A 54,135-nucleotide genomic window follows, 5' to 3' on the forward strand; every position below is an offset into this window, starting at 1 on the left:
TCCTGCGTCGCAGTGATCTTGGTGCAAGGAGGTACACCCTGTCTAATCGCCCAACGGGTACCGTTAAGTGGTTCAACGATGAAAAAGGCTTCGGCTTCATCACTCCACAATCCGGTGACGACCTGTTCGTTCACTTCAAAGCTATCCAATCCGACGGCTTCAAAAGCCTGAAAGAAGGCCAACAGGTTTCTTTCATCGCTACCCGCGGTCAGAAAGGCATGCAAGCTGAAGAAGTTCAAGTTATCTAACTTGTACTTGCTTTAGTAAAAAGCCCCGCCCTCAAAAGCGGGGCTTTTTTGTGCCTGTGTGTTTTGCAGGCAAAAAAAATCGCAGCCAGGTGGCTGCGATTTTTTAATGCCTTACCAGGCCACGCCAAACCCTGCGGTGTAGCGGGTCTTGTCCAGATCAGCATCGTCGGTGCCGCTGATGACATCTCGCTCGGCCTTGAGGTTAAGCGACGCCCACTCGGTAACCTTGTAGCGCAAGCCCATTTCAGCATCGAGCGCGTAATCAGCTACGCCCGACAACGGCTTGCCCACTTCGCCATTGGTGAAGAACTCCACGCTCTTGCCGATCAGGTAACGGTTGTAGTCCCACTTCATCGCCAGGGAATAGAAGTTTTCCTTGCTGCCGTCGGAGAACTGATAGTCCGTGCGGTTGACCAGCGAGCCCAGGGAGAATGCGCCCAGCTCGTTATCCCAGAACTGGTAACCCGGACCGGTACCGACGGTGCGCTGACGGGAGAGATCTTCAACCTTGTCACGTTTATAGACCGCACGACCTTGCCAGAACCATTTCTCGGTCAGGAAGCGGTCGAGCGAGTATTCGCCCCGCCAGTTGTCGGTAGTGACCACGTCATCCTGGAACTCGCGGTTGTACTCGCCTTCGGCGATATGCCGCCATCTGCCATGGCGCGCAGTGGTCTTGAAGTCGATGTCGTAGTCATCGGTATCTTTTTCCGCCCGCTGGTAATCCAGCGCAGCGTCGATATTCCCCTTCCACACCAGGTCTTCGACCACCGGCTTGGGCTTGAGGATCTGCTGGATACTGGCCAACTCGACCGTCTTGGGCACCTCGCCGTTTTCCAGCGTCACCTTGCCGTCGTCTGCCGCATGCAGTGACTTGGCCTTCTCACCGGTGTAGGCATCCTGCTTGACCAGCAACTCCTGATCACTTTCCAGGGTCTTGACCTGTTTCCAGTCGATCGGGACCGCACCGGCATACTCGGTCTGGATCAGCAATTTACCGCCATCGAACAGCGTGATCTTGCCGCTCAATTTGTCACCGTTCTTCAACCAGACGGTATCAGCGAGCAACGGCGTGGAGGCACTCATGACAGCAAGGCACAGCAGGGTTCTGGACACCATAAGCAAGTACAGGCTCAAGTTTGCGAAAAAAAGTCGGCATTATCCCTGAGAATAAGACCCTAGCAAGGACTGACCCGACTATTTCTATTGAGTTCATTTCTCAATTGCCAATCCACGACTTACTCTACAAACGGTAAGGCGACCTTTTTCAGGAACCACGGACGTGACCGACCCAACCGTTGAAACCGAAAGTGCGGCGCAAATCCGACGCACGGCGCTCTACTTGACCCTCGCGCAAGTACCCGAAGGCAAAGTGGTGAGCTATGGTCAACTCGCCGAGCTGGCAGGACTGGGCCGCGCTGCGCGCTGGGTGGGACGCACATTGAGCCAACTGCCGGGCGACACCAAATTGCCGTGGCACCGCGTGCTCGGTGCCGGCGGTCGGATCAGCCTGCCCATGGGCAGTCCTTCAGGGGATGAGCAGCGCGCACGATTGCGCTCCGAAGGCGTCAGTATCCTGAACAATCGTGTTGATATTCAGCGCCATGGCTGGCGCCCGGTAGAGCACAGCGGTTAGAGTGCGCGCTTTGTTTCCGTAATTCTTGAGGCAGACTCCAACCCATGCCCCGTAAAACCTGGCGCGCCGCGCTCGCCGCCTATGCCAGCCCCTCGACGCTTGTGTTGTTGTTGCTTGGTTTCGCCGCCGGCCTGCCCTATATGCTGGTGTTTTCGACGCTTTCCGTCTGGCTGCGTGAGGCCGGTGTGGCCCGCGAAACCATCGGTTATGCAAGTCTGATCGGCTTGGCCTATGCCTTTAAATGGGTCTGGTCCCCGCTGCTCGACCAATGGCGCCTGCCATTTCTCGGCAAACTCGGTCGACGACGCTCCTGGCTGGTGCTGTCCCAGGCGCTGGTGATCCTCGGCCTGATCGGGATGGGTTTCTGCGACCCGCAAAAGCATTTGTCCTGGTTGATCGCCATCGCCGTGGTCGTCGCCTTCGCCTCGGCGACGCAAGACATTGCCGTTGACGCCTATCGCCTGGAAATCGCCGACGACACTCGCCAGGCGGCTCTCGCTGCCAGCTACATGTCTGGCTATCGGATCGCCGCCCTGCTGGCGACGGCTGGCGCGCTGTTCTTCGCCGAAGGCTTCGGCTCCACCGGTTTCAACTACAAGCATTCGGCCTGGGCCGGCACCTACGTGCTGTTTGGGGCATTGATGGTCCCGGCGCTGCTGACCACGCTGTTCATGCGCGAACCGCCCGTGCCCCTGCGCACTCAACTTCAAGCCGGCCGCTACAGCTTTATGCATCAACTGATGTCGGTGTTCGTGCTGATCGTGCTGCTGGTGTCCGTGCCAGCCATGTTTACCCAGCTCTACAACACCGACTTCGCCAGCGTGCTGTTCGAAGGCGTGAGCCCGCTCGACCTGCTGCTCGAAGACCGCGCCTTACTGCGGGCCATCCTCTACACCACGCTCACGTTTATGTGCCTGTCGGCCATGGGTCGCCGTGGCCTGGCGCCGGTGTTGACGCCAATCAACGACTTCATTCTGCGTTACCGCTGGCAGGCGTTCCTGTTGCTCGGGTTGATCGCCACCTACCGCATGTCCGATACGGTCATGGGCGTGATGGCCAACGTGTTCTATATAGACCAGGGCTTCACCAAGGATCAGATCGCCAGCGTCAGCAAAATTTTCGGCCTGATCATGACCCTGGTCGGCGCCGGCATGGGCGGCCTGCTGATCGTGCGTTTCGGCATCCTCCCGATTCTGCTGATCGGCGGCATTGCGTCGGCCGGCACCAACCTGCTGTTCCTGATGCTCGCCGGCATGGGCGCCAACCTGAACATGCTGATCCTGACCATTTCCCTGGACAACTTCAGCTCGGGCCTGGCGACGTCGGCGTTCGTCGCTTACCTGTCGAGCCTGACCAACCTCAAATTCTCGGCTACCCAGTACGCCCTGCTCAGCTCGATCATGCTCCTGCTGCCGCGCCTGATCGGCGGTTATTCAGGGGTCATGGTGGAAAAATTCGGTTACCACAACTTCTTCCTGATCACGGCGTTGTTGGGTGTTCCGACCCTGCTGTTGATCGCCCTGCACTGGTTCCAGGAGAGCCGCCGCGCAGGTCCGACGCCGACACCCGAACCGGTGCCGACCCAGGTCGCGGAAGAATCGTAGGACATTTCGCAGAGGGCGCGACGATTCCCGCCCTCGTGCCACACCGCCGACCGCACGCCTGTACGCCAGCGGATCTCGCCCGTACAATGCTCCGTCATTTCTCGTCATCAGCAACCGACAACGGCCAACCATGCGCACCAGTCAATTTTTGCTCGCCACACAGAAAGAAACGCCTTCCGACGCGGTCGTCATCAGCCATCAGCTGATGCTGCGCGCCGGCATGATCCGCAAACTCGCCTCGGGCCTCTACACCTGGCTGCCGATGGGCTTGCGAGTGATGCGCAAGGTCGAAGCCGTCGTTCGTGAAGAAATGAACGCCGCGGGCTCTCTCGAAGTGTTGATGCCGAGCACCCAACCGGCTGAGCTGTGGCAGGAATCCGGTCGCTGGGAAGAATACGGCCCTGAATTGCTGCGCTTCAAGGATCGCCACGGTCGCGACTTCTGCGCCGGCCCGACCCACGAAGAAGTGATCACCGACCTGATGCGCAACGAGTTGAGCAGCTACAAACAGCTGCCGATCAACCTGTATCAGATCCAGACCAAGTTCCGTGACGAAATCCGCCCACGCTTCGGTTTGATGCGCGGCCGTGAATTCATCATGAAAGACGCCTATTCGTTCCACGCTGATCAGCCTTCGCTGCAGATCACCTACGACCGCATGCACAAGGCGTACTGCAACGTGTTTACCCGTCTGGGCCTGAAGTTCCGCCCTGTAGAAGCCGACAACGGCTCCATCGGCGGCGCCGGCTCCCACGAGTTCCACGTACTGGCCGAGTCCGGCGAAGACGATATCGTCTTCAGCAACGGTTCCGACTACGCCGCGAACATCGAGAAAGCCGAAGCCGTACCGCGTGAAACTTCCCGTGCGGCGCCGACTGAAGAACTGCGCCTGGTCGACACGCCGAACGCCAAGACCATTGCGCAACTGGTCGAAGGCTTCAACCTGCCGATCGAAAAGACCATCAAGACCCTGGTGGTTCACGCCGAAGAGCAAGGCAAGCTGATTGCCCTGATTATCCGTGGCGACCATGAGTTGAACGAAATCAAGGCCGGCAATCAGCCAGGCGTTGCCAGCCCGCTGGTCATGGCTTCCGAAAGCGAACTGCGCGACGCCATTGGCGCCGGCGCCGGCTCCCTCGGCCCGCTGAACCTGCCACTGCCGATCATCATCGACCGTTCCGTCGAACTGATGAGCGACTTCGGCATCGGTGCGAACATCGACGACAAGCACTACTTCGGCGTGAACTGGGAGCGTGATCTGCCAGTTCCAACCGTTGCCGATCTGCGTAACGTTGTCGCCGGCGACCCAAGCCCGGATGGCAAGGGCACCCTGGAAATCAAGCGTGGCATCGAAGTCGGGCATATCTTCCAGCTGGGCAACAAGTACAGCAAGGCGATGAAGTGCGAAGTGCTGGGCGAGAACGGCAAGCCGGTCACCCTGGAAATGGGTTGCTACGGCATCGGTGTTTCCCGCGTGGTGGCTGCGGCCATCGAGCAGAACAACGACGCCAACGGGATCATCTGGAGCGACACACTGGCGCCATTCCAGGTCGCCCTGGTGCCATTGCGCTACGAGACCGAACAGGTTCGCGAAGCCACCGACAAGCTGTACGCAGAACTGACTGCCGCCGGCTTCGAAGTACTGCTGGACGATCGCGACAAGAAAACCAGCCCGGGCATCAAGTTCGCGGACATGGAGCTGATCGGCATTCCTCACCGGATCGTGGTCAGTGACCGCGGCCTCGCCGAAGGCAATCTGGAATACAAGAGCCGTACCGAACCTGAAGCGCAAGCGCTGCCGGTTGCTGACGTGCTGTCTTTCCTCCAGGCCCGTATCCGCCGCTGACACCAGATAGAGAAGTCATGTTCAAGCGAAACACCTTAGGCCTCGGTGGTGCCGCCCTGTGCGGCACCTTGCTGGTCAGCGGCTGCGCCAATCACATGTCCCAACGCAGTGAGCACGAGGAGCGTGTCGAGCGCAAATTGCTCGATCACAGCCTGCAGATCGACGTCGGCGAGCCCAAGGTGCTTGAGTTGCCGCAGCGGCGGGTGAAAATCCACGAGCAGAAAACGTTCGAAGTCACCGAGTTCGAAGTCACGCGTCACTACGATCGCTACACGCCTTACCAACCCTGGCGGGAGGTCTACGAGATCCCGCTGGGCGCGGTGGCAGTGGTCGGCGGTGTCGGTGCGAATGTGGTCAACGTGTTCACCCTCGGCAACCTGCCGGACAGCGTAACCAAGGATTGGCTGAGCTACGGTTTTGCCGGGCTCAACCCGCTCATGAACGTGCAGTCCAACGGTCGGGCGCAGCAAAACCTGGCGGGTATCGACGAAATCCAGCTCGACAAGCGCACCGAATACTCGAGCTTGCCGTGGAGCGAGCGCCCGGTGGTGGTGAAAGCCGGCAAGGAAACGTTCGAGCTGAGCACCGACAAAAACGGTGTTCTGCGCCTGAACCTGCTGGACAGCCCGTTCGCCGAACATGACATCAATCATCTGAGCCGACTGCTGATCAGCGTCGAAGACGGCCAGGACGATGTGCACACCGACTCGTCCCTGGCGGTCAGCCGTTCATTGCGCGGCAAGTTGCTCGAAGCGCATGGCCTGATTTATGACGACCTCGAAGACGACGAAGTGAGCCAGTGGGTACACCGGGTCAAGCGCCTGTCGGAACTGGGACTTGAAGAAGAAGCCAGCGAGCTGGAACAAAGCCTGATCGAACTGACCCGCAACGATCCAGAGCTGCAGACCGAATTCCTCAAGTCGTTGACCAAGGATGCCGGGCGACTGGTGGCCGATCCGGGACCGAATTAAAGGCAAAAGCTTCGCGAGCAAGCCTCGCTCCTACAAGGAATATGCGTTACCTGTAGGAGCGAGGCTTGCCCGCGAAGAGGCCACCGCATTCACCGCAAATCTACCGCTCAAACAACTCCATCTGCTCAAACCCACCCCGCAAATCCTCCAGCCGCACACCAATCCCCAACAACCGCACCGGTTTCCCGCCGCGATTGAACGCCTGGGTCAGCAACAACTGATAACTGCCCAAATCCCGCCCTGCCCCGGCCTGTTCCAGCGTCGTCTGGGTAAAATCATGAAACTTCACTTTGACGAAGGGCTTGCCCGGCCTGTAGCTGCTGTCGATCCGCGCCATGCGGCCCGCCAGGGTTTCCAGCAGCTCGGGTAATTTATCCAGACAACTGACCAGATCCGGCAGGTCCACGTCGTAAGTGTTTTCGACACTGATTGACTGCCGACGGCTGTCGTTGTGCACCAAACGGTCATCAATCCCACGGGCCAGGCTCCAGAGTCGCTCGCCGAAGCTGCCGAATTCACGCACCAGCGCCAACTTGTCCCACTCGCGTAAATGCGAGCAATCGACAATGCCGAGCCTGCCCAGCTTGTCAGCGGTCACTTTGCCAACGCCGTGCAACTTGCTGACGGGCAAACCGCTGACAAAGTCCTCGACCTGGTCCGGCGTGATCACAAACAAACCGTTGGGTTTCTTCCAGTCACTGGCGATCTTGGCCAGAAACTTGTTCGGCGCCACGCCGGCCGAGACTGTGATGTGCAACTGATTGGAGACTCGGCGGCGAATGTCCTGGGCGATGCGCGTGGCGCTGCCACCGAAATGCGCACTGTCCGACACGTCGAGGTAAGCCTCGTCGAGGGAAAGCGGCTCGATCAGGTCGGTGTAATCGCGAAAGATCGTATGAATTTCCTTCGACGCTTCTCTATAGGCGTCCATGCGCGGCTTGACGATGGTCAGATCCGGGCACAGCTTCAGGGCATGCCCCGAAGACATCGCCGAGCGCACGCCGTAGGCCCGCGCTTCATAGTTACAAGTGGCGATCACCCCACGCCGATCCGCCGAACCACCCACCGCCAGAGGCTTACCTGCCAGGCGCGGGTCGTCACGCATCTCGATGGCAGCGTAGAAACAGTCACAATCGACGTGGATGATTTTTCGCTGGGTCATATAAAAGCGGTGTTCATGGTGAAGAAATGGCGTATTGGCGTGTCGGATCGGCAGTATCTCACTGACACCTGTATATAGCACCAGTAGTCTGAATGTTCCTCTCCCCCGGTAGGAAAAGTAACCGGTGAATTTATTTTCTCAATCGAAAAGCGCCACCTGATAGAGCTGCAAGCCTTGCCACACCTGCCTCGCAGACGATCACCCTGCCCCACCTTCCCGCTAAGCGATTGAACCAGAACAGGTTTTATCCGGATTGACGGTTGACAGCCCGGCGATCCTCTGTAGAATGCCGACACACAGACGCGGGATGGAGCAGTCTGGTAGCTCGTCGGGCTCATAACCCGAAGGTCGTCGGTTCAAATCCGGCTCCCGCAACCAAACATCAAAAAAGGCTACTCGAAAGAGTGGCCTTTTTTGTATCTGTTGAAAAAGTCCTTTCGCAACAATGACCTGTCACTGTGTAGTGAAGCGTTCCGGATCTTCAATGCTGTGAGTTCAGACAATGCTGAATCGCAGACAGAACCCTCTACGACCCATGACATGCCATCGCCGCTTCCCGGTGAGAGGCGTTAATATTTGTGATTATTTTTTTCTACAGGGATTGGTAACTTGGCTGGATACCCCCATCCTGTCGCGCACAATCCAAGAGGTGATTGATGCGCGCCAACTCGTCTGATCCACAAGACACCGTCACAGCGACACAACCGATCAAGGCCGAGCGTTTGCGCTTGCTGGATCTGGTCAGCAAGTACCGTCAGCCCATCGGCTTGGCTGTCACCCTGCTGTTGTTCGCTATCGCGCTGATTGCCTGTCGTCATCTGCTGAGCGAACTCGATCTTTACGCTTTGCATGACTCGATTCTGGAAGTACCGAAACCGGCACTGCTGGGCGCACTGGCGGCGACCGTCACCGGCTTCATCATTCTGCTGGGGTACGAATGGTCCGCCAGCCGCTATGCGGGCGTGACACTGGCGCCGCGAACTCTCGCGCTGGGCGGCTTCACCGCATTTGCCATCGGCAACGCCATCGGTCTTTCGATGCTCTCGGGGGGCTCGGTTCGTTACCGTTTATATGCACGTCATGGCCTGGGCGCTTCTGAAGTCGCTCACATGACGTTGTTCGCCAGCCTCTCGCTCGGCTGTGCGCTGCCACCGCTGGCCGCCCTGGCGACCCTCAGCAACCTGCCTGCCGCCTCGGCGGCCCTGGGATTGTCCGAGGGTTTGCTGGGGGTCGTTGCCGCCGCGGTTTTGCTGCTGTTCAGCGTATTGGCCATCGGCATCTACCGCCGTCGCCTTCCGGAACAGCCTTCCCCGGACAATCTGCTGGTCAAGGTCGGGCGCCGTACCTTGCGCCTCCCCGGCCGCCGCCTGACTTTCCTGCAACTGATCATCACCGCCCTGGACGTGGCCGCCGCCGCGACCGTGCTCTATCTGTTGCTGCCGGAAGCGCCGCCCTTCGGTGCGTTCCTGCTGGTGTACCTGCTGGCTCTGGCCGCCGGCGTGCTCAGCCATGTGCCCGGCGGCGTCGGTGTATTTGAAGCCATTCTGTTGGCCGCCTTCGCTGACACTCTCGGCGCCGCTCCACTGGCCGCCGCGCTGCTGCTCTATCGCCTGATCTATGTCGTGCTGCCGCTGCTGGTGGCGTGTGTGCTCCTGCTGATCAACGAAGGCCAGCGCCTGTTTCAGTCTCGCCAGTCCCTGCGGGTGGCGTCTGGTCTGGCCGCGCCGATTCTGGCGGTGCTGGTGTTCCTGTCCGGTGTGGTGCTGCTGTTCTCCGGCGTAACCCCGGAAATCGACACCCGCCTGGAACACATCGGCTTTCTGATTCCGCACCGCCTGGTCGACGCCTCGCACTTCGGTGCCAGCCTGGTCGGCGTGCTGTGCCTGCTGCTGGCCCAAGGCTTGCGTCGTCGGTTGTCCGCCGCGTGGATGCTGACCACCATTCTATTGCTGGTCGGCGCCCTGCTCTCTCTGCTCAAGGGCTTTGACTGGGAAGAAGCCTGCCTGATGACCCTGACGGCGAGCCTGCTCGGGGTGTTCCGGCGCTCGTTCTATCGCCCGAGCCGCCTCACTGAATTGCCGTTCTCGCCGCTGTATCTGGTGTCGAGTCTGTGCGTGCTCGGCGCCTCGATATGGTTGCTGCTGTTCGCCTATCAGGACGTTCCCTACAGCCATCAACTCTGGTGGCAGTTCACCCTCGACGCCGACGCCCCGCGCGGCTTGCGCTCATTGTTGGGCGCCGCCGTTCTGCTGGTGGTCGTGTCGCTGACCTGGCTGCTGCGCACCGCGCGCCCGGTGATTCACCTGCCGGCGCCTGACGAGCTGGACCGTGCGGTAAAAATCCTGATGGCTTCCGCGCAACCGGACGGTGGCCTGGCCCTGACCGGTGACAAGGCGCTGCTGTTTCACCCCAACGACGAAGCGTTCCTGATGTACGCCCGCCGTGGCCGCAGCCTGGTGGCCTTGTACGACCCGATCGGCCCGACCCAGCAACGGGCGGAAATGATCTGGCAGTTCCGCGACCTCTGCGACATCCACCACGCCCGCCCCGTGTTCTATCAAGTGCGCGCCGAGAACCTGCCGTACTACATGGACATCGGCCTGACCGCGATCAAGCTCGGCGAAGAAGCCCGGGTCGATCTGCAGCGCTTTGATCTCGAAGCCAAGGGCAAAGAGATGAAAGATCTGCGCTACACCTGGAACCGCGGCACTCGCGATGGCCTGTCGTTGGAAATCTTTGAGCCAGGCCATGCGCCGATGGATGAGCTCAAGGTGATTTCGGATGCGTGGCTGACCGGCAAGAACGTGCGCGAGAAAGGCTTCTCGCTCGGGCGTTTCAGCGATGACTACCTCAAGCATTTCCGCGTCGCGGTGATCCGTTTCGAAGGGCGCCCGGTGGCGTTCGCCAACCTGCTCGAGACTTACGGCCATGACCTGGCCAGCCTCGACCTGATGCGCGCACACCCGGACGCCCCCAAGCTGACCATGGAGTTCATGATGGTCGGCCTGATTCAACATTATAAAAATCATGGATACGCGCGTTTCAGCCTGGGCATGGTGCCGCTGTCGGGGTTGCAACCCCGGCGTGGCGCACCGCTGACCCAGCGTCTGGGCTCGATGGTTTTCCGCCGTGGTGAGCAGCTCTACAACTTCCAAGGCTTGCGCCGCTTCAAAGACAAATTCCAGCCTGACTGGGAACCCCGTTATATGGCCGTGCCCGCCGGACTCGATCCGCTGGTTGCCCTGGCCGATACTGCTGCCCTGATTGCAGGCGGCTTGACTGGATTGGTGAAACGCTGATGATTCAACGCTCCTTGCGGTACGTACTGGGCACGCTGGTCGTGTTGGCCCTGATTCTCGGTGGCGGTTTCTGGTACCTGAAACGCCCGGCCCCCGAACCGACCCTCGAACAGCTGACACCGGCCGATGGCGCCGCGATGACCCGCGTCATCCCTGGCAACACGCCACGCGCCCAGGTGCTGGTGGCGGTCACCGAAGACCAGAAACTCAGCGACAAACAATTGATGACCCTGAGCCGCAGCGGCTCGGCGCAGATTGTTCAGGTGATCCTGCCCAAGGACTGCCTGCTGCAAAGTCGCGCCCTGCAATCGGGCCTGCGAGAACTCAATGGCCCGGCGACCCTGGTCAGCGGCATCGGCCCTGGCGCGGTGCTGGCGTGGCGCTGGTTGTCCGAGCAGAAGGACGACAAGGCCCAGGCCGTCTCCGTCGACCTGGCTCTGGAAAAACCCGGATGCACCCACCTGCTACCGAAAAGCGCCGTTCACGGTCACTGGCTGGTGGCCTGGAACGACAACCCGGACGACACCAGCGCCGGCTTCGTGCGCGACCAACCCAACGCCGAAACCAGCATCAGCGACTACGACATCAACCTGCCGCAAGTGCTGAACAACGAACTGCGCAAGCTCCTCGTTGGTGGCGATAAAGCGGCCGGTGGCTTGCAGATTCCGGTGGTCGAAGTCCCGGCCGGGCAAGCCAAGGACACCGTGACCCTGTTCCTGTCCGGTGACGGCGGCTGGCGTGACCTGGACCGCGACGTCGCGGGCGAGATGGCCAAGATCGGCTACCCGGTGGTCGGCATCGACACCCTGCGCTACTACTGGCAGCACAAAAGCCCGGAGCAAAGCGCTCTGGACCTCGCCGAGCTGATGCAACACTACCGGCAGAAATGGGGCACCAAGCGCTTCATCCTGACCGGTTACTCGTTCGGCGCCGACGTCCTGCCGGCGATCTACAACCGCCTGGAACCCGCGGAACAGCAACGCGTCGACGCCATCATCCTGCTCGCCTTCGCCCGTACCGGCAGCTTCGAAATCGAAGTCGAAGGCTGGCTCGGCAACGCCGGCAAAGAAGCCGCCACCGGCCCGGAAATGGCCAAGCTGCCGCCGGAGAAAGTGGTGTGCATCTACGGTGAAGAAGAAGTCGACGAAAGCGGCTGCACCGACAAGACCGCCGTGGGCGAAGCGATGAAACTGCCTGGCGGCCATCACTTTGATGAGAACTACCCGGCGCTGGCAAAGCGCTTGGTGGACATCATCGAGAAGCGCCAGGCCAAGGGTGAGACGGCTCAGGAGTGATCTGAGGCCCGCCCACGAAAAAGCCCCCGCAGCCGTTTGGTTGCGGGGGCTTTTTTACATGTGCAGATGAAGCGCTTCCAGCTAGCCGAACGTTATGTCGAATTCTACTCAGATTCCATTTTCCCTAAACCGTTTTTTCTTGGGCGTGCAGGCTGGTGAACAAAAGCAAAATGTCTTGACTCTTCATCAAGCTAGAAACTCCAAGTGTCCACATTCCATAAAACGTGGACACTTTTTTCATTGGAAATATCGAGCCGTCAAGACCGTTCGATAGGTCCTGATCGCGCGACCAGCCGAGACAAAGAACGAACCTGAAGAAGAACTGCCTGAACGAGCAAATAACACCGCCGTTCCTCTGTGGGAGCGAGCTTGCTCGCGATGACGGACGAGAAGTCACCATTGATGTCGACTGACAGACCGCTATCGCGAGCAAGCTCGCACACAGGGATGGTCAGTGGATTCAAAATCACCGAACACAAAAAAAGCCCCCGCTACCTTCACGGCAACGGGGGCTTTCTACTATAGGCGACGCTCTGCGGCGTCATAGACCTCTTCGTCACGTCGGGCCCCGACTGCGACGATCAATACCTGAATGGCCTTGCCATCGACGCTATAAACAATTCGCATGTCGCCTGTCCGGATCCGTCTACAGCCCGCAAGACTGGCTCTCAGGGGCTTGCCGCTCTTGTCCGGCTCACCATTGATAATCCGCTCTTCGATAACATCAAGAATGCGGTTCGCCGCCACAGCTCCCAGCAGATCCAGATCCTTCTGAACCTCCGGATGATAGATAACGCCCCAAACCATCCACAGCTCCTTTAGTCTTTCTTGGCGTACCGCGCCCGCATATCGTCGTGGCTGACAGCCTTGGCCTGATCAAAACCGATCAGTCGCTCTCGAGCCGCCGCTTCAACCCGAAGGTCCTCAAGCTCGTCGAGCATTTCCTGATACGCATCGACATTGATAATGACCGCTGCGGGTTGGTTATCTTTGAAAATGACCAGCCGCTCGGTGGCTCGGCTGGAAATCTCCTTTAGCCTCGCACTAAACCCCCTGACCATCGCAGTCACCGAAATCGCTTGGTCAGCACGTTCCAGTAATGCCGTCATACTCACCTCTCTACACAATCATGCAAATTTGAACACACAGTTCTACGCAGAGTATTGCGCTTGATTCGACATACCGCAAGCTGCAAAAAACGCGAATTCGTCAACCCGCGTTTTTCGTGCCGACAAAAACATGAGCCGATCGACGTATAAACGCTCTCTCCACGTTCAGTTTCGTTTACTTCTGGTGTCGCAATATCGGATGACGCCCGCGGACCTTGTAGGCAAACTCCGAATCTCGCGTTTGGGCACTTTGCCGCCTTGTTGCGTTTTTCTTCGACGGGATACTCTCCGGACGTCGCTGACCTTTCAGCGATCGGGCTTGGAAACCCGTCGGATACTAGCCGCAACAGCGCGCCCGTCATGATTGCATGCGTTTTTTGTGATCATGAGTTATGGCAGCTGTGCGTGGGACGCCCTCGGGCGTGCCGGTTTCCTAGTTCCCGGTTTTCCAACCTGCGTACAGCTGTCACCCATTCGCTTGGAAACGAATGAGCCAGCTCCTCAACTAGGATTTTTGACTATGACTAAAATTGATGCTTCCGCGATTTCAGATTTAAAAACCATAGGCTACACCCCACTCATCTACTGCCCGGATCAGGCGCTATTTAACGTCCGCGCCGGCGTCCCCATCGTTGCTGCCTTGTCACAAGCCTCTGACCTGCTGTTCCTCGGCAAATCATTCGCCGAGGATGCCGCCTACGCAAGAGACACCGATCGCCACGCCTGGGCCGCGCACTATCTGACGGCGATGGGCAAGGCCGTGATTGATGATGTGGTGAAGGTGCTGACACCGCGACCGGCCCGGACGAAGACCGAATCAGAAGAAGACCTGCCCGAAAGCCAGTAACACCGCAGATCCCCTGTGGGATTGTCAGTGAACTCGGATCAACGGGCACAAAAAAGCCCCCGCTGCCTTCATGGCAACGGGGGCTTTTCAATGGGGGCTTACATCTCGACCTGCGTCCCCAACTCAATCACCCGGTTCAGCGGCAGATTAAAGAACCGCAAATTGCCATTGGCATTCTTCAGCATGAAAGCAAACAACCCCTCTCGCCAGCGGGCCATGCCTTCGAGTTTGGAGGCGATCACCGTCTCGCGGCTGAGGAAGTAGGTGGTGCGCATCGGGCTGAAGTCCAGGTCATCGAGGTGACACAGTTTCAGTGCTTGCGGTACGTCCGGTTCGTCGACGAAGCCAAAGTGCAGGATCACCCGGAAGAACCCTTCGCCGTGGGACTCAACCTCGAAGCGCCGTGTCGGCGGCACTCGCGGGATGTCTTCGTAGACCACGGTCAGCAGCACCACTTGCTCGTGCAACACCTGGTTATGCAGCAGGTTGTGCAATAGCGCGTGGGGCACAGCGTCTGGGCGCGCAGTGAGGAACACCGCAGTGCCCTGGACCCGATGCGGCGGTTGCACGCGGATGCTGCCAATGAAAATCGGCAGGGGCAGCCCACCTTCGTCCATGCGCTCGACCAGCAGTTGCTTGCCGCGCTTCCAGGTGGTCATCAGCACGAACAGCACGATACCGGCAATGACCGGGAAGGCCCCGCCCTGAATGATTTTCGGCACGTTGGCAGCAAAGTACAGACCGTCTACCAACAGGAAACCCAGCAACAGCGGAACCGCGAGGAACGGAGGCCATTTCCACAGCAGCAATATCACCGCCGACACCAGAATGGTGGTCATCAGCATCGTGCCCGTCACGGCCACGCCGTAAGCCGCAGCCAGCTCGCTGGAGGACTCGAAGCCCAGCACCAACAGGATGACGCCGACCATCAGCGCCCAGTTCACCGCGCCGATGTAGATCTGGCCCTGCTCGGCACTGGAGGTGTGCTGGATGTGCATGCGCGGTATGTAACCGAGCTGAATCGCCTGACGAGTCAGGGAGAACGCACCGGAAATCACCGCCTGAGAAGCAATGACCGTGGCCAGGGTCGACAACCCCACCAACGGAATCAGCGCCCAGCTCGGAGCCAATAAGTAGAACGGGTTGCGAGCGGCTTCCGGATCACCGAGCAGCAACGCGCCTTGGCCGAAGTAGTTCAGCACCAGCGCCGGCAGAACAAGGATGAACCAGGCGCGTGCGATCGGCTTGCGACCGAAGTGGCCCATGTCGGCGTACAGCGCTTCGGCACCGGTCAGCGCCAGCACCACCGCGCCAAGAATCGCCACGCCCATGCCCGGGTGAACGATGAAGAAACGCACGCCCCAGATCGGGTTCATCGCTTGCAACACTTCCGGGTGCTGCATGATGCCGTAGACACCCAGCGCCCCCAGCACGACAAACCAGGTCACCATGATCGGCCCGAACAGAATGCCGATCCGCGCGGTGCCGTGACGTTGAATCAGGAACAGCGCCACCAGCACGACCAACGACAGCGGCACCACCCAATGGTCGATGCCGTCAAACGCCAGCCCCAGCCCCTCAATCGCCGAAAGAACGGAAATCGCAGGAGTGATCATGCTGTCGCCATAGAACAGCGCCGCGCCGATCAGCCCGCAGACCACCAGCAACGTGCGCAACTTCGGATGCCCGGCCGCAGCCCGCCGAGCGAGGGCGGTCAAAGCCATGATCCCGCCTTCGCCCTGGTTGTCGGCACGCAGCACGAACAGCACGTACTTGATCGAAACGACCCAGATCAACGACCAGAAGATCAGCGCCAGAATCCCGAAGACCCCGTCATGATTGACCGGTACCCCATAGTGGCCGGAGAACACCTCTTTAAGGGTGTACAGCGGGCTCGTGCCGATATCGCCGTAAACCACCCCGACCGCCGCGACCAGCATGCCGATCGGCTTTGCCGCCGAATGCTCGGCACCCGCCGCCTGACTACTTGCCTGCCCCATCCAAAACTCCTACTACTCAGACCCGGACTTCTTATAAAGAAGCACTATGCTTTGCCGTGCAGCATGCGCTGTTTTACATGACGTTACAGACGTTTTATTGACTGTAAAAATTCGGTAAAGCCTAACGGCGCGAAGCATAGCGCAGCACTCGTCGTATTTCCCTGCATAAAGCTGGTCAAGTGCGCGTCTCATCGCTAGAATTGCGCACTTTTTGACCAGAGGCGCAACATAGCGCCCGTCAGTCGCCTTGCCTTCTTCGGCTGGAGGCGTCACAAATACCGAGGTTAGACATGTCCACCACTCCTGCGCCCGCCAATCCAAAGGTTGGCTTCGTATCCCTGGGTTGCCCCAAAGCACTGGTCGACTCCGAGCGCATCCTTACCCAGCTGCGCATGGAAGGCTATGACGTCGTGTCCACTTACGAGGACGCCGATGTCGTGGTGGTCAACACCTGCGGTTTCATCGACTCGGCCAAGGCTGAATCGTTGGAAGTGATCGGCGAAGCCATCAAGGAAAACGGCAAGGTCATCGTGACCGGCTGCATGGGCGTCGAAGAAGGCAACATTCGTAAAGTGCACCCGAGCGTACTGGCCGTGACCGGTCCGCAGCAGTACGAGCAAGTGGTCAACGCCGTGCACGACGCCGTGCCACCGCGCCAGGATCACAACCCGCTGATCGACCTGGTGCCGCCGCAAGGCATCAAGCTGACCCCGCGCCACTACGCGTACCTGAAGATTTCCGAAGGCTGCAACCACAGCTGCAGTTTCTGCATCATCCCGTCGATGCGCGGCAAACTGGTCAGCCGTCCGGTCGGTGACGTGCTCGACGAAGCCCAGCGCCTGGTCAAGGCCGGCGTCAAAGAGCTGTTGGTGATCTCGCAAGACACCAGCGCTTACGGCGTCGACGTGAAATACCGCACCGGTTTCTGGAACGGCGCGCCGGTGAAAACCCGCATGACCGAACTCTGCGAAGCCCTGAGCACCCTCGGCGTCTGGGTCCGCTTGCACTACGTTTACCCGTACCCGCACGTCGACGAGTTGATTCCGCTGATGGCCGCCGGGAAAATCCTGCCGTACCTGGACATCCCGTTCCAGCACGCCAGCCCGAAAGTCCTCAAAGCCATGAAACGTCCGGCCTTCGAAGACAAGACCCTGGCGCGGATCAAGAACTGGCGCGAGATCTGCCCGGACCTGATCATCCGCTCGACCTTCATCGTCGGCTTCCCCGGCGAAACCGAAGAAGACTTCCAATACCTGCTGAACTGGCTGACCGAAGCCCAACTCGACCGCGTCGGCTGCTTCCAGTACTCGCCGGTCGAAGGCGCCCCGGCCAACCTGCTGGACGCGGCCATCGTGCCGGACGACGTCAAGCAAGACCGTTGGGACCGCTTCATGGCGCACCAACAGGCCATCAGCTCGGCGCGCCTGCAAATGCGCGTCGGCCGTGAAATCGAAGTGCTGGTGGACGAAGTCGACGAGCAAGGCGCTGTTGGCCGCTGCTTCTTCGATGCCCCGGAAATCGACGGCAACGTGTTCATCGACAACGGCAGCAACCTCAAGCCAGGCGACAAAGTCTGGTGCAAAGTGACCGACGCCGACGAATACGACCTGTGGGCTGAACAGATCTAAACGCAAAAAATACGAAAAGCCCTGCTCTCTTGACGAGATGCGGGGCTTTTTTAGGTCTATCGTTTTGTGGGAGAAAGGACTCGCACATTCCACGGTAAAAGGGGCATCCGGCCATGCGCCAACATTCGGTCATCCACACGCCGAAACAGAGCGACTACGAAGAACTTACGCAAGTCTGGGAAGCCTCGGTGCGCGCCACCCATGACTTTCTGCCGGACAGCTACATTGAATTGCTGAAGAACCTGGTACTGACCCGCTACCTCGACGCGGTAATGCTGATCTGCACCAAGGACTCGCGCCAGCGCATCACCGGGTTTGCCGGGGTGGCGGCGGGCAAGATCGAAATGCTCTTCATCGACCCGGCACACCGTGGCCAGGGTTTAGGCAAGCAGTTGCTGCGCTATGCCATGGAACACCTGAACGCGGATGAACTGGACGTCAACGAGCAGAACCCGCAGGCGCTGGGTTTTTACTTCAAGCAGGGTTTCGAGGTGATTGGCCGTTCGGAAGTCGATGGCATGGGCCAGCCTTATCCGCTGCTGCACATGCGCTTGCGCCAAAACCAGCAACATTCACAACATGGCTGACACACCACAGAACCCATGTGGGAGCTGGCTTGCCTGCGATAGCATCACTGCATTCCGACAGACAGACCGCGTCGTCTGCATCGCAGGCAAGCCAGCTCCCACATTAAAAGCACATGCGGCAAATGGAGCCGGGATTAACCGGCGCCCAGCAGGTACAATGCTCACCCCTTTTTTGTTACGGCCCTGTCATGACTGACCCGATTCGTCTCTCCAAACGCCTCATCGAACTCGTCGGCTGTTCCCGTCGGGAGGCTGAGCTGTTCATCGAGGGCGGCTGGGTCACCGTGGACGGTGAAGTCATCGACGAGCCGCAATTCAAGGTCGACACCCAGAAAGTCGAGCTCGACCCAGAGGCCAAGGCCACTGCACCGGAGCCGGTGACCATCCTGCTGAACGTGCCCGTGGGCATGGACGCGGAAACCGCGATGGCGACCATCAGCGCCGAGACCCTGAGCGAAGAACACCGCTTCAGCAAACGTCCGCTCAAGGGCCACTTTCTGCGCCTGACCGCCAGCACCGACTTGCAGGCCAATGCCAGCGGTCTGCTGGTGTTCACCCAGGACTGGAAGATCCTGCGCAAGCTCACCGCCGATTCCGCCAAGATCGAACAGGAATATGTCGTCGAGGTAGAAGGCGACATGGTGGCTCACGGCCTCAACCGCCTGAACCACGGCCTGACCTACAAAGGTAAGGAACTGCCGCCGGTCAAGGCCAGCTGGCAGAACGAAAACCGCCTGCGTTTTGCGATGAAGAACCCGCAACCGGGCGTGATCGCCCTGTTCTGCCAGGCCGTAGGTCTGAAGGTCGTCGCCATTCGCCGCATCCGCATCGGCGGCGTGTCCATCGGCAAAGTGCCGCTGGGGCAATGGCGTTACCTGTCCGGCAAAGAGAAGTTCTAAGACTTTTCACGCCGCCACACATTCCGGCGCCGCTGTTTATGCGGCGCCCACTGCTGAATATCAGGATTGCACACCATGATTCATAACGACGTACTGCGCAGCGTGCGCTACATGCTCGACATCAGCGACAAGAAAGTCATCGAGATCATCAAGATCGGCGGCATGGACGTGTCCCTGGAAGACCTGCTGACCTACCTCGACAAGAAAGAGGAAGACGAGGAAGGCTTCGTGCGCTGCCCGGATGAAGTCATGGCGCACTTCCTCGACGGCCTGGTGATCTTCAAGCGCGGCAAGGACGAAAGCCGTCCGCCGCAGCCGATCGAAGTGCCGGTGACCAACAACATCATCCTGAAGAAACTGCGCGTGGCCTTCGAACTGAAAGAAGACGACATGCACGCGATCCTCAAGGCATCCGAGTTCCCGGTGTCCAAGCCTGAGCTGAGCGCACTGTTTCGCAAGTTCGGCCACACCAACTATCGCCCGTGCGGCGACCAGTTGCTGCGCAACTTCCTCAAGGGCCTGACCCTGCGCGTTCGCCCGCAGTAATCGCGCCGCGCGCCCTGTAGGAGCTGGCTTGCTGGCGAACGCCATCGCCAGCAAGCCGGCTCCTACAGAGGGCAGCCGCAGCCAATCTGTATAGATGTTCATTCCTCGCAAAAATAGTGGCTCCGCTTCCGGCGACTGACGACTAGGGTGTATTGACCCTCAGCTCTCAGGATTCGCCATGCACCCGTACTTTTCCCTGCAAGGCCGCACCGCTCTGGTGACCGGCGGCACCCGTGGTATCGGCAAAATGATCGCCAAGGCCTATGTCGAGGCGGGCGCTACCGTGTACGTCTGCGCCCGGGATGCCGAAGCCTGTCAGCAAACGGCTGATGAGCTGAGCGCCCTCGGGACTTGCCACGCCGTCGCGGCCAATCTGGCCACTGAAGAAGGCGTGCAGCACTTGGCCATAATGCTTGGCGAGCAAATCAGTCATCTGGACATTCTGGTAAACAACGCCGGCACCACGTGGGGCGCGCCGCTGGAAAGCTACCCGGTCAAGGGCTGGGAGAAGGTCATGCAGCTCAACGTGACCTCGGTGTTCAACTGCATCCAGCAGTTTTTGCCACTGCTGCGCAAGGCCGGTTCAGAGGCGAATCCGGCGCGGATCATCAACATCGGTTCGGTGGCGGGGATTTCTTCCTTTGGCGAACAGGCATATGCCTACGGGCCGAGCAAGGCGGCCCTGCATCAACTGTCGCGGATTCTGGCGCGGGAGTTGGTGAGCCAGCACATCAACGTCAACGTGATTGCGCCGGGGCGCTTCCCGAGCAAGATGACGCAGCACATTGGCAATGACGAGCAGGCGCTGGCGGAGGATACGGCGTTGATTCCGATGAAGCGTTGGGGCCGGGAAGAGGAGATGGCGGCGTTGGCGATCAGCCTGGCGAGTACCGCCGGTGCTTACATGACCGGGAATATTATTCCGTTGGATGGTGGGTTCAGCCTCTGATCTCTTCCCGATGATCGTTCCCACGCTCTGCGTGGGAATGCCTCAATGGACGCTCTGCGTCCGCTTTGGGACGCGGAGCGTCCCCGGCTGCATTCCCACGCGGAGCATGGGAACGATCATTGCGTGGGTTATCATGCCCGCCCCCATCCCGCTTCGACCAAGACCATGACCTACAGCGTTTCCCCCATCGGCTTCGTGCGCTCCTGCTTCAAGGAGAAGTTCGCCATTCCGCGCCAGCCGCAACTGGCCCCGGCCGCTCGCGGCGTGCTGGAACTGGTGGCGCCGTTCGATCAGGGCGATGCGGTGCAAGGTCTGGAACAGGTGAGCCACGTCTGGCTGCTGTTCCTGTTTCATCAGGCCCTGGAAGAAAAACCCCGCCTGAAAGTCCGCCCTCCTCGCTTGGGCGGCAACAAATCCATGGGTGTGTTCGCTACCCGCGCGACACACCGGCCCAATGGCATCGGACAATCCGTGGTGAAGCTGGACAAGGTCGAGGCTGGTCGATTGTGGATATCGGGCATCGATCTGCTCGACGGCACGCCGATTCTCGACATCAAACCCTACGTGCCTTACGCGGACATCATCGACACGGCCTCCAACAGCATCGCCAGCGCCGCGCCGCAGCTGATTCCCGTGCAGTGGACGGACTCAGCGCTGCAACAGGCTCATGGCCATGCTCAGCGGCTTGAAGAACCGCTGGTGGAGTTGATTGAGCAATGTCTGGCACAAGATCCACGGCCGGCGTATCAGACGCCTGCGCCTGAACGGGAATATGGAGCGCAGTTCTGGGATCTGGATGTGCGTTGGCATTACCCCGAGGCGGGCGTGATCCGCGTCCTGGAAGTCATTCCCGCAAACGCCTGAACCTCAGAAACGAAAAAGCCCGCATGACCTTCTCAGGTCATGCGGGCTTTTCTGTGCACTACAAATTTACTGTAGGAGCTGGCTTGCTAGCGATGAACTTTAACTCACCGCATTTAACCAGCAAGAAACGCGTCATCGTTAACGACCATCGCTAGCAAGCCAGCTCCTACAAGTGACCTACGGTCACTTTTCGACGAACGCACGCTCGATCAGGTAGTCACCCGGCTCGCGCATCCGCGGCGAAACTTTCAGGCCGAAGCTGTTCAACACTTCGCTGGTCTCGTCGAGCATGCTCGGGCTGCCGCACAGCATGGCGCGGTCGTCCTGCGGGTTGATCGGTGGCAGACCGATGTCGCTGAACAGCTTGCCGCTGCGCATCAGGTCGGTCAGACGGCCTTCGTTTTCGAACGGCTCGCGGGTCACGGTCGGGTAGTAGATCAACTTGTCACGCAGCGCCTCGCCGAAGAACTCGTTCTGCGGCAGATGCTCGGTGATGAACTCGCGGTAAGCGACTTCATTGACGTAACGCACGCCGTGGCACAGGATCACTTTTTCGAAACGCTCGTAGGTTTCCGGGTCCTGGATGACGCTCATGAACGGCGCCAGACCGGTACCGGTGCTGAGCAGGTACAAATGTTTGCCAGGCTTCAAGTCATCCAGCACCAGCGTGCCGGTAGGCTTCTTGCTGATGATGATCTCGTCGCCTTCCTTCAAATGCTGCAGCTGGGAAGTCAACGGGCCATCAGGCACCTTGATGCTGAAGAACTCGAGATGCTCTTCCCAGTTCGGGCTGGCAATCGAGTACGCGCGCATGAGCGGCCGGCCGTTGGGCTGTTGCAGGCCGATCATCACGAACTGACCGTTCTCGAAGCGCAGGCCCGGATCGCGGGTGCACTTGAAGCTGAACAGAGTGTCGTTCCAGTGATGAACACTGAGGACACGCTCGTGGTTCATGTTGCTCATGTACGTGGGACTCCTGGAGATTTTGCCTGCGCCGCTGATGTGCGCAATTGCATCGCATTCTAATGGCAGCGACAATATCTGTTAAATGGATTATTAAGATAAGGGTTATCGGTTATATAGATATGCGATTTACTCTCCGTCAACTTCAAGTATTCGTCGCCGTCGCCCAGCAGGAAAGCGTATCCCGTGCTGCCCTGACGCTCAACCTTTCGCAGTCGGCGGCGAGCACCTCCATCACCGAGCTGGAGCGTCAATGCAGCTGCCAGCTGTTCGACCGCGCCGGCAAACGGCTGAGCCTCAACGCCCTCGGCAAACAGCTATTGCCGCAAGCGGTGGCGCTGCTCGACCAGGCCAAGGAAATCGAAGACTTGCTCAACGGCAAGTCCGGTTTCGGCTCCCTGGCGGTCGGCGCAACCCTGACCATCGGCAATTACCTGGCCACCTTGCTGATCGGCAGCTTCATGCAGCGCCATCCCGAAAGTCAGGTGAAGCTGCACGTGCAGAACACTGCCAACATCGTGCAGCAAGTCGCGCACTATGAAATTGATCTGGGTCTGATCGAAGGCGATTGCAGTCATCCAGACATCGAAGTGCAGAGCTGGGTCGAGGATGAACTGGTGGTGTTCTGCGCGCCCCAGCATCCACTGGCCAAGCGCGGCACGGCGACCATGGAAGAGCTGACCCATGAGGCCTGGATTCTGCGAGAACAGGGCTCTGGCACGAGGCTGACCTTTGACCAGGCCATGCGTCATCATCGCAGCGCGCTGAATATCCGACTGGAACTGGAACACACCGAAGCGATCAAGCGCGCGGTGGAATCAGGTCTGGGGATTGGCTGTATTTCGCGCCTGGCCCTGCGCGATGCGTTCCGGCGCGGCAGCCTGGTGCCGGTGGAGACACCGGATCTGGACCTGGCGCGGCAGTTTTATTTCATCTGGCACAAACAGAAATACCAGACGTCCGCGATGCGCGAGTTCCTCGACCTGTGCCGCGCTTTCACCGCCGGGGTTCAGCGCAGTGACGAGATCGTGCTGCCCAGCATCGCTTAAAGCAGAATCACCGCCCACACCAGCGCGATCATGCTCAACGCCACGAATTGAGCGGCGCTGCCCATGTCCTTGGCGTTCTTGGACAGCGGGTGCAACTCAAGGGAAATGCGGTCGATGGCCGCTTCCACGGCCGAATTCAGCAGTTCGACGATCAACGCCAACAGGCAGACCGCGATCAGCAATGCCTGTTCGACACGGCTGACGTTCAGAAAGAACGACAGCGGGATCAGGATGACGTTGAGCAACACCAGCTGCCGAAAAGCCGCTTCGCCGGTGAAGGCTGCGCGCAGGCCGTCCAGCGAATAGCCGGAAGCGTTAAGGATGCGTTTGAGGCCGGTTTGGCCTTTGAATGGAGACATAGAGTAGGCAACTGACCAAAAAGGAGTGGGAAAGCTAGATCAACCAAAGTCAAAAAAGCGTGAACAGGCCAACTCTTAGTGGCTCGAAATTGACTCAAGTTGTTGCAAGAGCAACGCAGCCTGGGTGCGAGTGCGCACATTCAGCTTACGGAAAATCGCAGTTACATGGGCCTTGATGGTCGCTTCGGAAACGCTCAACTCGTAGGCGATCTGCTTGTTCAGCAAGCCTTCACAGACCATGGTCAGCACCCGGAACTGCTGAGGTGTCAGGCTGGCAAGGCCTTCACTGGCGGCCTTGGCTTCAGCGGAAACACTCACGGCTTCGAACGCCTGAGGCGGCCAGAACACATCGCCATCGAGCACCGCACGCACGGCTTTCTGGATGACGCTCAGGTCACTGGACTTGGGAATGAAGCCGCTGGCGCCGAATTCACGGGACTTCACCATGATCGAGGCCTCTTCCTGGGCCGACACCATCACCACCGGAATCTGCGGGTATTGACCGCGCAACAGCACCAGCCCGGAAAAACCGTAGGCCCCCGGCATGTTGAGGTCCAGCAGCACCAGGTCCCAGTCAGACTTTTCGTCCAGTCGGGTTTCCAGCTCGGCAATACTCGCCACTTCCACCAGACGAACATCCGGCCCCAGGCCCAGGGTCAACGCTTGATGCAGGGCGCTACGAAAAAGAGGGTGGTCATCGGCAATCAGGATTTCGTATGTGGCCATTTTTCAAATGATCCTGTTTTTCAAACAACTCAAGGTGCAGCCACGGAGCTGCACCAACAGGGCACGTTCAACGCCAATCACGTGGCTATCACGTAAAGAAAACGGCGTATCAAACTTTGGCCGCGCCCTAATCGGCGCCAAGCATGCCCAGCGAAACCGGGGTGGTCAAGGTGCATGGCCGGTACAGTTCTTTGCAGTATGGGCGACAATCAGCAGATGACCGGGCCCGTGTTCTGAACGAAAGGCATCAGCTCGGTGTGGGCTGGCGTTGCCACATTCATGTCCAGCTGATGTTTCGCGTCCAGGTAATGCTGGCTGAACACGTCGAAATAAGCGTCCAGTGCCGATGCCGCCTCGGTATCGCCCGCCAGGTCCAGGCACAGTGCCGCCACTTCGGCGGTGCACAAATGCTCGCTACGGGTCGACCGACGCAACCGGTATCGCGACAGCTTCTCAGGCAACAGGCTCAGGATTGGCAGCCGATCAAAGTAAGGGCTTTTGCGGAAAATCTTCCGGGCTTCGGTCCAGGTGGCGTCGAGCAGAATGAACAATGGCCGCTTGGTGCTATCGGCTTCAACGGTGTTCGTCACTCGTTCTGGCTCGACGTACTCACCCGGGAACACCAGATACGGTTGCCATTGCGGGTCGGCCAGCAACGCGAGCAATTGCGGATCCGTTTCCGTGCGTGACCAGATAAAGGCATGGTTGTCGCGCACCACGTCGGCGATCAGCCAACCGGTGTTGCTCGGTTTGAACACTTCCTTGTTAGTCATGATCAGGCACACGCCGGAGCGAGCCTCGACCTGCGGACGCCAGGCGCACAGGCAATGACTCTCGATCACGCGGCAGGCACGGCAACGCGGCGCCCTCCAGCCACGGGCCTGAATCGGCTTGATGCCCTCCTCCTCTCGTTCGTCGCGCAAGCGGGCGACGGCGTTTGCAGCAAAGGCTGGGGTTACAGGGCTCATCGCAGGCAGCACCGGAGGGAAAAGAAAATCGACACGAAAAACACTCGGCAAGGCAGAAAGTGGCGGCAGTTTATCAGAGCGGCCGGCGCAAGCCTGTACCGTCCAGGCCTCGTCCCCTATAATTCGCCGCCACTGAACGCACAGTCATGTGACGGGTCGAACCACCAGTCACTGAACCAGGAGAGTTTCATGCTGCGCCTTATCGTTCCCACCGCTGCCATTTTGCTGGCGTCGTCCTTCAGCGCTCAGGCTGCGTCCTTGAGTGAGCAGAATCTCAACAGAGAACTGCGAAACGTCGCCACACAAAGCAGTGTCGGTACTCCACGGGCGATCAACGAAGACATTCTTGATCAGGGCTACACCGTCGAAGGCAACACGCTGATCAACCACCTGAGCGTACAAAGCAGCCACGCCAACAAGATGCGCGCCGACCCTAAAGCCGTGTATTTTCAGCTGGGCGCCTCTGTGTGCAACAACCCATCGTTCCGCAAACTGATGGCCAAGGGCGCGGTGATGCGTTACGACTTTACTGAAGTAAAGACCAACCGTTCCGTCGGTTCCGCCAGCTATCAGGATTCGGATTGCCCGAAAGCGGCCCCGGCCAAGAAGAAGTAATCATCGGGAATTGGCGCGCCGCTGTTCATCCTCGGCGCGCAGTTCTGCCACCAACGCCTGCAAATAACGCGAACGCCGCTCGGCGCCTTCCAGACGCCGGCAACACTCCTCTTCGAGACTCAAATGATGGGTCTCGGCGGATGATTTCAGTAATCGATACAGATGCGTATCGATTTCCAGAATGACTCTGGCCATGGCTTACAGCCTCCTTGCACCTCGCCCTGCATGAGCGAAAAATCCTTGAACCGCTTGGACCGTGCGTCCTGCCTTTGACGCAAAGTTGTCGTGTCACGCCTGTCACTTAGTAAATCAGAGCGCCGCGCACGCGGCACGCGTTCGGACGAACGGCGAATTCACCTTGCAAATCGTCAATAAGCGGTTGCCAGGAAAGACTTTGCGGCGCAATGATCAACTCAGCGAGAATCTCTGCAAGGGTCTAGATTCAGAGTGTTCACGATCACTTTTCAGGGCAGGAAAGGGGCTGCCCGTCGCGTGTCCTGTTGTGCGAACGTTTCTTTCATCCAAGGGAAAAACAGAGCCTGTATGGACGACTCGAACCGAGTCGAGTGGAGCGCCCAGGCATGGGCTTGGGCAGACAGCGACACATGAAGTGTCGCGGCGTTGACGACTGCTTTGTCAGCGCCAAGGGTTCTGTGCAGAAGGAGAAGTTGAATGCCTTACCAACCGAATGACCTCCTGAGCCGTCATTTCGAAGAAAGCGGCCACGACCTCATCAGCAAGGTCGAAGAGCAACTCAACCTGGTTTCACCCAACAGCCCGAACATCCCGATTTACCGCGACATGATCCTGACCGTGCTGCGCATGGCCCAGGAAGATCACAACCGCTGGAATGCCAAGATCACCCTTCAAGCCCTGCGTGAACTGGAACATGCCTTTCGCGTGCTCGAGCAGTTCAGGGGGCGACGCAAGGTCACGGTTTTTGGCTCGGCGCGCACACCGATCGAACACCCGCTGTATGGCCTGGCCCGGGAACTCGGCGCCGCACTGGCGCGTTCGGACTTGATGGTCATCACCGGTGCCGGTGGCGGCATCATGGCGGCGGCCCATGAAGGTGCAGGCCTGGAACACAGTCTGGGGTTCAATATCACCCTGCCCTTCGAGCAGCATGCCAATCCCACCGTCCAGGGCACGGGCAACTTGCTGCCCTTCCACTTCTTCTTTACCCGCAAGCTGTTCTTCGTCAAAGAGGCCGATGCGCTGGTCCTGTGTCCAGGTGGTTTCGGCACCCTGGATGAAGCGCTTGAAGTGTTGACGCTGATTCAGACCGGCAAAAGCCCACTGGTGCCGGTGGTGCTGCTGGATGCGCCGGGCGGCAAGTTCTGGCAGGGCGCACTGGACTTCATTCACCATCAACTGGAGGAAAACCGCTACATCCTGCCCACCGACATGAAGCTCGTGAGCCTGGTCTACAGCGCCGAAGAAGCGGTGGAGCAGATCAATCAGTTCTACGGCAACTTCCACTCCAGTCGCTGGCTCAAGCATCAGTTCGTGATCCGCATGAACCACAAGCTCAGCGACCAGGCGCTCGAAGACATGCAGGAAGCGTTCGCCGACCTGTGCCTGAGCGATCACTTTCATCAGCACGCCTATAGCGGCGAGGAACACGATGACGCGCAGTTCAGTCATCTGGCGCGACTGGCCTTCAATTTCAACGCCAGGGATCATGGCCGCCTGCGGGAGCTGGTGGACTACATCAACCTGCCGGAAAACTGGGCCCATTCCAAACCCCAGGCGCAACAGCGCACGCGAGAGCCGTCCAAGGTGACGTGAGGCAAAATCGAGGCAAAAAAAACGGCCCGTTATCGAAATAGCGGGCCGTTTTTTTAATCATCCATTCCCCGACCGCTGAACAAGCGGCCGATCATTTCCATGGAGTATCCCCGATAGCTCAGGAAACGCCCTTGCTTGGCGCGTTCCCGGACGTCTATCGGCAGATGCCCGGCAAATTTGCGTCGCCAGGTCTCTTCCAGTTGCTCCTGCCAGTTGATACCGCTCTCGCGCAAGGCGAGTTCGATGTCGTTACGTTGCAGGCCGCGCTGGCTCAGTTCTTCGCGAATACGCAAAGGGCCGTAGCCGGAACGGGCACGGTAGGAAACGAAGCTTTCGAGGTATCGGGATTCGGACAGCAGGCCCTCTTCCGTCAGCCGGTCAAGTGCTGTGTCGATCATTTCAGGGAGAGCGCCGCGCTGACGCAGTTTACGCGTCAGCTCGACTCGACCGTGCTCGCGTCGCGCGAGCAGGTCCATGGCGGTTCGCCGCACTGCGACGAGTGTATCGAGTACGGCGGTCATCGGATCAATCAGATATCAGCGTCAGCCAGGTCATCAGCCGTCGCTTTGACTGGCGATGCTTTGACGTCTGGTGCAGGGGTCAGCAACTTGTCACGCAGTTGCTTCTCGAGCTTGGCGGCGATTTCCGGATTGTCTGCCAGGAACTTGGCCGAGTTGGCCTTGCCCTGACCGATCTTGGTGCCTTCATAGGCATACCAGGCGCCAGACTTCTCAACGAAACCGTGCAGCACGCCCAGGTCGATCATCTCGCCGTTGAGGTAGATGCCCTTGCCGTAAAGAATCTGGAACTCGGCCTGACGGAACGGCGAAGCCACCTTGTTCTTCACAACCTTGACGCGGGTTTCGCTGCCGACGACTTCATCGCCTTCTTTCACCGCGCCAGTACGACGGATGTCCAGACGAACCGAGGCGTAGAACTTCAACGCGTTACCACCGGTGGTGGTTTCCGGGCTGCCGAACATCACGCCGATTTTCATGCGGATCTGGTTGATGAAGATTACCAGGCAGTTGGCGTTCTTGATGTTACCTGTGATTTTACGCAGCGCCTGGGACATCAGACGGGCTTGCAGGCCCACGTGCATGTCGCCCATTTCGCCTTCGATTTCAGCCTTCGGAACCAGCGCGGCCACGGAGTCGACGATGATCACGTCAACCGCGTTGGAACGCACCAGCATGTCGGTGATTTCCAGGGCTTGCTCGCCGGTGTCCGGCTGGGAAACCAGCAGGTCGTCGACGTTGACGCCCAGTTTGCCGGCGTATTCAGGGTCGAGGGCGTGTTCGGCGTCGACGAATGCGCAGGTCGCGCCGGCTTTTTGAGCCTGGGCGATCACCGACAGCGTCAGCGTGGTTTTACCGGAGGATTCAGGACCGTAGATTTCAACGATACGGCCTTTTGGCAGGCCGCCAATGCCGAGCGCGATGTCCAGACCCAGAGAGCCAGTGGAGATAGCCGGGATCGCCTGACGGTCCTGATCGCCCATACGCATTACGGCACCCTTGCCGAATTGACGTTCGATCTGACCCAGGGCCGCAGCCAAGGCTTTCTTCTTGTTGTCGTCCATTAAAGTCCTCACGTAATCAATAAGGCCTGACGGCCAACACCTGTATAAGTAGCCAGTATTATTCCACAGCGTTTCAGGATCGCCTACCCCTGATTTGAGATTTCTCCAGCGGCATGGCGCAGCAGCCCCTCTAGCGCGGCCTTAACCGTTTGTCGGCGGACCTCATCGCGGTTACCGGCGAAGTGCTGCACCTCGCTGATCACCTGCTCACCGACGCCCCAGGCCAGCCAGACCGTGCCGACCGGTTTGTTCGGCGAACCGCCATCGGGTCCGGCCACACCGCTGACCGCCACGGCAAAATGAGCCCGGCTTTTTTTCTGCGCACCGCGGACCATCGCTTCGACCACCTCGCGACTGACCGCCCCCACCGCAGGGAACAATTCAGAAGGAACGTTCAGTTGCTCGGTTTTCTGCCGGTTGGAATACGTCACATAACCGGCCTCGAACCACGCCGAACTCCCCGGAATGCGAGTGATCGCCTCTGAGATCCCACCGCCGGTACAGGACTCGGCGGCGGTGACGTGGGCATTCAGAACCTGCAAGCGCCTGCCAAGTTCTGCGGCCAGTTGAGTGATTTCTTTCACGGTCATCTCCTGAGCGAGCGGAATGAGCACTACCGTACACGAGCAGATTGCGCTTGCAAGGCACAGGATCGATCAAAATGTTAGCGAGCGACGGCTCTGACATAGGCCTGGCAGGCCTGCAAGGCAATCAGTCCGCTGTCGCCGGCATCGGTGATGGCGATAATTCGTTGAGCATGCGCCGGGTCAAGTCGGGCGCGTACGGCGCCATGATCCACGCCGCTGGCGCCGGAGGTGGCTGGCACTGTGCAGCCTGAGACTGTGTCGCCGGCATCGAGGAGGACTGACAAGCGCAGATCAGCAGTGGCAAGACGATCGCGCAGGCGACCTTGATCACGTTGGGCATCGCTGAGTGCTCGGTAATGGGTTTGTTCGCTGGCCGACAGACGCTGCTCCAGCGCCAGACGCTTGTCCTGCTCGGCCTGTTGCCGGGTTGCGGCGGCCAGTGTCAGCTGATTCAGTGCCTCGGTATGCAGCCTGGCCTGTTCCGCCAGTTGTCGGCCATAACGCCAATCCTGAAAGTGCCAGGACAGCGCTGCCGAACCCCCGGCCAACACCGCCAGTAACACAACAAGGCCGATTGCCCGGTAAGAAACCGGGATCAGACCGAGGGCCGGCATAGCACCGCCCTCGCCCGCGCCCAGAGTTGCAGGCGATCCTGCAAACCGTTCAGGCCGCCGTTGATGCGGCGGGTGATGCTGTTGAACTGATCGCGGTCGGCCAGTTCGTTCAGGCCGTTCTGTTGCCAGAACCAGGCGGCGGACTCAGCGGCCCATTGGGGCTTTTCCAGTAGTTCAGGCAAAAACAGCAAACGATCATCACCGAACAGTCCAAGACTGCATTGGCGGTAGTTGTCGCGACCGGTGATCTGGATCAGGCCGCGGCCGCGGTATTTTTGGCCGTCGCCGTCGGGCGCTGGTGTATTACCCAAACGGGTGGCCAAAGTACCGGTGTCGTACTTGCTCAAGTACTGATCGCTGCCGAGTTCACGTACGTACTGCAGTTGTCCAGATTCATGACCAACTTGCGCCAGGAAGGCGGCGGCGCGTTTCGGGGTGTTGATGCTGAAACGAAGCATGGCGGTGTTGAGAGCGGAAATGAAAACGCCCGCTTGGCTGCGGGCGTTGGGCATGATGGTTTCCAGTAGTTGTTGTGTAACAGTCATGGTTATACCCATAGACAGGATGGAAAAGTGACTCGGCCGCCACCGGCAGAAATCAAAAAATGTCCTTCAGGACCGAGCGTCCAGACAGGTCGCCTCGATCGAACACCGATAGCTGTTTTGACGACTGCCGCTGGCCGTAACCTTGTCGATTGACCAACGACCACGCATGAAATCGGGCCATGTACTGTCCAGCAGCACCAGACCTTCGGCGGACAATCCTGGATTGCCGGGGCAATCGATCTTCACCTTCAATGCTTCACGCATCATCCGGCGCACCTCGCCCTCACCGGCGGCCCGGGCATCACCTGCGCTTTGATAGCGTTGTCGAAGGGTCTTGAACGGCGCGATGCCGCTTTCCTCGACACGCACTTTACCGGCGGCGGCATCCCACCAACTGGTCTTGCAGCCCTGGTACTTTGCCCGCGCAGTTTCTTCGAGTGTCGCAGCGATAAAAGACTGCTCGCCCGGACGATTGTTGGTCGTCACAGAGAGTTTTATGTCCGGCATGACGTTGCCCGACAGCGACTTCGCCTGACCACGTCGTGCCAGCACATACAGGTCGTTGATCGGTTTGGCGACACCGTCATGGAGACAGGCAAGTCGGGTCAGAAACCCCATGTCCGTCTCGTTGGACTGGTCGATATGTTCAATCTTGATTTGCGCCATATCCGGGGCCACGCGCGGTGAAAACCCATGCCTGGATGTCAACTGGCGAAACAGCGTCCCCACGGTTGTCGGACCGTGGCTGACGGATCGGCGTTGCTTGAAGCCGGTCTCATCCGCGGCACTGAACGGTGCCGCCGTGGCCACCAGCGTCATGCGCAGGGGAAACAGCGTCGGCGTGCGCCGGGTGATGACGAATTCGCCCTTATCAACCAGGCCCGACTCCACATAGCCCACCCGCAAGCCGATTTTTCCGCCCAGGCTCGGTAATCCTTCGAGTCCTTCCAGGTTAATGACAAGCGTCAGTTGATCGGACTCTATCCCCGCCGCATCGATGTGCTGCCATGAAATCAGCCGCTCGTTGAGCAGCGCAGCGTTCGCGCCGTAAATCTCCACCGAGGGTGTAAAACCAAGTGACATGCTGCCTCCTTAATCCCAAGCCGAAGCCGGCTTGGGTGCAGTGGGTTTTGAATCCAGCTCAGGCAGGAGCACCCGCACACCCGCCGGCAATACCGGGCCATATTCGGCGAGCCCCGGATTGAGACGCCACAGCGCCTCCTCGGCGACATCGTCACAACGCTCAAGCGCCCGGTACAGCAGCAGATTCACCGAGTCGCCGGCAATACTTCGAACATTACGCATTGGCGAACTCCAATAAATCGATTGCCCACTCGACCACCATCGCAGTGCCGTCATCAATCACGCTGCTCTGGGTTTCCGTCACCACCATGATCTGCCATAGACCCCAATTGCGGCTGATGCCGTCAACCAACGGCAGGGGGACGCGCAGCGCCTGCAATGCACGCAACTCATCAAGCCGGTCCATCGCCGTTGCGTACATCGATTTGCCCGATATCTTCAACGTTTGCAGGCCTTGGCCGGTCTGACTGGATATGGGTTTGCTGGCCTGAATCTCGATGCTTTTCCATCCACCATCCGAACTGCGCAACAAGCTGCTGTAAGCGAAGTTTCTGGACAGGCCGAAAATGAAATTGCCCAACACCATTTGCTGACGCATCAGGTACCTCCGTCGGTCAGGGCCGCGTCACTGCGCATGGCGAGTGAGTTGGGCAGGGTCATAAGTCCGAATTGGCCGGTGATCTGCTGTACCACCAGGTTCGCCAACTGGCTGGCGCTGGCCTGATCCTGGCCATTGATGTAGATGTTCGCTGTCATCGAGTTCTGCTGATTGCTCGTCTGGGCGCTGGTCAGGTCTTTGCTGACCTGATCCGGAGTGGCGAGCTTGTCGGCAGGTGCGGCGAGTTTTTCGCCGAGCCAGCTACCCGACTCCCCACCTATCCAGCTACCTGCCAGTCCGCCGACGACCGCGCCTACCGCTCCGCCAATGGCCGTGCCAAGGAGCGGACCGAACAAGGTACCCACAGCAGCGCCCATGGAAGCACCTGCCGAAGCCCCCGCCCAGCCGCCGCCCGCGGCACCCAGGCCAGTGCCGAGCATCTTGAGGTCGCCGTTCATCGTGCCTTCAATCACATCGGGGGCGGCCTTTAACGCAAATGCCCCAGGTAAAAAACGCTTGGATACGCCCAATGAAGCACTCACGCCTTTCAGAGACTGGCCGGGGAGACGAGGAGCCTCGCCGCCCAATACTCGCTTAGCCGCCCGACTGGTCAACTCATCCATCACGGCTTTGAACAGCGCCTCCACCAGCGGTTTGATCGCTGCTGCAACCAGCACGATTGCAGCAGTGGCTTTCGGTGAGGCTTCAGCAGATTCGCTCAAGCTATCAACCACGGAACCAAGCAAGTTAAGCGAGCTATCCGTCGCAGGTGCCAGCGCGTTTCCCGTGGCCACCGACAAGCGATCAGTCCTTGCGCTCATAACGTTCAACTGGCCTTGCCGGGTTTTCGACTGCGCGAGTGCGTCTTGCCTCACCGAGCCCTTGTTCCCCAACTCCGATGTGGCGTACTGACTTGTATCTTTCACCTGCCAGAAGGCTTGATTCACATCACCAAGGTTTTTCGCCATGCGCATCGCCGCCTTATCGCCATCGCCAAATAGCGTAGAGGCCAGCGTCGAGCGCTTCTCGGCAGGTTGCGCATTCAAGGCCGCAAGTACCGACATCACCGTACCGGGCGCCGCGTCCTTGTCACGCAAGCCACTCGCCACCGCTTTCGGCTCCAGACCCAGCTGCTTCCAGGCCGCTTGCTCGGTTTTGGAGGCCTGATCCCCCTTGCCCATGGCAGTGGCGATGTCTTTCAGCGCTAAGCCGGCTTCAGCCTTCTGCGTACCGGTATTCAACATTGCCGTCGTTAACGCGGCGGCTTGCGCGGGTGCCAGGCCTGCTGCTGTAGCAGCACTACCATCACGATGCAAAACGGCGCCGATGTCAGCCGCTTTCGCACCACCGGGGATCTTGCCCAGATGATTGACTGCATCCGCCAGGTCAAAGGCTTGAGCACCATTGAGCTTCATGGACGTGCGCCAGCCGAGCATCATCTCTGCGACATCCATGGCCGGCATTTTGAACGCCGACGCGGCGACGCCAGCGTCACTGGCGAAGCGCAGCAGCTCAAACTGTCGATCCGAAGCATTGGGCAAATCACCCGCGATTCCTGCCTTGGCGGCCAGAGTTTCAATCCGCACCAAATCAACCGCTTTGGTCCCCCCGGCCGCCACCAGCGGAGCGCTGGCGATGTGCTGGGTTGACTGCGCCATCTCTTCGCTCTGGCGCGGGGTAAACTGGCCTGTCTGCTTCAGATCGGCCCTGGCCAAATCCATCGCTATCGCGGGTTTAAGCAGGTCCGGCGGTTCGATACTGCTACCCGACTTGCCCGCACTCTTCTGCTCGCAGGCCGAAGCACACGTTTCACCGGCTCCCGTTGCCTGCGGCAACATACGTTGCGACGAAAGTTTCAAGGTCAACAACTCAATAGCCGTCGTCAGCAGACCGAGCTTGATCCCGACATTATCCAGCGCCAGACCGATGCCAGGCATTTGATCCCTGGCGGAGGGGCCCGTACCTTGTGCGGACATAACGCTTGTGGCTGCGTTAATCAGGCTGGTATTTGCGAACGCCAACCCACCGTTATCGATGGCTGCGTATTTGAGTGAATATCTATCGTCCGCCATCCCGCTCTACTCCTGTTTCACGCCAAGGCGAGTGATCGCGATGTCGTAGCGGCGCAATGCCTTGCCGGCGTCCCATTCCAGAATTTCCGCCTCACTTACCGAGTAAATGAGCGGCACCACATCGAGGATTACTTCGATGTCGCGCTCCGAAAGAAGTCCGCCGGTTTGTTTAAAAAATCGTCGATGCGTACCTGAAGCTGTGTCCAGTCCGGCACGGTCAGCAGGTCCAGATCGGGAATCATCAGGCCGGTGCAATGAGCGGTGATGAACTCGGCGCGTTCCTTGGCCGTTTTCAGTTTTTTCATCGCCTTGGTGGCGCGCAGAACCGGCATCTCCAAGGTCAGCCAGGTCAGGCTGCGACCCGCTGCGTTGAGTGGTTGCAGCAGCTGCACTTGGTCGGGATCGTCCGATGCTGAGTCAGCTTCGGTGTCCGGCTGTAAAAAATACGACGTCGGAAGGGTCGACATCTCATGCACGTACTGCGCAATGCTCACGTAGTCCGGGCGTTTGAGCTGGTCGAGTTCCTTGACCGACAGGCTGGTGGCCAATTTCGCCAGTTCGAAGAACTGATCGTCTTCATCATCACCGGCACGGGCCAGGGCTTCTTTCTGTGCGGCGTAAAACAACGGTTTGAGCTGAATCTGCTCGAGTGTCGATTGGTCGTCCGCGGTGATCGGCGACAACAGGATGTGAACAGGCGGTGTCCAGGACATGAATTGATTTCCTTGGGTGTGCAACCTGAGGGAGCTAAGTGGCGAGGGGGCTTGCCCCCTCGCCACATAACTTGCTCCCACAGGGATTGCGTTTAACGGAGTTGCATGGGGTAGTGCGAGGGGTTACGGAATCAATACCGCGCGACGCGCATCACCGAGAATGTCCACGCCGTTGAGCACGAACTTTTGCGTGCGCACGTCGATGTCGATCACGGGGATGCCGTTTTCAAGACGGTTGTAGGTGCGGCAGGACAGCTCGAGAGTGGTCTTGGGTTTGTCGTTCATTTTGAGGACGGCTTCCTCAAGGGATTTCAACTTGCCACCGACGGTGTGGTAGGTGAACCAGGTGTTACCGTCCTGATCCTGACCGGCTTCACGCACGTTCAGCAGAATATCGTCGCCCAGCTTCACGCCAAGGGCGAGCATGATCTCCGGTCCGGCGCCTTGCAGGATCAGCTTGGAGGTCAGCGCCTTGCCACTTTTGGCCATTTCTTCGCCGATGAAGCGGCCGCCGACCATGTTTTCCATCTCGAACTCGATCTTCGGCGGGGTAAATTCTTCCACGGTCGCCGACAACGGCAGGCCTTGCAGGGTGGCCGCTATGGCCTGTCTTACGCGGTTGGTAAACATTAGAGAACGTCCTCCAGGAACTGCTCGATGATTTCATCGCGGGCGTTGAGTTGATAAACCATGTGTTCGTTCGGCGCGTAGCGGCCGTAGTCGATGACGATGAACCAGGTGCCGTTCTGGTACTTCTCGACACTGTTCAATTCCGGGTGCAGGTACACGCTGCCGCCCGGGATGGTTTCGTCGGCGACCAGGGTTTGCAGCCAGTCGTTGATGCGCTTGACCTCCTGATCCATGAACGACTTGGTCAGGTTCTTGGCCATGGCTTTCTGCCCGGCTTTCACCAGTTTGCGGCTGATCGCATCTTCGAGGCCGACGTAGCTGATGAACTTGCCGGTGATCGAACGGTTGCCCAGCAGCGAGAAGCCACCGAGGATGGTCCGCGCGTAGTAGCTGATGCCGTAGCGGTTGAGCAGGTCGCCTTCGGTGGATTTGTCGAGGATGTTGTATTCCACGACCCGCGACACGTCTTCGGCATAGGTCACCTGGTTGCCCGGGCTCTCCCACTGTTTGACCTTGGCCAAGGCCGCGATGGCGAGGCTCGATGGCGACAGAAACACGTTCTTCTTCGCCGCTTTGGAGTAAACGGCCGGCATGTTGTGCACGACCAGGCAGCGGTCGAAACCGAGGTCCGCGCCGCCCAGTTCCTGGCTGTAAGTCACTTGATCGGCCACCGCGGCGTCCTTGCCGTCGAGTACCACACGCGCCTTGATGCGCTTGCCAAACGAGGCGAACTCACTCGCCACGGCTTTGGTGCCGGTGAAGCCTGGTGCACCGATGATGGTCAGGTCTTCCGGCACGCCGCTCAGTGCGGCCAGGCCCAGTTTGCGACCGGTCAGAGGCTCAATGCCGCCGATCACGTTATTTACCGTGTCCGCCGGGGTCGCGCCCTCTTCGACGATGACCACGTAGACCGGCACCTTCACCACTTTCAGAATCTGGAACACCGCGTGGAACAGCGTGCCCGACTCGGTGCCGGTCGGATCGAGCAGCGCCTGGGTGGTGAAGCTGTTGATGCGGAACGGCGCATTGCGCGGAATCAGCGGATCGGCCTTCGGCGCGGTGCCGATCAGACCGATGACGTTGTCACCGAGGCCACCCATGGCCTCGGGGGATTCGGAGGCATTGACGGTAATGCCGTTGTGCTCGAAGTTCAGAACCTCAGCCATGTTATTCAGCCTTCTTGGCAGCGGCCTTCACGGCCTTGGTGGATGTGGATTTCAGCTCCAGGCGACCGGCGCTGAGCAGTGCGTTGGCTTCGACGTCGAGCAGGTCAAGTTCTTGGCCGGCGGTGGACCAGTGACCGCGCCCGACGGGGAACGGGACGAGGACGGTGTAGGTTTGGCGGATAGACATTTGCGAATTTCTCCAGACGCAAAAACACAAAAGCCCCGTTACAGGGGTGTTGTGCAGGCGAAAAAAAACCGCTTTCGCGGTGGGGGTTACTTCACGAAGGCCGGGAGCTCCGGCCACACCAACTCAGCAGGGTTTTCAGCCATTTCAGGAATATCCCGCAGCGCCTTACGGTAAGCGGTGACCTGGGCCAGTTGGGTGGCAGTGACCGGATAATCCGGCAACTGGGTAAAATCCGTCGCGCGCAGAAGCTGATCGCGACGGGTACGAACCGCCGCCCATTCAATTTCAGGCAAAGGCACTGCGAGCGGCAATTGCGTGCTGCTGATGACAGGTGTATCAGACATTATTAACTCCTTAACTAAACGCTACGGTTTCAGCGAGCGACAACTTGGTTTTAAGATCACCCAAATTAAACAAACGGCCGTTACCCACTCGCATGGTGTCGATGCGTACTGTTGTGTAATAAATATTAGGTATCAGAATACGCATAATAATATTCCCATTAGCATCGGCATAAACAGCAGGTGTCATGTTGCCGAATGTCGATACATTTTGCAGAGTACGAGTGGGTTGATAGCAGTAACCAACCAACGTCTCCTCAATGATCTTTGCTGTTCCATAGCTGTAGCCCTTGATATTGAACCAGAACATTTCCGAATGGACGTTGATGTTTAGCGGGATTCTGAAATGCATGTACACATTTAAGCTGACGCCCAGGTCGGTCGAAACAAAGTCGCCCTGCGCGCCCACGGTCTGTACACCTCCTGTACCCGTGACGAACCCCTGCAGCAAGTTACGGCGAATGGTACCGAGTGCTGCCGGGTCTCCTTCAACGTCCTTGAGATTGCGCCATTCATTGAACTGGCTCAGTGCAGTGGTCATGGCGCTGTTGATGCTACCGATCTTTCCATTGACTACACTAGTCAGGTTGTTGGCCGCCGTCACCAGCGATGCGACAGTAGTTTCTAAACTCACGTCTCAAATTCCTATGCAATTAATCAGGTTGGCATAGTATTTAGATACAAATACTTTCCATGTGAACACTTCGTATCGTTTTACTTGCTTTGCAGCGACATCACTCGAAGCAGCAACTCGACATGGCGTGCCATGTTGTCAATGTCTGCGCAGGCGAGCGCTGTAAACTCTTCGCTTAACAGAATGTTGAGATTTTCCGATCCTACAATCACCGTTACGCTTTCCGCTGGCAACGGTGAAACATCCAATGTGAACTTTTGCAGGACTCGAGCGGCGGCAGCCTTATACGTCAGCAATTTTCCAGCATCGGAATAAACCGCAAGCAAAGTTCCGCTGGCAAGATAAAAGCCGAACTCACCAATTTCATATTCATCCGGGCCACTGAACAGCGCTCCCATCCTGAGTTCCCCGGCGCCCAGGTCTTCATAATCAATAATCGCCACCCGCTGGCGCTCATCACGAAGAGCCGTTTCCGAGCCGTTCGGGTCATAGCGAGCTGTGCCCGCCCCGACATGGGTAATTTCTCCTTTCAAGCCTTGGTTTTTTGCCTGTAACACTTCTGCCAGACCGGCGGAAGTGAAGCGAACCAAGCGCGTAATTTCATCTGTCATGGCAGCGCCTTGAGATCGTCTTTCGTTAATGGTTTATCGCCAGGAGCCCCCGGCGCTGGTAAGTCCGGCCCTTAACCTTGACCGGGAAGTGCGGCGCGAAGAGGCAACTCGCCAACTGAAAGCGGTACCCACATCGCACCGCTCAACACCAGCGAGCCCCTGAGTTTTACTTCAGGCAAAGCGGCTGGCCGGCAGTCGTCGCGGATAGTCAGTCCAGGATCGGCCGCGGCAGTCATCCGCAGACCACCGTGTGTTTCATGGACGATGGTGATAGTTACTTCGTCGCGCTCGCTTTTGGCCGCATTGATGCGGCGTATCAAGCGTGTTTGATCGCCGCTCGACCAACTGCGTCCGATAGTCGCCTGCACGTCGAAGGTGTAGGGATTGCCGCGCGGTTGCTGTTGGTACCAGGGCGAGATGTGGGGCGTAAAACCCATCGATTCGACAGCGTGACTCAACGCTTTGTCAGTACCGGCCTGACGCTGGATTTGCCAGGAAAGCGCGATCGTCAGGCGCTTTTCTGATTCGCTGGCCTGCGTGTCCCACTCGCCGACTCCGCGATCCAGAGCAAGGTACGGAAGGAATGCGAAGGGCGTGGCGGATGGCTCCATCAACTCTGGAAACGGAGGTTCGATACGCTCAAGCAATGTGCCAAAGCCAAGATCGAGGGCTTTTTCCAACGGTGAACTGTTGGCCGGCAACAGGCTCGGACGAGGCGTGTCGTCACTCATAACGTGTCCACCTCGACCTCTACGCCCGTGCAATAAGGTGCTTCGAAGGCAGTTGTCACAATCGGCTCGACCGGCTCGAGAATCTGCAACTGAACCGCGCCGGCACTGTGCAACGTGTAGTAGATCCAGCTCGGGTCAACTCGCCCTTCCAGGCGATGACAGGCATCGGCATATGCCTGCAACTGCTGCTGCGAGGCCACCTTGGTCAACCCGGAATCTGGCCCGGCGTTGATCTTTGCCACGACACGGATTTTGTAGGTCTTGATGTGCGCGCCCTGCACCGTGACAAGATCCGTTTCGGGGCGCACATCAGGCCGGGCGAAATGCTGGCGAACGCCTTCAAGCAGTGTTTCGGATGGCGTGCCATCACCCTCACGGGCAAGTACGGTGACCATGACCTCCCCGGGGGCAGTACGGCGTCCGTTGCCATCCTTGACCTGCGCCGCGTAGCCGTCCGGGTCGAACGTGTAGGTGACCGTCACCACGCCCTCAGCGGCGGTTTCCACCTTCACGGCGGGGCGCTCACCGAGGGTGAACACCTCACGACGGTATTGCATGCGCGATCCGGCCGCCGGTGCATGGGGTGCCAGGTAGTAACGCAGCCGGGCGTCATCGTCGCTTTCATAAACCGGGACCACTGGCGGGAATGCCGCCGGATCGCCCGGATCGAGTAATTGACGTTCAAGGCCCATGTCCGCCAGGCGCGCATCGAGGTTGCTGCCCGTCGCCCACCAAGCCAGCATCTGCTTGATCCGGGCGTTGTACTTACGCTCGTGGATTTGCAGACGCACACAAAAAGCTTCAAGAGCCAGGGTCAGCAACTCGCTTTCGTTGTCGAGGCTGACTTTGAGTTTTTCCGCGCGCTCGGGAGAACAGGCGCCGACGTACTCGACGACAAAGGTTTTGAACTCTGCGAGCAAATCTTCGAACGCTTCGACGGTGACGATCGCAGGTTCGGCCAGCTGATTCTGACCAGGTATCAACATACTCATGTCACCACCTCGAATGTCTGATTATGGTTTTTCCAGAGGCCGGCGAAACGCAGCAGCAGCCCTGCCCCGTGGCGACTGGCAACAATGACCTGCGGCTGGAAATCACCAATGCCGTTCTGCTCGTTGTAAAACGCCTGCGCCGCATGGCTCTGGGCAAGCATCAGCAGGTCGTCACCGAGGTTTTGTCCCAAGAGATTCGGGATCAACGAGCCATACAAAGGACGCTTCTGGCGAGTGCCTAAAGGCGTGGTCAGCGCCCGGGTCGCGCGCTGTACAAACTGCGGCCAATCGTCGACCGTTACGCCGGTGTTTCTATCGATTCCGATCATGGAAATCTCTTTATGCAGTGCTAATGACTCGCCCCTGGTGATCCACCAAGGGGCCGCTCAGGTGCACACCGGATGCGTCGAGCAATAAGCCGGTCGCACCCAGTTGCAGTTGGATCGACTCAGGCGTCATGACCCACTGGGCCGGGCCGATGCTCAGTTCGAGCGATTCGCGAGTGCCCGTGAATGTCGCCGGGCCGTTTTGCCAGCACAGGGTGTGACTGGCGTCGTCGTAGCCACTTTCGGTGCCGTCCTGATAGCGGCGACGCGTCAGCGAAGCCATCGTTGAGGCCGGTGGAAACTGGCCACCATTGAGGCCGAACAACGCGACGGACTGACCGCCGCTATCGCCGCCGCCATGGTTCAGCAACACGCACTGTTCACCTATGGAGGGAATGCGCGACTCGCTTTGTGCCCCGGCACTCGGGTTGAAAAACCTGATGGCAGGGGTCAACAACTCCCCGTGGCGGACCCTGCACGTATTGCTGGCCGCATCGACTTCCTCGCACACGCCAATGCGGCAGAGGCTGTCGGTACGACGATGCAGGTCTTCGATCTCGGTTTCCATCTGCGCCAGGCGCTCGATGATCGGGCCCAGTTGCTGGCTGATAAGTGCATCGAACATGGATTACCCCTCGAGTGCCTGGTATTGGTCCGGATCGTCGATGTCCGACACCTCCCAGGTACGGGCAAATTTAGGAATGCCCAACGGGTCGTCCAGCAGCAAGGGGCCGAGGTACAAGGTCTGGGTGAAGGAAACGGTCCAGGTGGTGTATTCGCGGGAGCCGTTGATGAACGTAGACGCAGTGCCAACGATGTTCATCGGCAAGTCGCATTGATCGCCGGGCAGCATCCAGCGGTTATCGGTGATCAGGTTTTTCAGTTGGCTGCCCAGATCACAGGCCGCCAGGCCGGAAGTAGGCGACACGGCTTGCAACGAAACCGTCATGACATGAGCGATACGCCCGTCATTGGCACGGCTGTTCGGCGCATCGTGTTCGAGTGCAATCAGAACCCAGGCCAGATTGTCGGTACTGTCGAAGTCTTGATGACTCCCGACATTCAAACCGGGAACGGCGATGCGCAATGCTTCTGCAATCGCAGTAAACAGCTGTGAAGGTTTTTCGATGACGACCGGCATTAAGGGTCTCCTGTCAGATTTCAATGTGAGGGTCAGTCATATCGCCTCACTGTTGATCAGGGCGAGAATCGCGCGGCGGCACTTCGCAAACGCCAATCCGCTTGGCCGCCCAGCGTTCATAGAGACCGATGGCAACGTCCGCCCCGGCCATCGCCGTCAGGCAGCCAAACGCGCAAGCGGCCCAGATCGACACGCCGGCGGCATACAGCAGCATGATGGCCGAGACCCCGCAGATCACGCAGGCCCCGGAACGCAAGGCCAGACGCCGCAGCAGTGACCAGCCGCGGGCACCGTCCTTGTCGGCACGCCACATTTCGCCGGACACCCCGCCCAGCAGAGCGAGGACGATGACAAGCCAGATCGGCATGTCCAGCAACGCTTGTTGCTCGTTTGTCATGTCACGCCTCCCGGGGTGATTGATGAGTGATATGTGGTTCTTTCAAACGGTGTCTCTTGAGGTGCCTGACGGTAGGTAGGCATTCCAAAAAGCCCGGCGCTTGCCGGGCTTTTCAGTAATGCGGTCCTTCGCGTTGACTTTTCGGCGCTACTGGCGCGGTACGAGTCCATTCAAATTGTTCTTCCGACCGCGGTCCCTGCCCGCCGGATAACTGCTTCTGGTGCTTTACGCTGCACACCCGGGTCAGTTGCCAACCCTCTGAACCGTTGAGGCCGGTTCATCGCTGCCTTTGTGATGGAACTAAAGAGCTTCGTTTCGAACCGCTTTGTTGAGCGGCTTGAGACAAAGAATATGCATGGATGCATATACAGTCAATGCGTAAATGCATTTATTTATGCACGACAAATGCACTGACGCATTAAAGCCCCGCAAACAAAGGCTCGGACGGTGTTGAGCAGGCGAAAAAAAACCCGCTCGGGGCGGGTTCTAATGCAAAGCGGTGAGGCTAACGGGCGTACATGCCCCACCAGAAGACGTGACCAAGGATTACGATTTGCTCTTCCTGAACTTCCTGGAAGGTGTAGTCCTCGTCCGGATGTTCATCGCGATTGAAGCTGCGCAGGCGAATACCGGTAGGCAAACGATAAAGCTGTTTCACCCGCAACTGGCCGTTGTGGTTGATGGCATACAGGTCGCCATCAATGATGTCGCCAATCCCGCACTTGCCCGCATTCACGCCAACGGTGGCGCCATCGCGCAGCACCGGCAACATGCTGTTGCCGCGCACCGTCACGCATTTGGCCTGATCGAACTGCACACCGTTATGACGCAAGCTACGCTTGCCGAAGCGCAGACTAGAGCGCTCGCTCTCTTCGATGACGAATCTTCCTGATCCAGCAGCCAATTCAACCTCGCGAAGAAAGGGGACCGATACCTCGTCGTCATCGACGGGCGTATCGTCGTCCCACAGACTTATGTCCTTGAGTTCGGAATGCAATTGATCGCGCCCGGTATTGGCGGTGGTAGCGACCTCCGCGCGCCCCCGCAACTGATCGGTGCTCACGGCAAAGTACTCGGCGATCTTCGAGATATGTTTATCCGAAGGATCGACGATCTTCCCGCTGAGGATTCGCGAGAGTGTGGATTGAGGCACGCCGGTGCGACGGTGAAGCTCCGTGGGGGAGATCCCGTGCTGATCGAGCAGCGCTCTTAAGACGGTAGAAACATTGCGTTTTTGCATAACGGGCATAGTGCTTGAACTTTTTTCGGAAGACAAATGCTGATTTGCATAAAACGTGCATAGACAGCAGAAATGTGCAGCAGGGCTTTCATGCCTGCGTCCGGCAGACCGCTCATGTTAACCTTGCGCCCATCGCGGAAAAGCCGGGCCGATGCCCCTCCTTTGCCCTACACCTTTCAACGAATTTGCCTGATATCCGATGAATAAAGCACTGTCCGATTTGTCCAGCCACACGCCAATGATGCAGCAATACTGGCGCCTGAAGAACCAGCACCCCGACCAGCTGATGTTCTACCGCATGGGTGACTTCTACGAGATCTTCTATGAAGACGCGAAGAAGGCCGCCAAGTTGCTGGACATCACCCTGACCGCCCGCGGGCAGTCGGCTGGTCAGGCGATTCCGATGTGTGGGATTCCTTACCACGCCGCGGAAGGTTACCTGGCGAAACTGGTCAAGCTCGGCGAGTCGGTGGTGATTTGTGAGCAGGTCGGCGATCCGGCCACCAGCAAGGGTCCGGTGGATCGTCAGGTGGTGCGGATCATCACGCCGGGTACGGTCAGCGATGAGGCGCTGCTGGATGAGCGTCGGGACAATCTGATCGCGGCGGTGCTGGGCGACGAGCGTCTGTTCGGCCTGGCCGTGCTGGACATCACCAGCGGCAACTTCACCGTGCTGGAAATCAAAGGCTGGGAGAACCTGCTGGCGGAACTGGAGCGGGTCAATCCGGTGGAACTGATGATTCCGGATGACTGGCCGAAGGACCTGCCGGCGGAAAAACGTCGTGGGGTTCGTCGTCGTGCGCCGTGGGATTTCGAGCGCGACTCGGCGCTGAAAAGTCTTTGCCAGCAATTCTCCACCCAGGATCTGAAAGGCTTCGGCTGCGAGAACCTGACCCTGGCCATCGGCGCCGCCGGTTGCCTGCTCAGCTACGCCAAGGAAACCCAGCGCACCGCCCTGCCGCACTTACGCAGCCTGCGCCATGAGCGCCTGGACGACACCGTGGTGCTGGATGGCGCGAGCCGTCGCAACCTGGAACTGGACACCAACCTGGCAGGCGGTCGCGACAACACGCTGCAATCGGTGGTCGATCGTTGCCAGACGGCCATGGGCAGCCGTCTGCTGACTCGTTGGCTGAACCGTCCGTTGCGCGATCTCAGCGTGTTGCTGGCGCGCCAGACTTCGATTACCTGTCTGCTCGACGGTTACCGTTTCGAAAAACTGCAACCGCAGCTCAAGGAAATCGGTGACATCGAGCGGATCCTGGCGCGGATCGGGCTGCGTAATGCCCGTCCTCGTGACCTGGCTCGCCTGCGCGATGCGCTCGGTGCACTGCCTGAGTTGCAAGTGGCGATGACTGAGCTGGAAGCCCCGCACATCATTCAATTGGCGAAGACCACCAGCACCTACCCGGAACTCGCGGCGCTGCTGGAAAAAGCCATCATCGACAACCCGCCGGCGGTGATCCGTGACGGCGGTGTGTTGAAGACCGGTTACGACAGCGAACTCGATGACCTGCAATCGCTGAGCGAAAACGCCGGGCAATTCCTCATCGACCTGGAAGCACGCGAAAAGGCGCGCACCGGCCTGTCGCACTTGAAGGTCGGCTACAACCGCATTCACGGTTACTTCATCGAGTTGCCGAGCAAGCAGGCTGAATCGGCACCGGCCGACTACATCCGCCGCCAGACGCTCAAAGGCGCCGAGCGTTTCATTACGCCGGAACTGAAAGCGTTCGAGGACAAGGCGTTGTCAGCCAAGAGCCGCGCCCTCGCTCGCGAGAAGATGCTTTACGAAGCGCTACTCGAGGACCTGATCGCCCAGTTGCCGCCGCTGCAAGACACTGCCGCCGCACTGGCCGAACTGGACGTGCTGAGCAACCTTGCCGAGCGCGCACTGAACCTCGACCTGAACTGCCCGCGCTTCGTTGACGAGCCGTGCATGCGCATCTCCCAGGGTCGCCACCCGGTGGTCGAGCAAGTGCTGACCACGCCGTTCGTGGCCAACGACCTGAGCCTCGACGACAATACGCGCATGCTGGTAATCACCGGTCCGAACATGGGCGGTAAATCCACCTACATGCGCCAGACCGCTTTGATCGTGCTGCTGGCGCACATTGGCAGTTTCGTGCCGGCGGCCAGTTGCGAATTGTCGCTGGTGGACCGGATCTTCACCCGGATCGGTTCCAGCGATGACCTGGCCGGCGGGCGCTCGACCTTCATGGTCGAAATGAGCGAAACCGCGAACATTCTGCACAACGCCACCGAACGGAGCCTGGTGCTGATGGACGAAGTCGGCCGCGGCACCAGCACCTTCGATGGTCTGTCCCTGGCGTGGGCCGCCGCCGAACGCCTGGCACATCTGCGGGCTTACACGCTGTTCGCCACCCACTACTTCGAGCTGACAGTGCTGCCGGAAGCGCAACCGCTGGTGGCCAACGTTCACCTCAATGCCACCGAGCACAACGAGCGCATCGTGTTCCTGCACCACGTGCTACCCGGGCCTGCCAGCCAGAGCTACGGCCTGGCAGTTGCGCAACTGGCCGGTGTGCCGAGCGAAGTGATCGTGCGTGCTCGCGAGCACCTGGGCCGACTGGAAGCGACCGCCCTGCCCCATGAAGTCCCGAATCCAACTAAAGGCAAACCGGCCGCGCCGCAGCAAAGCGATATGTTTGCCAGCCTGCCGCACCCGGTGCTGGATGAACTGGCCAAACTGGATCTGGACGACATGACACCGCGTCGCGCGTTAGAAATGCTCTATACACTAAAGACACGGATCTAACGCACTTGCCTGCAAGCTGTTAGAATCTCGCGCGGTTTGGGATGCTGCAGGCTAATAGCCTGGCCTGCAGACTATCGCTCCCAAACCTGGCGACCCCAACATGAAGGGGCTCCGCTGCCGCCGCCTGAGGAGAAAATTAGAAATGACCTTCGTCGTCACCGACAACTGCATCAAGTGCAAGTACACCGACTGCGTAGAAGTCTGTCCGGTGGACTGCTTTTACGAAGGCCCGAACTTCCTGGTGATTCACCCGGATGAATGCATCGACTGCGCACTGTGCGAACCAGAATGCCCTGCCGTGGCCATCTTCTCCGAAGATGAAGTACCGGAGGACATGCAGCAGTTCATTCAGCTGAACGTTGAGTTGGCCGAAATCTGGCCCAACATCACCGAGAAGAAAGAATCGATGCCCGATGCGGAAGCGTTTGATCGCGTCATCAACAAATCTGTAGGTAGCAAGCTCAAAGACCTCGAACGCTGATTTCCCCCGCGTTCCCGAAAAGGCCCCTAGCGGGCCTTTTTGCTTTTCTGCAGGCAAAAAAAGGGGCGGTTTGACCCGCCCACATTTTTTCCCTATTCCCTGTGTTCCTTTTCATCGTCCTGATGAATCGCTTCCTGCGATGTCCATCCCCCTCATCCTTGAAGGGTGTGTCTGTCCGTCGACACAGTTCAGATACTAAAGAGTTCCCCACCAAGAGCAATCGCCCCCAATCCGCAAAAGTCTCTGTCACATGCTTTTAATCTTTATTAATAACCATATAAATCAATTAGATAACTCGAGAAGACGTAGCAGATGGGCGACTGCCACACTGTAAAAATAACGAACACTTACGAAAGAGTAAGCAAAGACTTACAGCGCGAAACTACAAACCTGAGGCGCTTGCCAGCCATTTCCCAGGCATTAAAAAACCCCGAACCAGTCGGGGTTTTCCAATGCCACTCAAGCGCGTCGCTTATTGAAACAGCGACTCGCTCGACAGGCCGTTCTTCTCGAGAATCTCTCGAAGACGTTTCAGGCCTTCCACCTGAATCTGTCTGACCCGTTCCCGGGTCAGGCCGATTTCCAGGCCCACATCTTCAAGCGTGCTGCTCTCGTGACCGCGCAGGCCGAAGCGGCGTACCACCACTTCGCGTTGCTTGTCGGTCAGCTCCGAAAGCCATTGATCGATGCTCTGGGACAGGTCGTCGTCCTGCAACAGTTCACATGGATCGGTTGGGCGGTCATCCGTAAGGGTGTCCAGCAGGGTTTTATCCGAATCCGGACCCAGCGAGACGTCGACCGAAGAAACCCGCTCGTTCAAGCCGAGCATGCGCTTGACCTCCGCCACTGGTTTTTCCAACAGGTTGGCGATTTCTTCGGGTGAGGGTTCATGATCGAGTTTTTGGGTCAGCTCCCGTGCAGCCCGCAGGTACACGTTAAGCTCTTTGACCACATGGATCGGCAACCGGATAGTCCGGGTCTGATTCATGATTGCGCGCTCGATGGTCTGACGAATCCACCAGGTAGCGTAGGTCGAAAAGCGGAAGCCGCGCTCAGGATCGAATTTCTCCACTGCCCGGATCAGTCCGAGGTTGCCCTCTTCGATCAGGTCCAGCAGCGACAGGCCACGATTGACATAACGTCGGGCGATTTTCACCACTAGCCGCAGGTTGCTTTCAATCATGCGCTTGCGCCCGGCCGGATCGCCACTTTGCGACAAGCGCGCAAAATGAACTTCTTCTTCCGGGGAGAGCAATGGGGAAAAGCCGATCTCGTTGAGATACAGCTGCGTGGCATCGAGTGCCCGCGTGTAATCGATGTACTTGTGTTGCTTTAACGAAGCGGAGTGTTTGGATTTGGCACGAACGGAAGGTGGAGCAGCCCCTTCATCATTCGACATCGAATCCGTATCGATGCCGGTCTCCATAAGGAGAACCTCATCGTCGATGTCAAACTCCGGCACTTCTTTACTGAGAGCCATTGTTATAGTCCTTTGGTGAGTTCGACCCCAAGCTCAAGCGGCGCCTTTATCCTTGGCAACGCTGGAGCCTGTCCCCTCTACGTGACGGAACAGGCTGGTAACAAATCAACGACGTGGCAGGAACTGCAGTGGATCTACAGGTTTACCTTGTCGGCGAATCTCAAAATGCAGTTTCACCCGGTCCGTACCCGTTGACCCCATTTCGGCAATTGTCTGTCCGACCTTGACCTGCTGCCCCTCCCGAACCAACAGCCTGCGGTTATGTCCGTAGGCACTGACGTAGGTATCGCTGTGTTTGATGATGACTAATTCGCCGTAGCCCCTTAAGCCACTCCCGGCGTATACCACCGTCCCATCAGACGCAGCTAAAACAGGCTGTCCCAAATCTCCGGCGATATCAATTCCTTTATTCAAACTACCGTTTGAGGAGAACTTTCCAATCAGAATGCCATTAGATGGCCATCCCCAGCCGGTCGGGGCCGGGCCGGCAGGAGGCATCGGAACAGGGGTCGGCTTGCTGCCGACGGACGGTGCAACCACTGCTGTGCTGGTCGTTGCGCCATTCGGCTGGCGCCGGATTACCGTGGTTTTCAGCGACGACGAAGGCGTTGAATCGGTAGCACTGGCCAGTGGCACCGACGTTGATCCGGTGCGACCGTCGAAGCGAATTGTCTGACCCGGATGGATCGTGTATGGCGTAGGAATATTGTTCCGAGCGGCGAGGGCTTTGTAGTCCCAGCCGTAGCGAAAAGCGATCGAGAACAATGTGTCTTTTGGTCGAACGACGTACTGACCCGTGGTCACCGCCGGACGCTGGGCGACGGTCTTGTTGCGATCGACGACACGCACGTCACTCGTTTTGGAACTGGAGCAACCGACCAGCAAGGTGCTCAAGACGAGGCCAGTCACCAGGCGCTGAAAGCTCTTTGTACCCATACGCTGCGCAATGACTGTGAGACTCACCCGCCGCTCCCTTTGTGGTGGCTGAAATAGTGGATTGCCGTGTTTCGGCACGAAATGTCGCAAGTATAACGGGCCGAACAGGCTTTACCTTTAATGAAGCGAAAACGCTTCGCGCACACGTTTGCTGCCTGCCGATGAATCCCGTTTAACGCATCGATGCCGCTGTAAGACCCGGGCAATCGAAGAGAATTCAGCGTGCCTGAATAAATGCTCAGGCCAGCGGCCCGTTGAGTAATGGCACGAAGCGCACCGACCCCAGGACACGACGGGAAAAGCCGTGTTCTTCGCGGATGATCAGCATCAATTGCTGCACCTCGCCGGAGCCGACAGGAATCACCAGTCGCCCGCCAGGCGCCAACTGATCCAGCAGCGCCTGGGGTACATCGGTGGCCACCGCAGTCACGATAATGCCGTTGTACGGCGCCAGCGCCGGCCAGCCTTCCCAACCATCACCCCAGCGAAACACCACGTTGCGCAGGTTCAACTCCACCAGGCGTTCCTTGGCCCGATCCTGCAAAACCTTGATGCGCTCCACGGAGAACACCCGTTCAACCAGCTGCGACAGCACCGCCGTCTGGTAACCCGAACCGGTGCCGATTTCCATCACCTTGTCCAAGGGACCCGCCTCCAGCAGCAGCTCGCTCATGCGCGCCACCATATAAGGCTGGGAGATGGTCTGGTTGTGTCCGATCGGCAACGCCGTGTCTTCGTAGGCGCGATGAGCCAGCGCTTCGTCGACGAACAGGTGTCGCGGTGTACGGCGGATGACTTCCAGCACCTTGGCGTTGCAAACCCCTTCCTCATACAGGCGTTGAATCAGGCGCTCGCGGGTTCGTTGCGAGGTCATCCCGATGCCGCGACGCAGAATATCGTCTTGTTCACGAGCCATTAGCGCAGCCCCTCCAACCAGCCATCGAGACTTCTGAAGGCATCATTGAAGGTGCGATCCAGTTGCAGCGGGGTAATCGACACATAGCCCTGCATCACCGCATGGAAATCGGTGCCCGGGCCACCATCTTCGGCGTCCCCGGCGGCGGCGATCCAGTAACCGGATTTGCCGCGCGGGTCGACCACCTTCATCGGCGCCGCCGCACGTGCGCGGTGCCCGAGGCGGGTCAGCTGAATACCGCGAATGTGGTCCAGCGGCAAATTGGGAATGTTCACGTTCAATACCGTGCGCGGTGGCAAGTCGAGGTCGGCGTGGGCCTCGACCAGTTTGCGCGCAAAGTAAGCGGCCGTGGGAAGGTTCTCCACTTGTCGTGAGACCAACGAAAAGGCGAACGAAGGACGCTCAAGGAAACGCCCCTCAAGTGCCGCCGCAACGGTGCCGGAATACAGCACGTCGTCGCCCAGGTTGGCGCCCAGGTTGATGCCGGAAACCACCATGTCCGGTTCGCGCTCCAGCAAGCCGTTAAGGCCCAGGTGCACGCAATCGGTGGGTGTGCCGTTCAGGCTGATAAAGCCGTTGGCCAGGGTTTGCGGGTGCAACGGACGGTCGAGCGTCAGCGAACTGCTGGCGCCGCTTTTGTCCTGGTCCGGGGCGATAACCACGCATTCGGTGTAATCCGCCAGCGCAGCATAAAGCGCGGCGAGACCGGGTGCGGTTACCCCATCGTCGTTAGAAATCAGAATACGCATGGGCTGTCCGTCTGCCCCACCGGCACCAGATCAACAAGCTCGCGCACCAATACGGTGGCAAAGCATCCGGCCGGGAGGACGAATTCCAGTTGCAGAATGTCAGGCTCGGGATAATGCCACGTCAACCCACCAATGGGCAGTCGCAGGATGCGACGTTCGTGGCTCATTCCGGCGTTAATCAACCAATCGCGCAGATCCGCTTCGCGAGCGGCGATTGCCTGCTCCAGTACATGGACAGCGCCGGTCGCCGGTGAGTCACCTTCGCCCCACTGGGGACCGGTCGGGTGCAGGTCGAGAATCGCCAGGCGCGGGTCGCTGCATTCGGCTTCACCAGCCGGAAAAAAACTGCGGCTGTCGGTGAAGGCCAGCAGATCGCCGACCTGCGCTTGCTGCCAGGTGCCATCCGCCACACGCGCCGCCAGCACCTGGTTGAACAGGAAACTGCGGGCGGTGGAGAGCAGCCGTGAACGCACGTTGCGCTGCTCCGGCAATGCCTTGCGCGCGGCCCAGGCACGGGCATCGACTACGTTACCGCCATCAAAGCCGAAACGCTGGGCACCGAAATAATTCGGAATACCTTGCTTGGCGATCAGTTGCAGACGCTCTTCAATCGCGGATTTGTCGCCAGCGAATTGCGTCAGTCGCAAGGTGAAGCCATTCGCCGAGTGGGCACCGCGTTGCAACTTGCGTTTGTGCCGACCGGTCTTGAGGATTTTCAGCGTCTCGTTTTCCGCCGCCGACAAATCAGGATCCGCCTTGCCCGGCAGTTGCACGCTGAACCACTGGCGAGTCAGCGCCTGGCGATCCTTGAGGCCCGCATAACTGACGGTGCGCAATGGCACACCCGCTGCCTTGGCAATCCGCCGTGCCGCTTCTTCGGTATTCAGGCCGCGTTTTTCCACCCAGATCCACAGGTGTTCGCCATCACCACTGAGGGGGATATCGAGCACTTCATCAACCTGGAAATCTTCTGCCGTGGCTTTTAAAACCGCCGTGCCGAGGGCGTCACCATAGGCTCGCGGGCCGAGCAATTGCGCTTCGTTCATGCGCGCAGCAACAAGGCAACGGAATGCACGGCAATGCCTTCTTCGCGACCGACGAAGCCGAGCTTTTCGGTGGTGGTAGCTTTCACGTTCACTTGATCCAACTCAACTTGAAGATCCGCGGCAATCAGCGCGCGCATCGATTCGATATGCGGGGCCATTTTCGGCGCCTGGGCGACGATGGTGTTATCGACGTTGCCGATTTTCCAGCCTTTGGCGTGGATCAGTGCGACGACGTGACGCAACAGCACGCGGCTGTCGGCGCCCTTGAATGTCGGGTCGGTGTCCGGGAAGTGCTTGCCGATATCACCCAGCGCAGCGGCGCCGAGCAAGGCATCGCTCAAGGCGTGCAGCAGGACGTCACCGTCGGAGTGAGCGAGCAGCCCGAAGCCGTGTGCAATGCGCACGCCGCCCAGAGTAATGAAATCGCCTTCAGCGAAACGGTGCACATCATAGCCGTGGCCAATACGCATAAAAAAACGCCCCGATTTTTGTCAGGGCGTGATTCTACCTGCTTTGTCGAACATTAGGCGCTTAGAGCGCGCCCATGATGTTGCAAGTGGTCGTCGATGAAACTGGCGATGAAGAAATAGCTGTGGTCGTAGCCCGGTTGCAGGCGCAGCGTCAGTGGATGACCGGCCAGTTTGGCAGCCTGTTGCAAGGCTTCAGGCTTGAGCTGAGTGGCCAGGAAATCATCGCGATCACCTTGATCGACCAACAGCGGCAACTTCTCGTTCGCCTCGGCAATCAGGATGCTGGCATCCCACTCACGCCATTTCGATCGGTCCTCCCCCAAGTAGCGGGAAAAGGCCTTCTGACCCCAAGGGCAATCCATCGGATTGTTGATCGGCGAGAACGCCGACACCGACTGATATCGCCCCGGATTGCGCAAGGCACAGACCAGTGCACCGTGGCCCCCCATGGAGTGACCGCTGATGCCGCGCTTGTCCGACGCGGGGAAATGGGCTTCGACCAATGCCGGCAATTCCGCCACGACATAGTCATGCATCCGATAGTGCCGGGCCCAGGGTTCCTGCGTGGCATTCAGATAAAACCCGGCGCCGAGGCCGAAGTCCCAGGCACCGTCCGGATCGCCGGGCACATCAGGGCCGCGAGGGCTTGTGTCCGGCGCGACGATGATCAACCCCAGCTCGGCGGCCATGCGCATCGCGCCGGCCTTGTGCATGAAATTCTCGTCAGTGCAGGTCAGGCCGGACAACCAGTACAGCACCGGCAACTTGCCGCCCTGCTCCGCTTGCGGCGGCAGGTACACGGCGAACACCATGTCGCAGCCAAGCACATCGGAGCGGTGCTTGTAGCGTTTGTGCCAGCCGCCGAAGCTTTTCTGGCAGGAGATATTTTCCAGGCTCATGACCGACCTCAGAAATGGATGACGCTACGGATGCTTTTGCCTTCGTGCATCAGGTCGAAAGCCTTGTTGATGTCTTCCAGGCCCATGGTATGGGTGATGAACGTATCCAGCGGGATTTCGCCGGTCTCGGCCATTTCGACGTAGCTTGGCAACTCGGTACGACCGCGCACGCCGCCGAACGCCGAACCGCGCCAGACGCGACCGGTCACCAACTGGAATGGACGGGTA

General features: G+C 59.0%; 60 protein-coding genes and 1 tRNA gene (1 of these 61 only partly in view). 20 read left to right on the top strand and 41 right to left on the bottom strand.

Annotated features, from left to right (window positions below; all coding sequences use genetic code 11):
* Nucleotides 1–38 precede the first annotated feature (38 nt).
* Nucleotides 39–248 (top strand): cold-shock protein, encoded by a 210-nt coding sequence (locus tag ACIQV9_RS24125; protein ID WP_403106980.1) that lies wholly within the window; start codon nt 39–41, stop codon nt 246–248.
* Between the two features lie 111 nt (nt 249–359).
* Here ACIQV9_RS24125 and ACIQV9_RS24130 read toward each other — a convergent pair whose 3' ends face one another.
* Entirely contained in the window at nt 360–1,367 is a 1,008-nt protein-coding gene (locus ACIQV9_RS24130) for a DUF481 domain-containing protein (protein ID WP_403106845.1), read from the bottom strand.
* A 163-nt stretch (nt 1,368–1,530) separates the two neighbouring features.
* On the opposite strand from ACIQV9_RS24130, the gene ACIQV9_RS24135 reads away from it, so the two are divergent.
* From ACIQV9_RS24135 to ACIQV9_RS24150, 4 genes are all read left to right on the top strand, one after another.
* Entirely contained in the window at nt 1,531–1,884 is a 354-nt protein-coding gene (locus ACIQV9_RS24135) for an MGMT family protein (protein WP_403106848.1), read from the top strand.
* Nucleotides 1,885–1,928: 44 nt separating this feature from the next.
* Complete coding sequence (locus tag ACIQV9_RS24140) at nt 1,929–3,488, top strand: AmpG family muropeptide MFS transporter (protein WP_403106851.1); 1,560 nt, start codon at nt 1,929–1,931, stop codon at nt 3,486–3,488.
* Between the two features lie 130 nt (nt 3,489–3,618).
* Nucleotides 3,619–5,334, top strand: a complete 1,716-nt coding sequence (locus ACIQV9_RS24145; protein ID WP_403106854.1) for a proline--tRNA ligase — start codon at nt 3,619–3,621, stop codon at nt 5,332–5,334.
* 17 nt (nt 5,335–5,351) lie between these two features.
* Complete coding sequence (locus ACIQV9_RS24150; RefSeq protein ID WP_403106857.1) at nt 5,352–6,305, top strand: hypothetical protein; 954 nt, start codon at nt 5,352–5,354, stop codon at nt 6,303–6,305.
* A 100-nt stretch (nt 6,306–6,405) separates the two neighbouring features.
* On the opposite strand, the gene dinB is transcribed toward ACIQV9_RS24150, so the two are convergent.
* The gene (gene dinB / locus ACIQV9_RS24155) at nt 6,406–7,467 is read right to left on the bottom strand and encodes a DNA polymerase IV (RefSeq protein WP_008153950.1); all 1,062 of its coding nucleotides are present in this window, start codon (nt 7,465–7,467) and stop codon (nt 6,406–6,408) included.
* Nucleotides 7,468–7,768: 301 nt separating this feature from the next.
* Here dinB and ACIQV9_RS24160 point away from each other — a divergent pair.
* The 3 genes from ACIQV9_RS24160 to ACIQV9_RS24170 all read left to right on the top strand — a co-directional run bounded on the left by ACIQV9_RS24160 (nt 7,769) and on the right by ACIQV9_RS24170 (nt 12,061).
* A tRNA-Met gene (locus tag ACIQV9_RS24160) sits at nt 7,769–7,845 on the top strand.
* Nucleotides 7,846–8,123: 278 nt separating this feature from the next.
* Nucleotides 8,124–10,766 (top strand): bifunctional lysylphosphatidylglycerol flippase/synthetase MprF, encoded by a 2,643-nt coding sequence (mprF, locus tag ACIQV9_RS24165; RefSeq protein ID WP_403106861.1) that lies wholly within the window; start codon nt 8,124–8,126, stop codon nt 10,764–10,766.
* Nucleotides 10,766–12,061, top strand: coding sequence for an AcvB/VirJ family lysyl-phosphatidylglycerol hydrolase (locus ACIQV9_RS24170; protein WP_403106864.1), 1,296 nt, complete (start codon nt 10,766–10,768; stop codon nt 12,059–12,061). Before mprF ends, ACIQV9_RS24170 begins: the two co-directional genes overlap by 1 nt.
* A 519-nt stretch (nt 12,062–12,580) precedes the next feature.
* On the opposite strand, the gene ACIQV9_RS24175 is transcribed toward ACIQV9_RS24170, so the two are convergent.
* A complete protein-coding gene (locus tag ACIQV9_RS24175) occupies nt 12,581–12,868 on the bottom strand; it encodes a type II toxin-antitoxin system RelE/ParE family toxin (RefSeq protein WP_403106866.1) in 288 nt (95 codons plus the stop codon).
* Nucleotides 12,869–12,879: 11 nt separating this feature from the next.
* A complete protein-coding gene (locus ACIQV9_RS24180; RefSeq protein ID WP_027925020.1) occupies nt 12,880–13,170 on the bottom strand; it encodes a Phd-YefM in 291 nt (96 codons plus the stop codon).
* Between the two features lie 520 nt (nt 13,171–13,690).
* Here ACIQV9_RS24180 and ACIQV9_RS24185 point away from each other — a divergent pair.
* Nucleotides 13,691–14,017, top strand: coding sequence for a DUF3077 domain-containing protein (locus ACIQV9_RS24185; protein WP_403106870.1), 327 nt, complete (start codon nt 13,691–13,693; stop codon nt 14,015–14,017).
* Between the two features lie 98 nt (nt 14,018–14,115).
* Here ACIQV9_RS24185 and ACIQV9_RS24190 read toward each other — a convergent pair whose 3' ends face one another.
* Nucleotides 14,116–16,017: a potassium transporter Kup gene (locus tag ACIQV9_RS24190; protein WP_403106873.1), complete on the bottom strand. Its 1,902-nt coding sequence runs from the start codon at nt 16,015–16,017 to the stop codon at nt 14,116–14,118.
* 290 nt (nt 16,018–16,307) lie between these two features.
* Between ACIQV9_RS24190 and rimO the strand changes: the two genes are divergently transcribed.
* The 6 genes from rimO to tsaA all read left to right on the top strand — a co-directional run bounded on the left by rimO (nt 16,308) and on the right by tsaA (nt 21,490).
* Nucleotides 16,308–17,645 carry a 30S ribosomal protein S12 methylthiotransferase RimO gene (rimO, locus tag ACIQV9_RS24195; protein ID WP_010462684.1) on the top strand — a complete coding sequence of 446 codons (1,338 nt, stop codon included), beginning with the start codon at nt 16,308–16,310 and terminating at the stop codon, nt 17,643–17,645.
* A gap of 113 nt (nt 17,646–17,758) precedes the next feature.
* The gene (locus ACIQV9_RS24200) at nt 17,759–18,232 is read left to right on the top strand and encodes an acetyltransferase (RefSeq protein WP_403106877.1); all 474 of its coding nucleotides are present in this window, start codon (nt 17,759–17,761) and stop codon (nt 18,230–18,232) included.
* Nucleotides 18,233–18,420: 188 nt separating this feature from the next.
* Complete coding sequence (locus ACIQV9_RS24205; protein ID WP_010462687.1) at nt 18,421–19,131, top strand: rRNA pseudouridine synthase; 711 nt, start codon at nt 18,421–18,423, stop codon at nt 19,129–19,131.
* A 75-nt stretch (nt 19,132–19,206) separates the two neighbouring features.
* Nucleotides 19,207–19,677, top strand: a complete 471-nt coding sequence (locus ACIQV9_RS24210) for a DUF1456 family protein (protein ID WP_083374900.1) — start codon at nt 19,207–19,209, stop codon at nt 19,675–19,677.
* A 178-nt stretch (nt 19,678–19,855) separates the two neighbouring features.
* Complete coding sequence (locus ACIQV9_RS24215; RefSeq protein WP_403106880.1) at nt 19,856–20,626, top strand: SDR family oxidoreductase; 771 nt, start codon at nt 19,856–19,858, stop codon at nt 20,624–20,626.
* A 165-nt stretch (nt 20,627–20,791) separates the two neighbouring features.
* Nucleotides 20,792–21,490 carry a tRNA (N6-threonylcarbamoyladenosine(37)-N6)-methyltransferase TrmO gene (gene tsaA / locus ACIQV9_RS24220; RefSeq protein ID WP_403106983.1) on the top strand — a complete coding sequence of 233 codons (699 nt, stop codon included), beginning with the start codon at nt 20,792–20,794 and terminating at the stop codon, nt 21,488–21,490.
* A gap of 183 nt (nt 21,491–21,673) precedes the next feature.
* Here the strand turns inward: tsaA and fpr are convergent, their stop codons facing one another.
* On the bottom strand, nt 21,674–22,453 hold the full coding sequence (gene fpr, locus ACIQV9_RS24225) for a ferredoxin-NADP reductase (protein ID WP_003443014.1): 780 nt from the start codon (nt 22,451–22,453) through the stop codon (nt 21,674–21,676).
* Nucleotides 22,454–22,575: 122 nt separating this feature from the next.
* Here fpr and ACIQV9_RS24230 point away from each other — a divergent pair, with 122 nt between their 5' ends.
* Nucleotides 22,576–23,502 carry a LysR family transcriptional regulator gene (locus ACIQV9_RS24230; RefSeq protein WP_403106883.1) on the top strand — a complete coding sequence of 309 codons (927 nt, stop codon included), beginning with the start codon at nt 22,576–22,578 and terminating at the stop codon, nt 23,500–23,502.
* Here ACIQV9_RS24230 and ACIQV9_RS24235 read toward each other — a convergent pair.
* The 3 genes from ACIQV9_RS24235 to ACIQV9_RS24245 all read right to left on the bottom strand — a co-directional run bounded on the left by ACIQV9_RS24235 (nt 23,499) and on the right by ACIQV9_RS24245 (nt 25,555).
* Nucleotides 23,499–23,861 carry a diacylglycerol kinase gene (locus ACIQV9_RS24235; RefSeq protein ID WP_008010143.1) on the bottom strand — a complete coding sequence of 121 codons (363 nt, stop codon included), beginning with the start codon at nt 23,859–23,861 and terminating at the stop codon, nt 23,499–23,501. The genes ACIQV9_RS24230 and ACIQV9_RS24235 overlap by 4 nt on opposite strands.
* A 75-nt stretch (nt 23,862–23,936) precedes the next feature.
* A complete protein-coding gene (erdR, locus tag ACIQV9_RS24240) occupies nt 23,937–24,587 on the bottom strand; it encodes a response regulator transcription factor ErdR (protein ID WP_010462704.1) in 651 nt (216 codons plus the stop codon).
* A 209-nt stretch (nt 24,588–24,796) separates the two neighbouring features.
* Nucleotides 24,797–25,555, bottom strand: a complete 759-nt coding sequence (locus ACIQV9_RS24245; protein WP_403106888.1) for a tRNA-uridine aminocarboxypropyltransferase — start codon at nt 25,553–25,555, stop codon at nt 24,797–24,799.
* A 189-nt stretch (nt 25,556–25,744) separates the two neighbouring features.
* On the opposite strand from ACIQV9_RS24245, the gene ACIQV9_RS24250 reads away from it, so the two are divergent.
* Nucleotides 25,745–26,170: a PA3611 family quorum-sensing-regulated virulence factor gene (locus tag ACIQV9_RS24250; RefSeq protein ID WP_403106891.1), complete on the top strand. Its 426-nt coding sequence runs from the start codon at nt 25,745–25,747 to the stop codon at nt 26,168–26,170.
* Here the strand turns inward: ACIQV9_RS24250 and ACIQV9_RS24255 are convergent, their stop codons facing one another.
* On the bottom strand, nt 26,171–26,365 hold the full coding sequence (locus tag ACIQV9_RS24255) for a hypothetical protein (RefSeq protein ID WP_403106894.1): 195 nt from the start codon (nt 26,363–26,365) through the stop codon (nt 26,171–26,173).
* Nucleotides 26,366–26,842: 477 nt separating this feature from the next.
* Between ACIQV9_RS24255 and ACIQV9_RS24260 the strand changes: the two genes are divergently transcribed.
* Entirely contained in the window at nt 26,843–27,961 is a 1,119-nt protein-coding gene (locus ACIQV9_RS24260) for a TIGR00730 family Rossman fold protein (RefSeq protein ID WP_403106897.1), read from the top strand.
* A gap of 53 nt (nt 27,962–28,014) precedes the next feature.
* Here ACIQV9_RS24260 and recX read toward each other — a convergent pair whose 3' ends face one another.
* The 23 genes from recX to ACIQV9_RS24375 all read right to left on the bottom strand — a co-directional run bounded on the left by recX (nt 28,015) and on the right by ACIQV9_RS24375 (nt 44,151).
* The gene (gene recX, locus ACIQV9_RS24265; RefSeq protein ID WP_219096805.1) at nt 28,015–28,482 is read right to left on the bottom strand and encodes a recombination regulator RecX; all 468 of its coding nucleotides are present in this window, start codon (nt 28,480–28,482) and stop codon (nt 28,015–28,017) included.
* A gap of 8 nt (nt 28,483–28,490) precedes the next feature.
* Nucleotides 28,491–29,543: a recombinase RecA gene (recA, locus tag ACIQV9_RS24270; protein WP_403106900.1), complete on the bottom strand. Its 1,053-nt coding sequence runs from the start codon at nt 29,541–29,543 to the stop codon at nt 28,491–28,493.
* An 83-nt stretch (nt 29,544–29,626) separates the two neighbouring features.
* Nucleotides 29,627–30,127 (bottom strand): CinA family protein, encoded by a 501-nt coding sequence (locus tag ACIQV9_RS24275; protein ID WP_403106903.1) that lies wholly within the window; start codon nt 30,125–30,127, stop codon nt 29,627–29,629.
* Between the two features lie 80 nt (nt 30,128–30,207).
* A complete protein-coding gene (locus tag ACIQV9_RS24280; protein ID WP_403106906.1) occupies nt 30,208–30,744 on the bottom strand; it encodes a lysis protein in 537 nt (178 codons plus the stop codon).
* Nucleotides 30,726–31,289: a glycoside hydrolase family 19 protein gene (locus tag ACIQV9_RS24285; RefSeq protein ID WP_403106909.1), complete on the bottom strand. Its 564-nt coding sequence runs from the start codon at nt 31,287–31,289 to the stop codon at nt 30,726–30,728. Before ACIQV9_RS24285 ends, ACIQV9_RS24280 begins: the two co-directional genes overlap by 19 nt.
* A 66-nt stretch (nt 31,290–31,355) precedes the next feature.
* Nucleotides 31,356–32,372 carry a phage late control D family protein gene (locus ACIQV9_RS24290; protein WP_403106911.1) on the bottom strand — a complete coding sequence of 339 codons (1,017 nt, stop codon included), beginning with the start codon at nt 32,370–32,372 and terminating at the stop codon, nt 31,356–31,358.
* 9 nt (nt 32,373–32,381) lie between these two features.
* A complete protein-coding gene (locus ACIQV9_RS24295; protein ID WP_403106913.1) occupies nt 32,382–32,594 on the bottom strand; it encodes a tail protein X in 213 nt (70 codons plus the stop codon).
* Nucleotides 32,587–32,970, bottom strand: coding sequence for a phage tail protein (locus ACIQV9_RS24300; protein WP_403106916.1), 384 nt, complete (start codon nt 32,968–32,970; stop codon nt 32,587–32,589). The genes ACIQV9_RS24295 and ACIQV9_RS24300 overlap by 8 nt, the downstream gene beginning before the upstream one ends.
* A complete protein-coding gene (locus tag ACIQV9_RS24305) occupies nt 32,970–35,042 on the bottom strand; it encodes a phage tail tape measure protein (RefSeq protein ID WP_403106918.1) in 2,073 nt (690 codons plus the stop codon). Before ACIQV9_RS24305 ends, ACIQV9_RS24300 begins: the two co-directional genes overlap by 1 nt.
* Before the next feature lie 128 nt (nt 35,043–35,170).
* Nucleotides 35,171–35,755: a phage tail assembly protein gene (locus ACIQV9_RS24310; protein WP_403106921.1), complete on the bottom strand. Its 585-nt coding sequence runs from the start codon at nt 35,753–35,755 to the stop codon at nt 35,171–35,173.
* Between the two features lie 123 nt (nt 35,756–35,878).
* Nucleotides 35,879–36,385, bottom strand: a complete 507-nt coding sequence (locus ACIQV9_RS24315) for a phage major tail tube protein (RefSeq protein ID WP_403106924.1) — start codon at nt 36,383–36,385, stop codon at nt 35,879–35,881.
* Nucleotides 36,385–37,551 (bottom strand): phage tail protein, encoded by a 1,167-nt coding sequence (locus ACIQV9_RS24320; RefSeq protein ID WP_403106927.1) that lies wholly within the window; start codon nt 37,549–37,551, stop codon nt 36,385–36,387. Before ACIQV9_RS24320 ends, ACIQV9_RS24315 begins: the two co-directional genes overlap by 1 nt.
* Before the next feature lies 1 nt (nt 37,552).
* Nucleotides 37,553–37,738, bottom strand: coding sequence for a hypothetical protein (locus tag ACIQV9_RS24325; protein ID WP_403106930.1), 186 nt, complete (start codon nt 37,736–37,738; stop codon nt 37,553–37,555).
* An 86-nt stretch (nt 37,739–37,824) separates the two neighbouring features.
* Nucleotides 37,825–38,082 (bottom strand): tail fiber assembly protein, encoded by a 258-nt coding sequence (locus ACIQV9_RS24330; RefSeq protein ID WP_403106932.1) that lies wholly within the window; start codon nt 38,080–38,082, stop codon nt 37,825–37,827.
* 10 nt (nt 38,083–38,092) lie between these two features.
* On the bottom strand, nt 38,093–38,713 hold the full coding sequence (locus ACIQV9_RS24335; RefSeq protein WP_403106935.1) for a hypothetical protein: 621 nt from the start codon (nt 38,711–38,713) through the stop codon (nt 38,093–38,095).
* Between the two features lie 80 nt (nt 38,714–38,793).
* Nucleotides 38,794–39,324: a hypothetical protein gene (locus ACIQV9_RS24340; RefSeq protein WP_403106938.1), complete on the bottom strand. Its 531-nt coding sequence runs from the start codon at nt 39,322–39,324 to the stop codon at nt 38,794–38,796.
* A 71-nt stretch (nt 39,325–39,395) separates the two neighbouring features.
* A complete protein-coding gene (locus ACIQV9_RS24345; RefSeq protein ID WP_403106941.1) occupies nt 39,396–40,055 on the bottom strand; it encodes a phage tail protein I in 660 nt (219 codons plus the stop codon).
* Nucleotides 40,052–41,047, bottom strand: coding sequence for a baseplate J/gp47 family protein (locus ACIQV9_RS24350; protein WP_403106943.1), 996 nt, complete (start codon nt 41,045–41,047; stop codon nt 40,052–40,054). The genes ACIQV9_RS24345 and ACIQV9_RS24350 overlap by 4 nt, the downstream gene beginning before the upstream one ends.
* Nucleotides 41,044–41,376, bottom strand: a complete 333-nt coding sequence (locus ACIQV9_RS24355; RefSeq protein WP_403106946.1) for a phage baseplate protein — start codon at nt 41,374–41,376, stop codon at nt 41,044–41,046. Before ACIQV9_RS24355 ends, ACIQV9_RS24350 begins: the two co-directional genes overlap by 4 nt.
* A gap of 10 nt (nt 41,377–41,386) precedes the next feature.
* Nucleotides 41,387–41,998, bottom strand: a complete 612-nt coding sequence (locus ACIQV9_RS24360) for a phage baseplate assembly protein V (RefSeq protein WP_403106949.1) — start codon at nt 41,996–41,998, stop codon at nt 41,387–41,389.
* Between the two features lie 3 nt (nt 41,999–42,001).
* Complete coding sequence (locus ACIQV9_RS24365) at nt 42,002–42,514, bottom strand: hypothetical protein (protein ID WP_403106952.1); 513 nt, start codon at nt 42,512–42,514, stop codon at nt 42,002–42,004.
* A gap of 46 nt (nt 42,515–42,560) precedes the next feature.
* Complete coding sequence (locus tag ACIQV9_RS24370; RefSeq protein ID WP_403106955.1) at nt 42,561–42,911, bottom strand: phage holin family protein; 351 nt, start codon at nt 42,909–42,911, stop codon at nt 42,561–42,563.
* Between the two features lie 505 nt (nt 42,912–43,416).
* On the bottom strand, nt 43,417–44,151 hold the full coding sequence (locus ACIQV9_RS24375; protein ID WP_403106986.1) for a helix-turn-helix transcriptional regulator: 735 nt from the start codon (nt 44,149–44,151) through the stop codon (nt 43,417–43,419).
* 211 nt (nt 44,152–44,362) lie between these two features.
* Between ACIQV9_RS24375 and mutS the strand changes: the two genes are divergently transcribed.
* Nucleotides 44,363–46,930 carry a DNA mismatch repair protein MutS gene (gene mutS / locus ACIQV9_RS24380; protein ID WP_403106989.1) on the top strand — a complete coding sequence of 856 codons (2,568 nt, stop codon included), beginning with the start codon at nt 44,363–44,365 and terminating at the stop codon, nt 46,928–46,930.
* 142 nt (nt 46,931–47,072) lie between these two features.
* Nucleotides 47,073–47,411, top strand: coding sequence for a ferredoxin FdxA (gene fdxA / locus ACIQV9_RS24385; protein ID WP_403106958.1), 339 nt, complete (start codon nt 47,073–47,075; stop codon nt 47,409–47,411).
* Between the two features lie 472 nt (nt 47,412–47,883).
* Here the strand turns inward: fdxA and rpoS are convergent, their stop codons facing one another.
* The 8 genes from rpoS to ACIQV9_RS24425 all read right to left on the bottom strand — a co-directional run.
* Nucleotides 47,884–48,891: an RNA polymerase sigma factor RpoS gene (rpoS, locus tag ACIQV9_RS24390; protein WP_403106961.1), complete on the bottom strand. Its 1,008-nt coding sequence runs from the start codon at nt 48,889–48,891 to the stop codon at nt 47,884–47,886.
* Between the two features lie 105 nt (nt 48,892–48,996).
* Nucleotides 48,997–49,854 carry a peptidoglycan DD-metalloendopeptidase family protein gene (locus tag ACIQV9_RS24395; RefSeq protein WP_403106964.1) on the bottom strand — a complete coding sequence of 286 codons (858 nt, stop codon included), beginning with the start codon at nt 49,852–49,854 and terminating at the stop codon, nt 48,997–48,999.
* 211 nt (nt 49,855–50,065) lie between these two features.
* On the bottom strand, nt 50,066–50,701 hold the full coding sequence (locus ACIQV9_RS24400; RefSeq protein WP_403106991.1) for a protein-L-isoaspartate(D-aspartate) O-methyltransferase: 636 nt from the start codon (nt 50,699–50,701) through the stop codon (nt 50,066–50,068).
* Nucleotides 50,702–50,742: 41 nt separating this feature from the next.
* Nucleotides 50,743–51,492 carry a 5'/3'-nucleotidase SurE gene (gene surE, locus ACIQV9_RS24405; RefSeq protein ID WP_131059177.1) on the bottom strand — a complete coding sequence of 250 codons (750 nt, stop codon included), beginning with the start codon at nt 51,490–51,492 and terminating at the stop codon, nt 50,743–50,745.
* Nucleotides 51,480–52,538, bottom strand: coding sequence for a tRNA pseudouridine(13) synthase TruD (gene truD, locus ACIQV9_RS24410; protein WP_403106968.1), 1,059 nt, complete (start codon nt 52,536–52,538; stop codon nt 51,480–51,482). Before truD ends, surE begins: the two co-directional genes overlap by 13 nt.
* Complete coding sequence (ispF, locus tag ACIQV9_RS24415; RefSeq protein ID WP_054047151.1) at nt 52,535–53,008, bottom strand: 2-C-methyl-D-erythritol 2,4-cyclodiphosphate synthase; 474 nt, start codon at nt 53,006–53,008, stop codon at nt 52,535–52,537. Before ispF ends, truD begins: the two co-directional genes overlap by 4 nt.
* 53 nt (nt 53,009–53,061) lie before the next feature.
* On the bottom strand, nt 53,062–53,907 hold the full coding sequence (gene fghA / locus ACIQV9_RS24420; RefSeq protein WP_403106971.1) for an S-formylglutathione hydrolase: 846 nt from the start codon (nt 53,905–53,907) through the stop codon (nt 53,062–53,064).
* Nucleotides 53,908–53,915: 8 nt separating this feature from the next.
* Nucleotides 53,916–54,135: the end of an S-(hydroxymethyl)glutathione dehydrogenase/class III alcohol dehydrogenase gene (locus ACIQV9_RS24425; RefSeq protein WP_033059912.1), read on the bottom strand. 893 nt of this gene lie beyond the right edge of the window; 220 of the gene's 1,113 nt are visible here — the last part of the coding sequence; its start codon lies beyond the right edge, outside the window — the gene reads right to left on this strand; it ends in the stop codon at nt 53,916–53,918.

Origin of the sequence: Pseudomonas sp. NPDC099000 (assembly GCF_044759925.1) — a bacterium.
Taxonomy (GTDB): Bacteria; Pseudomonadota; Gammaproteobacteria; order Pseudomonadales; family Pseudomonadaceae; genus Aquipseudomonas.

What these genes read in the sequence shown, in the direction of transcription:
- ACIQV9_RS24130 (WP_403106845.1), bottom strand. Translation starts at nt 1,367, where the DNA reads ATGGTGTCCAGAACCCTGCTGTGCCTTGCTGTCATGAGTGCCTCCACG.
- ACIQV9_RS24140 (WP_403106851.1), top strand. Translation starts at nt 1,929, where the DNA reads ATGCCCCGTAAAACCTGGCGCGCCGCGCTCGCCGCCTATGCCAGCCCC.
- ACIQV9_RS24145 (WP_403106854.1), top strand. Translation starts at nt 3,619, where the DNA reads ATGCGCACCAGTCAATTTTTGCTCGCCACACAGAAAGAAACGCCTTCC.
- ACIQV9_RS24150 (WP_403106857.1), top strand. Translation starts at nt 5,352, where the DNA reads ATGTTCAAGCGAAACACCTTAGGCCTCGGTGGTGCCGCCCTGTGCGGC.
- dinB (WP_008153950.1), bottom strand. Translation starts at nt 7,467, where the DNA reads ATGACCCAGCGAAAAATCATCCACGTCGATTGTGACTGTTTCTACGCT.
- mprF (WP_403106861.1), top strand. Translation starts at nt 8,124, where the DNA reads ATGCGCGCCAACTCGTCTGATCCACAAGACACCGTCACAGCGACACAA.
- ACIQV9_RS24170 (WP_403106864.1), top strand. Translation starts at nt 10,766, where the DNA reads ATGATTCAACGCTCCTTGCGGTACGTACTGGGCACGCTGGTCGTGTTG.
- ACIQV9_RS24175 (WP_403106866.1), bottom strand. Translation starts at nt 12,868, where the DNA reads ATGGTTTGGGGCGTTATCTATCATCCGGAGGTTCAGAAGGATCTGGAT.
- ACIQV9_RS24180 (WP_027925020.1), bottom strand. Translation starts at nt 13,170, where the DNA reads ATGACGGCATTACTGGAACGTGCTGACCAAGCGATTTCGGTGACTGCG.
- ACIQV9_RS24185 (WP_403106870.1), top strand. Translation starts at nt 13,691, where the DNA reads ATGACTAAAATTGATGCTTCCGCGATTTCAGATTTAAAAACCATAGGC.
- ACIQV9_RS24190 (WP_403106873.1), bottom strand. Translation starts at nt 16,017, where the DNA reads ATGGGGCAGGCAAGTAGTCAGGCGGCGGGTGCCGAGCATTCGGCGGCA.
- rimO (WP_010462684.1), top strand. Translation starts at nt 16,308, where the DNA reads ATGTCCACCACTCCTGCGCCCGCCAATCCAAAGGTTGGCTTCGTATCC.
- ACIQV9_RS24200 (WP_403106877.1), top strand. Translation starts at nt 17,759, where the DNA reads ATGCGCCAACATTCGGTCATCCACACGCCGAAACAGAGCGACTACGAA.
- ACIQV9_RS24205 (WP_010462687.1), top strand. Translation starts at nt 18,421, where the DNA reads ATGACTGACCCGATTCGTCTCTCCAAACGCCTCATCGAACTCGTCGGC.
- ACIQV9_RS24210 (WP_083374900.1), top strand. Translation starts at nt 19,207, where the DNA reads ATGATTCATAACGACGTACTGCGCAGCGTGCGCTACATGCTCGACATC.
- ACIQV9_RS24215 (WP_403106880.1), top strand. Translation starts at nt 19,856, where the DNA reads ATGCACCCGTACTTTTCCCTGCAAGGCCGCACCGCTCTGGTGACCGGC.
- tsaA (WP_403106983.1), top strand. Translation starts at nt 20,792, where the DNA reads ATGACCTACAGCGTTTCCCCCATCGGCTTCGTGCGCTCCTGCTTCAAG.
- fpr (WP_003443014.1), bottom strand. Translation starts at nt 22,453, where the DNA reads ATGAGCAACATGAACCACGAGCGTGTCCTCAGTGTTCATCACTGGAAC.
- ACIQV9_RS24230 (WP_403106883.1), top strand. Translation starts at nt 22,576, where the DNA reads ATGCGATTTACTCTCCGTCAACTTCAAGTATTCGTCGCCGTCGCCCAG.
- ACIQV9_RS24235 (WP_008010143.1), bottom strand. Translation starts at nt 23,861, where the DNA reads ATGTCTCCATTCAAAGGCCAAACCGGCCTCAAACGCATCCTTAACGCT.
- erdR (WP_010462704.1), bottom strand. Translation starts at nt 24,587, where the DNA reads ATGGCCACATACGAAATCCTGATTGCCGATGACCACCCTCTTTTTCGT.
- ACIQV9_RS24245 (WP_403106888.1), bottom strand. Translation starts at nt 25,555, where the DNA reads ATGAGCCCTGTAACCCCAGCCTTTGCTGCAAACGCCGTCGCCCGCTTG.
- ACIQV9_RS24250 (WP_403106891.1), top strand. Translation starts at nt 25,745, where the DNA reads ATGCTGCGCCTTATCGTTCCCACCGCTGCCATTTTGCTGGCGTCGTCC.
- ACIQV9_RS24255 (WP_403106894.1), bottom strand. Translation starts at nt 26,365, where the DNA reads ATGGCCAGAGTCATTCTGGAAATCGATACGCATCTGTATCGATTACTG.
- ACIQV9_RS24260 (WP_403106897.1), top strand. Translation starts at nt 26,843, where the DNA reads ATGCCTTACCAACCGAATGACCTCCTGAGCCGTCATTTCGAAGAAAGC.
- recX (WP_219096805.1), bottom strand. Translation starts at nt 28,482, where the DNA reads ATGACCGCCGTACTCGATACACTCGTCGCAGTGCGGCGAACCGCCATG.
- recA (WP_403106900.1), bottom strand. Translation starts at nt 29,543, where the DNA reads ATGGACGACAACAAGAAGAAAGCCTTGGCTGCGGCCCTGGGTCAGATC.
- ACIQV9_RS24280 (WP_403106906.1), bottom strand. Translation starts at nt 30,744, where the DNA reads ATGCCGGCCCTCGGTCTGATCCCGGTTTCTTACCGGGCAATCGGCCTT.
- ACIQV9_RS24285 (WP_403106909.1), bottom strand. Translation starts at nt 31,289, where the DNA reads ATGACTGTTACACAACAACTACTGGAAACCATCATGCCCAACGCCCGC.
- ACIQV9_RS24290 (WP_403106911.1), bottom strand. Translation starts at nt 32,372, where the DNA reads ATGTCACTTGGTTTTACACCCTCGGTGGAGATTTACGGCGCGAACGCT.
- ACIQV9_RS24295 (WP_403106913.1), bottom strand. Translation starts at nt 32,594, where the DNA reads ATGCGTAATGTTCGAAGTATTGCCGGCGACTCGGTGAATCTGCTGCTG.
- ACIQV9_RS24300 (WP_403106916.1), bottom strand. Translation starts at nt 32,970, where the DNA reads ATGCGTCAGCAAATGGTGTTGGGCAATTTCATTTTCGGCCTGTCCAGA.
- ACIQV9_RS24305 (WP_403106918.1), bottom strand. Translation starts at nt 35,042, where the DNA reads ATGGCGGACGATAGATATTCACTCAAATACGCAGCCATCGATAACGGT.
- ACIQV9_RS24310 (WP_403106921.1), bottom strand. Translation starts at nt 35,755, where the DNA reads ATGTCCTGGACACCGCCTGTTCACATCCTGTTGTCGCCGATCACCGCG.
- ACIQV9_RS24315 (WP_403106924.1), bottom strand. Translation starts at nt 36,385, where the DNA reads ATGTTTACCAACCGCGTAAGACAGGCCATAGCGGCCACCCTGCAAGGC.
- ACIQV9_RS24320 (WP_403106927.1), bottom strand. Translation starts at nt 37,551, where the DNA reads ATGGCTGAGGTTCTGAACTTCGAGCACAACGGCATTACCGTCAATGCC.
- ACIQV9_RS24325 (WP_403106930.1), bottom strand. Translation starts at nt 37,738, where the DNA reads ATGTCTATCCGCCAAACCTACACCGTCCTCGTCCCGTTCCCCGTCGGG.
- ACIQV9_RS24330 (WP_403106932.1), bottom strand. Translation starts at nt 38,082, where the DNA reads ATGTCTGATACACCTGTCATCAGCAGCACGCAATTGCCGCTCGCAGTG.
- ACIQV9_RS24340 (WP_403106938.1), bottom strand. Translation starts at nt 39,324, where the DNA reads ATGACAGATGAAATTACGCGCTTGGTTCGCTTCACTTCCGCCGGTCTG.
- ACIQV9_RS24345 (WP_403106941.1), bottom strand. Translation starts at nt 40,055, where the DNA reads ATGAGTGACGACACGCCTCGTCCGAGCCTGTTGCCGGCCAACAGTTCA.
- ACIQV9_RS24350 (WP_403106943.1), bottom strand. Translation starts at nt 41,047, where the DNA reads ATGAGTATGTTGATACCTGGTCAGAATCAGCTGGCCGAACCTGCGATC.
- ACIQV9_RS24355 (WP_403106946.1), bottom strand. Translation starts at nt 41,376, where the DNA reads ATGATCGGAATCGATAGAAACACCGGCGTAACGGTCGACGATTGGCCG.
- ACIQV9_RS24360 (WP_403106949.1), bottom strand. Translation starts at nt 41,998, where the DNA reads ATGTTCGATGCACTTATCAGCCAGCAACTGGGCCCGATCATCGAGCGC.
- ACIQV9_RS24365 (WP_403106952.1), bottom strand. Translation starts at nt 42,514, where the DNA reads ATGCCGGTCGTCATCGAAAAACCTTCACAGCTGTTTACTGCGATTGCA.
- ACIQV9_RS24370 (WP_403106955.1), bottom strand. Translation starts at nt 42,911, where the DNA reads ATGACAAACGAGCAACAAGCGTTGCTGGACATGCCGATCTGGCTTGTC.
- ACIQV9_RS24375 (WP_403106986.1), bottom strand. Translation starts at nt 44,151, where the DNA reads ATGCAAAAACGCAATGTTTCTACCGTCTTAAGAGCGCTGCTCGATCAG.
- fdxA (WP_403106958.1), top strand. Translation starts at nt 47,073, where the DNA reads ATGACCTTCGTCGTCACCGACAACTGCATCAAGTGCAAGTACACCGAC.
- rpoS (WP_403106961.1), bottom strand. Translation starts at nt 48,891, where the DNA reads ATGGCTCTCAGTAAAGAAGTGCCGGAGTTTGACATCGACGATGAGGTT.
- ACIQV9_RS24400 (WP_403106991.1), bottom strand. Translation starts at nt 50,701, where the DNA reads ATGACCTCGCAACGAACCCGCGAGCGCCTGATTCAACGCCTGTATGAG.
- surE (WP_131059177.1), bottom strand. Translation starts at nt 51,492, where the DNA reads ATGCGTATTCTGATTTCTAACGACGATGGGGTAACCGCACCCGGTCTC.
- truD (WP_403106968.1), bottom strand. Translation starts at nt 52,538, where the DNA reads ATGAACGAAGCGCAATTGCTCGGCCCGCGAGCCTATGGTGACGCCCTC.
- ispF (WP_054047151.1), bottom strand. Translation starts at nt 53,008, where the DNA reads ATGCGTATTGGCCACGGCTATGATGTGCACCGTTTCGCTGAAGGCGAT.
- fghA (WP_403106971.1), bottom strand. Translation starts at nt 53,907, where the DNA reads ATGAGCCTGGAAAATATCTCCTGCCAGAAAAGCTTCGGCGGCTGGCAC.